Source organism: Paraburkholderia sp. Ac-20340 (genome assembly GCF_017104965.1).
Classification (GTDB): domain Bacteria; phylum Pseudomonadota; class Gammaproteobacteria; order Burkholderiales; family Burkholderiaceae; genus Paraburkholderia.
In genome coordinates, this window is sequence record NZ_JAAGPR010000013.1 from 1 (window position 1) to 57,671 (window position 57,671).

Sequence of the window (57,671 nt, forward strand, 5' to 3'; positions counted from 1 at the left end):
TGAAGGGCGTGCGTGGCGGCAAGGGCCGTGCGCAGGCGCCGGCCGCCGCAGGCGAAACGCAGGACGACCTGTTCCTGTACGTCTCGTCGCCGGCATTCGACGCCGATAACGAGGCCAACGCAGGCGTGAATGGGCCGATGCTGCGCCGCGGCCGCGCCGCCGCACAACCCAAGCGCGTGCTGAGCCCCGACGACGACGCACCGAAGCTGCACAAGGTTCTCGCGGATGCGGGCATGGGTTCGCGCCGCGACATGGAAGAGCTGATCATCGCCGGGCGTGTCTCGGTGAACGGCGAACCCGCGCACATCGGTCAGCGCATCCTGCCGACCGACCAGGTTCGCATCAACGGCAAGCCCATCCGCCGCAAGCTGCAGAACAAGCCGCCGCGCGTGCTGATCTATCACAAGCCGACCGGCGAGATCGTCAGCCATGCCGATCCGGAAGGTCGTCCCTCGGTGTTCGACCGCCTGCCGTCGATGAAAACGGCGAAGTGGCTGGCCGTCGGCCGTCTGGACTTCAACACCGAAGGTCTGCTGATGCTGACGACTTCGGGCGATCTGGCGAACCGCTTCATGCACCCGCGCTACAGCGTGGAGCGTGAATACGCGGTGCGCGTGGTCGGTGAGTTGCCCGAAGGCAATCGCCAGAAGCTGCTCAAGGGCGTCGAGCTCGATGACGGCCCGGCGAGCTTCCTGCGCATCCGCGATGGCGGCGGCGAAGGCACGAACCACTGGTATCACGTCGCGCTGGCCGAAGGCCGCAACCGCGAAGTGCGCCGTATGTTCGAAGCGGTCGGCCTGATGGTGAGCCGCCTGATCCGTACGCGTCACGGCCCGATCGCGCTGCCCAAGGGCCTCAAGCGCGGTCGCTGGGAAGAGCTCGAAGACAACCAGGTGCGCGCGCTGATGGCAGCGGTCGGCCTGAAGGCGCCGAGCGAAGAGAAGGGCGGCCGTGGCGGCAAGGAAGAACGTCGCCAGCCGGACCCGATGCAGACGTCGATGGGCTTCATCAACCGTGAACCGGTGCTGAGCTCGCACGGCGCGATGGGTCAGCCGCGTCAGCAGCGTGGCGGTGGCGGCGCTGGCGCAGGCCGTCGCGGTGCGCAGGCAGGCGGCTTTGGCGCAGGCGGCGGTTTCGGCGGCGGCATGGGCGGCAACGCCGGTGGCAATCGCGGTAATCGCAGCAACGGCGCCAATGGCGGCGGCAACGGCGGGCGTGGTGGCTTTGGCGGCAATGGCGGTAACGGCCGCAGCGGCGGCGCTCGCGGCGACGTCGACGGTAACCGTGCACCGTCCGCCGGCAAGCGTGCTGGCGGCAATGCGGGCGGCGGTAATCGCCGTGGCCCGGGCAATAACGCCGGCGGCAACGCGGGCGGCAATCGCCCGGCAGGCGGCGGTGGCGGTAACCGCACCGGTCAGCGCGGCACGCCGCGCAACCGTACGCGCGGCCATTAAGTTGCCGAATCAGCGAGCGTTCCGGGTCGACCGGCGCTCGCTGCGGCGATCTGCCGTCACCGCACGCAATCGCTGCTGGAGCTGACCTTTAGCTCAGCTCGAGCCAGCCTTGAAAACGCTTTCAGCACGGGCCGATCCGGCTGTAGGCGCTGTTGCGCGGGCGCCTCGCGGTTTGCCTTAAAAGCGAAAAAAGGCTACAATCTCGAAGTCGCTGGGCGTGCGGCTTTTATTTGCGTCCCAGGTGCGACCACCTGGCTAAGTGAGAAGATGGGCGTTTCGCCCATTTTTTTTTGGTTCGGCCGATTGTGATCGTTCCCCGCGTTTTTTGGGGTATCGGTGGCAGTCGCGCAGTGCAACCGTTCACGGCAGGTCTGGCTCGCCCATCTGGGTTGAAGTGCAAGAGCGCGCGCTCACCTGGCGCGCGGCCCGCGAATCCCGAATCACAGGAAGTTGCCGGCTCGCTGCGCGAACATCTGGAGTGGGCATTGTGCAACTGACGGAACTGATTGAAACCACGGTCACCGGGCTCGGTTACGAGCTGGTCGACCTCGAGCGCACCGGGCGCGGCATGCTGGCCATCTACATCGATCAGCCCGCGGGTATCGCGATCGAGGACTGCGAGAAGGTCACGCGTCAGCTGCAACACGTTCTGTTCGTCGAAAACATCGACTACGAACGTCTTGAGGTCTCGTCGCCCGGCCTCGACCGTCCGCTGAAGAAACTGGCGGACTTCGAACGCTTCGCGGGCTGCGAAGCGGTCATCACGTTGAAAAAGCCATTGGACGGACGGAAATCGTACCGCGGCATCGTGCATGCCCCGGAAGGCGAGACCATCGGTCTGGAATTCGAAGGGAAGGCTGGGCCTGCGATGCTCGATTTCACGCTCGCGGACATCGATAAAGCCCGCCTGATCCCCAAAGTTGACTTTAGGAGCCGCAAACAATGAGTCGCGAAGTGTTGATGCTGGTGGATGCGCTGGCACGCGAGAAGAATGTCGACAAGGACGTGGTGTTTGCCGCCCTTGAAGCGGCGCTTGCGTCGGCCTCCAAGAAACTCTTCGACGAAGATGCGGACATCCGCGTGCATATCGACCGTGAAAGCGGCGAGCACGAAACGTTTCGTCGCTGGCGCGTCGTGCCGGACGAGGCGGGCCTGCAGGAGCCGGATCAGGAAATTCTCCTGTTCGAAGCTCGCGAGCAGAACGCCGAAGCACAGATCGACGAATTCATCGAGCAACCGGTGCCGTCGGTCGAGTTCGGCCGTATCGGCGCGCAGGCTGCCAAGCAGGTCATCCTGCAGAAGGTGCGTGACGCCGAGCGCGAGCAGATCCTGAACGATTTCCTCGAGCGCGGCGAAAGCATCATGACCGGCACGGTCAAGCGCATGGACAAGGGTAATTTCATCGTCGAATCGGGTCGTGTCGAAGCGCTGCTGCGCCGCGACCAGCTGATTCCGAAGGAAAACCTGCGCGTGGGCGACCGCGTGCGCGCCTGGATCGGCAAGGTCGACCGCACCGCGCGCGGCCCGCAGATCGAACTCTCGCGCACGGCGCCCGAGTTCCTGATGAAGCTGTTCGAGATGGAAGTGCCGGAAATCGAGCAAGGCCTTCTCGAGATCAAGGCGGCAGCGCGTGATCCGGGCGTTCGCGCCAAGATCGGCGTGGTGGCTTACGACAAGCGCATCGATCCGATCGGCACCTGCGTCGGTATCCGCGGCTCGCGCGTGCAGGCTGTGCGCAACGAGCTCGGTGGCGAAAACGTCGACATCGTGCTATGGTCGGAAGATCCCGCCCAGTTCGTGATCGGCGCGCTCGCGCCGGCTGCCGTGCAGTCGATCGTGGTCGACGAAGAAAAGCACTCGATGGACGTCGTCGTCGACGAAAGCGAGCTTGCGGTCGCCATCGGCCGCAGCGGCCAGAACGTGCGTCTTGCCGGCGAGCTGACTGGCTGGCAGATCAACATCATGACGCCGGACGAATCCGCGCAGAAGCAGAACCAGGAGCGCACGGTGCTGCGCGACCTGTTCATGGCGCGTCTCGACGTCGATGAGGAAGTCGCCGACATCCTGATCGACGAAGGCTTCACGAGCCTCGAAGAGATCGCCTACGTGCCCCTCAACGAAATGCTGGAAATCGAAGCGTTCGACGAGGACACCGTGCACGAGCTGCGCAACCGCGCGCGCGACGCCCTGCTCACGCAGGCTATCGCGAACGAGGAAAAGGTGGAAAGCGCCGCGCTGGACCTCAAGAGTCTGGACGGCATCGACCCGGAGCTGCTCGCGAAGCTGGCGCAGCACGAAGTTCACACCCGCGACGAGCTCGCCGAGCTGGCCGTGGACGAACTGACCGAAATGACGGGAATGGAAGAGGACGCCGCCAAGGCGTTGATCATGAAGGCACGTGAGCACTGGTTCGAATGACCTGCGGGGGAGCCATCCCCCACGGTGATTCACCAGGGCGTGACGAGCAGGAAGCGACCATGACCCACTGAACTGACGCGGCCGCCCCGCAGCTAGCTGTATGAGCGCAGGGCAATCGGTGCCGCATGACCCGATGTCAACCGCAAGGAATCTGTCCTTGCATTAAGAGGAATGAATGGCGAGTAACAACGTAGCCCAATTTGCCGCGGAACTGAAAATGCCTGCCGGCGTGCTGCTCGAGCAGCTGCAGGCGGCGGGCGTCACTAAAGCGAGCGAAGCCGACGCTTTGTCCGAAACGGACAAGGCACGTCTGCTCGATCACTTGCGCAAGTCTCACGGCTCGACTGATGCAGACAAGCGCAAGATCACGCTGACGAAACGGCATACGTCGGAAATCAAACAGTCCGATGCGACGGGTAAGGCTCGCACCATTCAGGTCGAGGTGCGTAAAAAGCGCACTTTCGTCCGCCGCGACGAATCCGCCGAACAGGCGGAGGCATCGAATCATGACACCGACGCCGTAGCCGCAGCCGCCGAAGACGCGGAACTGCAGCGCCGCGAAGAGGAAGCCCGCCGCGAGGCGGAACTCCTCGAGCGTCAGGCTCAGGAACTCAAGGAGCGTCAGGAGCTTCTCGCGCGTGAAGAGGCCGAGCGCCGCGAACGCGAAGAAGCTGCTGAAGCACAACGCCGCCGTGCCGAAGAAGAGGCCGCACATAAGAAGGCCGCGGCAGATGCCGCTGCACGCGAACTGGCCGCACAGGCCGTCGCTGCCCAGCGCAATGCCGAAGCAGAAGCGAAGGACGTGAAGCAACAGCAAGACGACGAACGCGCCGCCGCCGAGCGCGCAGCGCAGCGTGAAGCTGCGCAAAAGGCTGAAGTAGCCGCGCGCGAAGCCGCCGACAAGGCGCAGAAAGAACAGGAAGAGATCGCTCGCCGCCGTGCGGCTGCAGAAGCCGAAGCGCGCGCGATCCGCGAAATGATGAACACGCCGCGCAAGGCGCAGGTCAAGGCGGTCGAACCGCCGAAGCCCGTCGAGCCGGCCAAGCCTGCCGAAGCCAAGGGCACGCTGCACAAGCCGGCGCGTCCGGAAGGTGCTGCGCGTCCGGCCGCCGGTGCTGCTGGTGCGAAGAAGCCTGCCACGACGGCAGCGCCTTCGACGAGCGCGCCGGGTGCTGGCGCGGGCGACCGCAACAAGAAGCCGGGCGCAGGCAAGGGCGGCTGGCAGGACGATGCATCGAAGCGCCGCGGCATCAAGACGCGTGGCGACTCGTCGGGCGGCGTTGACCGCGGCTGGCGCGGCGGTCCGAAGGGCCGTGGCCGTCACCAGGACAACTCCTCGACGTTCCAGGCGCCGACCGAGCCGATCGTGCGCGAAGTGCACGTGCCGGAAACCATCACCGTGGCTGACCTCGCGCACAAGATGTCCGTGAAGGCGTCGGAAGTCATCAAGGTGATGATGAAGATGGGCCAGATGGTCACCATCAACCAGATGCTGGACCAGGAAACGGCGATGATCATCGTCGAAGAACTGGGCCACCGTGCCGTCGCGGCCAAGCTCGACGATCCGGAAGCGCTGCTGGTCGAAGGTCAAACGACCACCACGGACGCAGAACAACTGCCGCGTCCGCCGGTCGTCACCGTCATGGGTCACGTCGACCACGGCAAGACCTCGCTGCTCGACTACATCCGCCGCGCGAAGGTTGCAGCGGGCGAAGCCGGCGGCATTACGCAGCACATCGGCGCTTATCACGTCGATACGCCGCGTGGCGTCATCACGTTCCTCGACACGCCGGGTCACGAGGCCTTCACGGCCATGCGTGCTCGCGGTGCGAAGGCAACCGACATCGTCATTCTGGTGGTCGCAGCCGACGACGGCGTGATGCCGCAGACGAAGGAAGCGATCGCCCACGCCAAGGCAGCCGGTGTGCCGCTCGTCGTTGCGATCAACAAGATCGACAAGCCGGATGCGAATCCTGAGCGCGTCAAGCAGGAACTCGTCGCCGAAGGCGTCGTGCCGGAAGAATACGGTGGCGATTCGCCGTTCGTGCCGGTGTCGGCAAAGACCGGTACGGGCATCGACGATCTGCTCGAAAACGTCTCGCTGCAGGCCGAAGTGCTGGAACTGAAGGCTCCGGTCGCAGCACCGGCCAAGGGTCTCGTCATCGAAGCGAAGCTCGACAAGGGTAAGGGTCCGGTTGCAACGATCCTCGTCCAGTCGGGTACGCTCAACCGTGGCGACGTCGTGCTGGCAGGCAGCGCCTATGGCCGCGTGCGTGCAATGCTCGACGAAACCGGCAAGGCGACCAAGGAAGCCGGTCCGTCGATCCCGGTCGAAATCCAGGGTCTGTCGGAAGTGCCGGGCGCAGGCGAAGAAGTCATCGTGCTGCCGGACGAGCGCAAGGCGCGCGAAATCGCGCTGTTCCGTCAAGGCAAGTTCCGCGACGTCAAGCTGGCGAAGCAGCAGGCTGCGAAGCTCGAAAACATGCTCGAGCAGATGGCGGAAGGCGAAGTGCAAAACCTGCCGCTTATCGTCAAGGCCGACGTGCAAGGTTCGCAGGAAGCACTGGTGCAGTCGCTGCTCAAGCTGTCGACCAGCGAAGTGCGCGTGCAGATCGTGCACAGCGCGGTCGGTGCGATCAGCGAGTCGGACGTCAACCTGGCAACGGCTTCGAAGGCAGTCATCATCGGCTTCAATACGCGTGCAGATGCACAGGCGCGTAAGGTTGCCGAGTCGAACGGCATCGACATCCGCTACTACAACATCATCTATGACGCAGTGGATGAGGTGAAGGCAGCCATGTCGGGCATGCTCGCGCCGGAGAAGCGCGAGACGGTGACGGGTACGGTCGAAGTGCGCCAGGTGATCCGCGTGCCGAAGGTTGGTCTGGTCGCGGGCTGTATGGTCACGGACGGTTTCGTCAAGCGCTCCTCGTCGGTGCGTGTGATCCGCAACAACGTGGTCATCCATACCGGCGAACTCGACTCGCTCAAGCGCTTCAAGGACGACGTCAAGGAAGTCAAGCAAGGCTTCGAGTGCGGTATGTCGATCAAGAACTTCCACGACATCGCCGAAGGCGACCAGTTCGAAGTGTTCGAGATCACGGAAGTCGCGCGTACGCTGTAAGACAGCGGCGCACGCGGGCAGCCTGGAGTATTCCGGCGGCTCGCGGGCTTACCCGAAAAGGGGCGGGGCGGGCGCTAGCCGGCCCCGCCCTTTGTTTTTTGTCAGACAGTTTTTGCGCAGCCGCGCGCCAGCATGGCAGCGCGCTGCAACGAATGCCGCCAGAGAGGTGGAATCATCATGCCGAAAAAACGTTCTTCCCCGAATCGCAATGTGCAGATCGCCGATCAGATCCAGCGCGATCTTTCCGAACTGATGCGCGAAGTGAAGGACCCGCGTGTGGGTCTCGTGACGATCCAGAGCGTCGAACTGACGCCGGACTACGCCCACGCCAAGGTCTTTTTCACGACGCTCACGGGCGATCCGCAGCAGACTCAGGACGCGCTCAATCACGCGGCCGGTCACCTGCATAACCAGCTGTTCAAGCGCCTGCATATCCATACGGTGCCGACGCTGCATTTCCACTACGACCAGTCGGTCGAGAAGGGCGTGGCGATGTCGCGTCTGATCGACGAGGCGAACGCCTCGCGTGCCAAGGAAGACTGATCGCGCCAGCATGACTGCATCATCGAAGAAGAGTCAGGGCGAGCAACGTCCTAAAGTGCCGCGCCGTCTGCTCGACGGCGTGCTGCTGCTGGACAAGCCCATCGGTCTGTCGAGCAACGATGCGCTGATCCGCGCCAAGCGTCTTTATCGTGTGAAGAAGGCGGGGCATACGGGCACGCTCGATCCGCTGGCTTCGGGCCTCTTGCCGCTGTGCTTCGGCGAGGCGACCAAGTTCTCGCAGGATCTGCTCGAAGCGGACAAGACCTACGAGGCGACTATGCGTCTGGGCATCCGCACGACCACGGGCGATGCGGAAGGCGAAGCGGTCGACACGCGCGAAGTCACCTGCGACGAGGCCGCGGTTCGCGCCGCGATGGCGCGTTTTGTGGGCGATATCGTGCAGATTCCGCCGATGTATTCGGCGCTCAAGCGCGACGGCAAACCGCTCTACGAATACGCGCGCGCGGGCCAGACGGTCGAGCGCGAAGGGCGCAATGTGACGATTCTCGCGCTCGACATGCTCGCGTGCGCGTTGCCCGACGTGACGTTCCGCGTGACCTGCACCAAGGGCACGTATGTGCGCACGCTCGCCGAGGATATCGGCGAGGCGCTCGGCTGCGGCGCGCATCTGGTGATGCTGCGTCGCACGGGCGTGGGCGCGCTCACGCTCGAACATGCGGTGACGCTCGATGCGCTGACGGCGCTCGACGAAGCGGCGCGCGATAGCTGGCTTCAGCCCGTGGATGCGCTGCTTTCGACGTTCCCGGTCGTGACGCTCGACGCCGAATCGGCGCGCCGCTTCACGCATGGTCAGCGCCTGCCGCTCAACGCGCTGGTGCTCGATCGCTCGGCCTGCGAAGCCGCGGATCGCGTGCGCGTGTACGACCAGGCCGGTGTGCTGCTGGGCGTGGCGAAAGCCGCCAACGGCGTGCTCGCGCCGGAACGCCTGGTGGTGAGCGGAGCGGTCTGAACGCGCGACGCGTTGATCCGCGTCAGCAATAGAAAACGGCACGCCGGTGATGAACCGGACGTGCCGTTTTTGTTGGTGCGCCCGATCGGGATGCAGATCGGGACGCACGCGTATCAGAAAAAGCCTAGTGCGCTGCGGAAGCGGCTGCACCGGCATCCGCACTGCCTGCGCGTTCGGGACGCGTGATCCAGATCAGCGCGATCAGCACGATAAAGATCACCGACGAAATCCAGAACAGGTCGTTCACGCCGAGCTGCGCGGCCTGCTGCGTGACCAGGCGATCGAACATGCCGTGCGCCTGCGACGGATCGAGGCCCACCGAGTTCTGCATCTGCTGCATCGACTGGTTGAACACCGGGTTGGTCGGCGTGGCCTGCTCGGTCAGACGCGCGTGATGGAAAATCGTGCGATGGTCCCAGGCGGTCTCGAAGATCGACGTGCCGATACCGCCGCACATGATCCGCACGAAGTTCGACAGACCCGAAGCCGCCGGAATGCGGTTGCCCGGCAAGCCCGAAAGCGTGATCGACACCAGCGGAATGAACAGACCCGCCATGCCGATGCCCTGAATCAGCGTCGGCACCGTGAGCGCCCAGGTGTCCACGCCAGTGGTGTACTGCGAGCGCAGCCAGAAGCACAGCGCGAACACGATGAACGCCGTCGTCGCGATATAGCGCGGATCGGTGCGCGGCAGGATCTTGCCCGTGATCGGCGAAAGCAGGATCGCGAAGAAGCCCACGGGCGCCATCACGAGACCGGCATCGGTGGCGGTGTAGCCCAGATCGGTTTGCAACCACAGCGGCAGCAGCACGAGATTGCCGAAGTAGAGCCCGTAGCCCACGGAAAGCGCAATCGTGCCGCCCGTGAAGTTGCGCCGCGCGAACAGCGAAAGATCGACGACCGGATGCTCGGCGGTCAATTCCCAGATCACGAAGAACGCGAACGAGATCACGGCGGTCAGCGCCAGCACGATGATGGTCGTCGACGAGAACCAGTCGAGATCCTTGCCCTTGTCGAGCATGATCTGCAGCGAGCCGACCCAGAGAATCAGCAGACCCAGGCCCACGCCGTCGATCGGTGCCTTGCGGATCAACGAATCGCGGTTGCGGAAGATCATCCACGTGGCGATCGCGGCGACGATACCCACCGGAATGTTCACGTAAAAGATCCACGGCCACGAGATGTTGTCCGAGATCCAGCCGCCGAGAATCGGACCCGCGACCGGCGCGATCAGTGTGGTCATCGACCACATCGATAGCGCAATCGGCGCTTTGGCGCGTGGATAGCTCGCGAGCAGAAGCGTCTGCGACAGCGGGATCATCGGGCCGGCCACGGCGCCCTGCAGCACGCGCGCGGCGAGCAGGAAGGGCAGCGTAGGCGCAAGACCGCACAGCCACGACGAGATCACGAACAGGATGATCGACGCCATGAACAGGCGCACCTGACCAATGCGCTCGGTGAGCCAGCCCGTGAGCGGCACCGAGATCGCATTGGCGACCGCGAACGAGGTGATGACCCACGTGCCCTGATCCGAGGCGACGCCAAGGTCGCCTGAGATCGACGGGATCGACACGTTCGCAATCGACGTGTCCAGCACGTTCATGAACACCGCGAGCGAGACCGCGATGGTGCCGAACACGAGTTGCGCGCCTTGCAGCGGCGGATGGACGACGGGTTGTTGTGCTGCTGCCATTGAGTGCTTTGTTATGTGCTGCTAATTGCGGCTTGTAGACGTCGCGCGGTCTTTACATCAGCTTCGCGGCGGGCTTGGCCGCACGCACGTTGGCCGACGAAACCTGCTTCGCGTTCGGGCCTGCGTTTTCCGTGATGATGCGGGCGATTTCCGCATCGGCTTCGTCGCCGTACTTCTCGAACACGTTGGTCTGGTAGACCGTGTTCTGCGCGTTGCCGAGCTGGCTGCCCGTATCGTCCTTGATATTCACGTCGACCTGCATCGACAGACCGATACGCAGCGGGTGCTTTTCGAGGTCGGCCGGATCGAGCGCGATCCGCACCGGCAGACGCTGCACCACCTTGATCCAGTTGCCCGTGGCGTTCTGCGCCGGCAGCAGCGAAAACGCCGAGCCCGTGCCTGCCGAGAAACCCACCACCTTGCCGTGATACACCACCGACGAACCGTACACGTCCGCCGTCATTTCAACCGGCTGGCCGATACGCATGTGCTTGAGCTGCACTTCCTTGAAGTTCGCATCGACCCACACGGCGTTCAGCGGCACGACCGACATCAGCGGCGTACCCGGCGAAACACGCTGGCCAACCTGCACCGAGCGCTTCGCGACATAGCCGGTGACCGGCGCGGGCAGCGTGTTGCGGGCGTTCGTGAGGTACGCATCGCGCACCTTCGCAGCCGCAGCCATCACGTTCGGATGATTGGCGATGGTCGTGTTGGCGGTCAGCGCGCGGTTGGCGGCGAGTTGCTGCTGCGCGGCGTCGAGCGCGGCTTCGGCGCTCTTGACCGAGTCGCGTGCGTGCGAGATTTCTTCCTGCGAAACCGCGCCCGTCTGCGCAACCTGCATACGGCGGCGCAGGTCGTCCTGCGCACGCGAGAGGTCGGCCTGACGCACGGCGACTTGCGCCTCGTACTGGCTGTCGTCGGCGAACAGACCGCGCACCTGGCGCACGGTCTGGCCGAGATTCGCTTCGGCCTGCTGCAGCGCGATGCGCGAATCGGCCGGATCGAGTTGCACCAGCGGATCGCCGATCTTGACGGTCTGCGTATCGTCCGCGTTCACGGCGATCACCGTGCCCGTGACTTGCGGCGTGATCTGCACGACGTTGCCGTTGACGTAGGCGTCGTCGGTGCCTTCGCTGAAGCGCGCGACGAGGAAGTAATAGAGGCCGTAGGCAATGGCTGCGATCACGATCACGAGGACGAGCAGCGTCATCATGCGCTTGCGCTTGCCGTTGTTCGCGTTCGGCTGCGGATTGGCCGCCGGTTGCTGAGGGGTGCTCATGGAAGGATCTCCGGATTCTTGCGTGCTGTTCGTTCAGTTATTAGCCAGTTTCTGGCTTGTACGTCGCTTGTATGTCGCTTTTGCGTGTTTCTGGCGCTCAGTTCGCGGCCGTGGCGGCATGCGCCGACGCATCCGGCGCGGACCACGGCGCATCGCGCCACGGGCTGCCGTTCACGTCGCTCTGGCCTTTCACGTCCTTCGCTTCGCTGCCGACCTGTGCCGGCGGCACGAGATTGACGTCGTGCGCGTCATGCGCGTCGAAGCCGCCGCCCAGTGCCTTGATCAGCGCCATCTGCTGATCGCGGCGCTGCGCCTTGAGGGCCGTCACGGTCTGCTCGGACGCGAGACGGTTCTGGTCCGCGTTGAGCACCTGCAACTGCTCCGACAGACCGGCCTTGTAGCGGATCACGGCAAGCTGATACGCCTTGGTCGAAGCGTCGAGCGCGTTCTGTGCATCGACAAGCTGTTTGTCCGCCGAGCGGATCGACGACACGGTCGTGGCGACATCCTGGAACGCATTGATCAGCGTCTGGTTGTAGTTCGCCACATCGAGGTCGAAGTCGGCGTAACGGCCCTTCAACTGCGCGCGCAGTGCGCCTGCGTCGAAGATCGGCAGATGCACAGCTGGGCCGATGTTCATCTGACGGCTCGTGAAGTTGAGGAATTTGCCCCAGCCGAAGGCGTCGAAACCGAAGCCCGCGGCGAGGTTCACGTCCGGATAGAACTCGGCCTTGGCTTCCTTGACGTCGTGCATCGCGGCTTCGACCTGCCAGCGCGCGGCGACGATGTCCGGGCGACGCGCGACCAGATCCGCAGGCAGGTTATCGGGCAGCGCGACCTGTGCGGCCGGATTGAGCACCGGGTTGGCGATCTGCAGACCGCGATCCGGGCCCTTGCCGAGCAGCGCGCCCAGTTGATAGCGCACGCTTTCGATCTGGCCGTCGAGTTGCGAAAGGTTCGCCTGGCTCGTGGCGATATTGCCGTTGGCGGTCTGACGTTCGACGTTGGTGTCGAGGCCCGCCACCACGCGGCCATTCGTGATCGTGCCGATGGTCTTGCGATTGCCGATTTCGCGCGCGGCGATATCGCGCAACGCGTAAAGCTGCGCAAGCTGGTTGTAGGTGCGGGCAACCGAGGAGGCGAGCGTGACGCGCGCCTGTTCCATATCGGCCTGCGCCGCGCGTTGCTGCGACACGGCTTGCGCCAGACGCTGACGGTTCTTGCCCCACAGATCCAGATCCCACGACGCGCTGGCGAGCGCGTTGTTCTCGCTGTACCAGCTACCGCCGTACGGCGGCGGGAACAGGCCGTTGGCCGAGTACAGTTCGCGCGTCCACGAATAGCTCGCGTTGGCCTTCGGATAGAGCGCCGACTTCGACGTATCGATATAGGAAGACGCCTTGGCGATACGCGCCTGCGCCTGCGCGATGCTCGGATTGCCTTCGAGCGCTTCGTCGATCAGCTTCGGCAGTTGCGGGTCGCCGAACTGCTGCGCCCAGTCGAGCGTGGGCCACTGGCCACCCTGAGCCGGAATGCTCTGCGAAGTTTCGAATTGTTGCGGCTGCGCGATGGTCTTGTCGCTTTTGATGCCGATGTAGTTTGCGCAGCCCGAAAGCGCGAGCGCCGCGACCGCGGTAGCCACCGCTGCTCGACAGGTATGCGCTGGCGCAAACTGGGTTAGGGATTTCATTGCTCGTCTCGGTGCGTGAGAAGGTGTGGTGATACTGGACGATGCAGCCATTTTCCCGTCCGGCGGTGTCGAATTTGCCTGCCTCGTCATCCATTGCGCGCGTCGATTGTTGCCAGCCGACGCGTTCAAGCGGTGTCTCAGTAATGCGTCAATCGTCGGGTGAAGTCTGGCCCGCAGCGGCATTCGCGGCATTCTGGCTAGCTTCGCAGCTATTGACGAGAATCCGCCGCAACATGCTCTTGAGAAAGCCGACTTCTTCGGGCGTGAAGCCTTTGGAGAGTTCGCCCGTCACGCTCGTGAAGATCGCCGGCATGCGCGCGGCGATCGCTTCGCCCTCGGGCGTGAGCGCGAGGCGCACGGCGCGGCGGTCTTCGGAACTGCGCACGCGGCGCAGGAGGCCGCGCTTTTCCAGCCGGTCGACGAGGCGCGTCACGGCGCTCGCGTCGATGCCGTATTCGCGCGCCAGTTCGGCCGCGAGCACGCACTTGCCGCTTGCCACCATGAACAGCACGCTGGCCTGCTGGCTCGTCACGCCCAGTTCCGTCACGGTGCTCTGCGTGATCAGGTTCGACATGGACGATTTCACGCGCGAAATCAGGTAGCCAACGCTTTCGCCGAGGTCGTAATCGCGGACTTCGGGCGGGGGCGTGGGAGTCGGTTCCGTCATGGTTCTGCTGCAACTGCAATGGTTGACCAGGCAGGGATTATATGGCTCGTTAGTTGACGCGGCAAGATTTATTGTCGCAGGGCCGAGAAAGCTTTGCTAAGTGGGGTCTTAATTGGACCCCGTGCGGCGTGAGAAAATGGGCGTGACAGGGCGCAGCTGTCGCGCGGGCGCCGCAAAGTGCGCCAAAACCTGTCGCAAACCAGCATGAGGCAGATCAAGTCATCTGTGCGTGCTATAATTTCAGGTTCCCAAAAGTGCGTCATGGCAGCCCTGACGCGATTCGGCCTCCCCGACCCGTGACCCAATTCGCCGCAAGCGTCCGAGACGCCCGTGGCAGCAGGGCGGGGCGGCGTCCGAGCCCCACTTGTGTGGCCCGCCGTCGGGCCCGCATGACGCACTCAACTGTACCCAGGTTCCTATGTCCCGCGCCCTTCGCAACATCGCCATCATTGCCCACGTCGACCACGGCAAGACCACGCTCGTCGACCAGCTCCTCCGTCAGACCGCCACGTTCCGTGACAACCAGCAGGTCGCCGAGCGCGTGATGGACTCGAACGACATCGAAAAAGAACGTGGCATCACGATTCTTTCGAAGAACTGCGCGGTCGAGTACGAAGGCACGCACATCAACATCGTCGACACCCCGGGCCACGCGGACTTCGGCGGTGAAGTGGAGCGCGTGCTGTCGATGGTCGACTCGGTGCTGCTGCTCGTCGACGCCGTCGAAGGCCCGATGCCGCAAACGCGCTTCGTGACCAAGAAGGCGCTGGCGCTCGGCCTCAAGCCGATCGTCGTCATCAACAAGATCGACCGTCCGGGCGCACGTATCGACTGGGTGATCAACCAGACGTTCGACCTGTTCGACAAGCTCGGCGCGACCGAAGAGCAGCTCGACTTCCCGATCGTCTACGCATCGGGCCTGAACGGCTACGCTTCGCTGTCGCCGGACGCGCGTGACGGCGATATGCGCCCGCTGTTCGACGCTGTGCTCGAACACGTGCCGGTTCGCGATGCCGATCCGGAAGGCGGCCTCCAGCTCCAGATCACCTCGCTCGACTACTCGGCTTACGTTGGCCGTATCGGCGTGGGCCGTATCAAGCGCGGTCGTATCAAGCCGGGTCAACCGGTTGCGCTGCGCTTTGGCCCGGAAGGCCAGGTCATGAACCGCAAGATCAACCAGGTGCTGGCATTCAGCGGCCTGGAGCGCGTGCAGGTCGAAGCGGCTGAAGCCGGCGACATCGTGCTGATCAACGGTATCGAAGACATCGGTATCGGCGCGACCATCTGCGCGGTGGACAACCCCGAAGCGCTGCCGATGATCACGGTCGACGAGCCGACCCTCACGATGAACTTCCTCGTGAACTCGTCGCCGCTCGCCGGCAAGGAAGGCAAGTTCGTGACGAGCCGCCAGATCCGCGACCGTCTGACGAAGGAACTGAACCACAACGTCGCGCTGCGCGTGAAGGATACGGGCGACGAAACCACGTTCGAAGTGTCGGGCCGCGGCGAACTGCACCTGACCATCCTGATCGAAAACATGCGCCGTGAAGGCTACGAGCTGGCCGTGTCGCGTCCGCGCGTGGTGCTGCACGAAGTCGACGGCGTGAAGCAGGAGCCGTACGAAATGCTGACCGTTGACGTCGAAGACGCCAACCAGGGCGGCGTGATGGAAGAACTGGGCCGCCGCAAGGGCGAAATGATCGACATGGCGTCGGATGGCCAGGGCCGTACGCGTCTCGAGTACCGCATTCCGGCACGTGGCCTGATCGGTTTCCAGGGCGAATTCATGACGCTCACGCGCGGCACGGGCCTGATGAGCCACGTGTTCGACGCTTACGGTCCGATCAAGGAAGGCACACTCGGCGAGCGCCGTAACGGTGTGCTGATCTCGCAGGACGACGGCGCAGCTGTCGCCTACGCACTGTGGAAGCTGCAGGATCGCGGCCGCATGTTCGTGAAGCCGGGCGACGCGCTGTACGAAGGCATGATCATCGGTATCCATAGCCGCGACAACGACCTGGTCGTGAACCCGATCAAGGGCAAGCAGCTGACCAACGTGCGCGCCTCGGGCACCGACGAAGCCGTGCGCCTGGTGCCGCCGGTCCAGATGTCGCTCGAATACGCAGTCGAATTCATCGACGACGACGAACTCGTGGAAGTGACGCCGCAGTCGATCCGTCTGCGCAAGCGCCATCTGAAGGAACATGAGCGTCGCCGCGCAAGCCGCGAAGCCGAATAAGTTTGCTGTCTAGACTTTTTCGCGCACTGCAATGCATGTAAGAAAACAAGAAAGCCGCCGCTGTCTGGGCGGCTTTTTTGCGCGCTTTTTCAAGTGTGGCGGGATTGCCCTGCGGTGCCGGAAGAGTCTGTTGTTGAAGTTGCAAAACGTCGCAAACGCCCATTCTGTAAGGGTTTGCGTGCGATGATGTGTCGCATTGCATCTTATGGGGACTATCACTTATGTGCTATGCTCCGCCGATGCATGATTTAGGTCCTTCCAAGCAGACTTGATTCGCAATCCGCTAAACGGTCAGGCCGTGGCGCGGAAGGTTGAGTAACCCGCTATTTTTCGAGAAACTCGAAGAAAGGTGAGCGTAAATGTCGGAAACGATGAAGCAATTCCAGCTGAACTCCTATCTGTTCGGCGGCAATGCTCCGTATGTCGAAGAGCTATACGAAGCATATCTTGACAACCCTGCGTCCGTTCCGGACCAATGGCGTGAGTACTTTGACGCACTGCAAAACGTGCCGTCGACGAGCGGTTCCGCCGACAGCGATGTCGCGCACGGTCCGATCGTCGAGTCGTTTGCGCAGCGCGCGAAAGCCAATGCGTTCGTCGCCAAGGGCGGCGGCGAAGATCTGGCCACGGCTCGCAAGCAGGTCTACGTTCAGTCCCTTATCGGCGCATATCGCTTCCTGGGTTCGCAATGGGCGAACCTGGATCCGCTGAAGCGTCGCGAGCGTCCGCCTATCCCCGAACTCGAACCTGCGTTCTACGACTTCACCGAAGCCGATATGGACCAGACGTTCAGCGCCACGAACCTGTATTTCGGTTTCGAGCGCGCGACGCTGCGCGAGATCGTCAAGGCACTGCGCGACACGTACTGCGGCACCATCGGCGCCGAGTACATGTACATCAGCGATCCGGAGCAGAAGCGCTGGTGGAAGGAGCGTCTCGAGTCGATCCGCTCAACGCCCAATTTCACCAACGACAAGAAGAAGCACATCCTGCAGCGCCTCACGGCCGCTGAAGGTCTCGAGCGCTTCCTGCACACCAAGTACGTCGGCCAGAAGCGCTTCTCGCTCGAAGGCGGCGAATCCTTCATCGCCGCGATGGACGAAGTCGTCCGTCACGCAGGCGCGAAGGGCGTGCAGGAAATCGTCATCGGCATGGCCCACCGCGGCCGTCTGAATGTGCTGGTCAATACGCTCGGCAAGATGCCGGCTGACCTGTTCGCCGAATTCGAAGGCAAGCACGTCGACGACCTGCCGGCTGGCGACGTGAAGTACCACAAGGGCTTCTCGTCGGACGTCGCCACCGAAGGCGGCCCGGTCCACCTGTCGCTCGCGTTCAACCCGTCGCACCTTGAAATCGTCAACCCGGTGGTCGAGGGTTCGGCGAAGGCTCGTATGGATCGCCGCGGCGATGCAGACGGCCTGCAGGTTCTGCCGGTGCAGATCCACGGCGACGCGGCCTTCGCAGGCCAGGGCGTCGTGATGGAAACGCTGAACCTCGCGCAAACGCGCGGTTACGGCACGCACGGCACGCTGCACATCGTCATCAACAACCAGATCGGCTTTACGACTTCGGACCCGCGCGACGCGCGTTCGACGCTGTATTGCACGGACGTGGTCAAGATGATCGAAGCGCCGGTTCTGCACGTGAACGGCGACGATCCGGAAGCGGTCGTGCTGGCGATCCAGCTCGCGGTCGAATTCCGCATGCAGTACCACAAGGATGTTGTCGTCGACATCATCTGCTTCCGCAAGCTCGGTCACAACGAGCAGGACACCCCGGCGGTCACGCAGCCGCTGATGTACAAGACGATCGCGAAGCACCCGGGCACCCGTGCGCTGTACGCAGAAAAGCTCGTGCAGCAGGGCGTCATCTCGGCGGAAGACGGCGACAACTACGTCAAGGCTTACCGTGCAGCGATGGACGAAGGCCACCACACGGTCGATCCGGTGCTCTCGAACTACAAGAGCAAGTACGCGGTTGACTGGGTGCCGTTCCTGAACCGCAAGTGGACCGACGCTGCCGATACGGCCGTGCCGCTCGCGGAGCTCAAGCGCCTCGCAGAACGCATCACCACGATCCCGGAAAACTTCAAGGTTCACCCGCTGGTCGAGCGCGTCATCAACGACCGCCGCACGATGGGCAAGGGCGAAGCGAAGCTCGACTGGGGCATGGGCGAACACCTCGCGTACGCATCGCTGGTCGCTTCGGGCTACTCGGTCCGTCTGACGGGTCAGGATTCGGGCCGCGGCACGTTCACGCACCGTCACGCTGTTCTGCACGACCAGAACCGCGAACGCTGGAACGACGGCACGTACATTCCGCTGCAGAACATCGGCGAAAACCAGGCGCAGTTCACGGTGATCGACTCGGTGCTGTCGGAAGAAGCGGTGCTGGGCTTCGAATACGGCTACTCGACGGCCGAGCCGAACACGCTCGTCGCGTGGGAAGGCCAGTTCGGCGACTTCGTCAACGGTGCACAGGTCGTGATCGACCAGTTCATCTCGTCGGGCGAAGTGAAGTGGGGCCGCGTGTCGGGTCTCACGATGCTGCTGCCGCACGGCTACGAAGGTCAGGGTCCGGAGCACTCGTCGGCACGTATCGAGCGTTTCCTGCAGCTGTGCGCCGAGCACAACATGCAGGTCGTTCAGCCGACCACGCCGGCTCAGATCTTCCACGTGCTGCGCCGTCAGATGATCCGTTTGTTCCGCAAGCCGCTGATCATCTTCACGCCGAAGTCGCTGCTGCGTCACAAGGAAGCTGTCTCGGATCTGTCCGAACTCGCGAAGGGCTCGTTCCAGCCGGTGATCGGCGAAGTGGACGAAACCATCGACGCGAAGAAGGTCAAGCGCGTGGTGGCCTGCTCGGGCCGCGTGTACTTCGACCTCGTCGCGCATCGCCGCGAAGCGAAGGCAAACGACACCGCGATCATCCGTATCGAACAGCTCTATCCGTTCGCTCACAAGCAGTTCGAAGCGGAGCTGAAGAAGTACGACAACGCGACGGAAGTGGTCTGGGTGCAGGACGAGCCGCAGAATCAAGGCCCGTGGTTCTACATCGAGCACCACCTGAAGGAAGGCATGAAGGAAGGCATGAAGCTCGCGTACAGCGGCCGTCCGGCTTCGGCCTCGCCGGCTGTCGGCTACTACGCGAAGCACTACGAGCAGCAGAAGGCGCTGATCGAAGGTGCATTCGGCCGCCTGAAGGGCGCGCAGGTCGCGAAGTAAGCACAGTGAGCTAACGAACCGGGAAGGCGCGTGACATAGGCGCGCGCTTTCCCGCGCTCAGGTGCGCGACCCGGTTCGTCCTAGATACGTATTCAGGAACATCAAATGGCTATTGTTGAAGTCAAGGTCCCCCAGCTTTCGGAGTCGGTTTCGGAAGCAACGATGCTGCAGTGGAAGAAGAAGCCGGGCGAAGCGATCGCCCAGGACGAAATCCTCATCGAAGTGGAGACGGATAAGGTCGTTCTCGAAGTCCCCGCGCCGGCTGCCGGCGTGCTGGCCGAGATCGTGGCAAATGACGGCGATACCGTCGTCGCAGATCAAGTGATCGCCCGTATCGATACGGAAGGCAAGGCGAGCGCCGCTGCAGCGCCTGCAGCCGCCGCCGCTCCGGCTGCTGCTGCACCGGCTGCCGCTCCGGCCGTCGCTGCTGCTGCATCGACGTCGAGCAGCAACATCGCATCGCCGGCAGCGACCAAGCTGATGGCAGAGAAGGGTCTGGCAGGCGGCGACGTCGCCGGCACGGGCCGCGATGGCCGCATCACCAAGCAGGACGTGCTGGGCGCAGGCGCGCCGAAGGCCGCTCCGGCAGCCGCACCGGCTGGCAAGCCCGCCGCTGCGAAGCCGTCGCTGCCGCAAGTCAACGCACCGGCATCGGCTGCGAACTGGCTCAACGACCGCCCGGAACAGCGCGTGCCGATGTCGCGTCTGCGTGCGCGTATCGCCGAGCGTCTGCTCGAGTCGCAGCAAACCAACGCCATCCTCACGACGTTCAACGAAGTGAACATGGCGCCGGTCATGGACCTGCGCAACAAGTACAAGGACAAGTTCGAGAAGGAACATGGCGTGAAGCTGGGCTTCATGTCGTTCTTCGTGAAGGCTGCGGTTCACGCCCTCAAGAAGTTCCCGCTCGTGAACGCGTCGATCGACGGTAACGACATCGTCTACCACGGCTACTTCGACATCGGTATCGCTGTCGGTTCGCCGCGCGGTCTGGTGGTGCCCATCCTGCGCAACGCAGACCAGATGAGCCTCGCTGACATCGAGAAGAAGATTGCCGAATTCGGCCAGAAGGCCAAGGACGGCAAGCTGTCGATCGAAGAAATGACGGGTGGCACGTTCTCGATCTCGAACGGCGGTGTGTTCGGCTCGATGCTCTCGACCCCGATCATCAACCCGCCGCAGTCGGCGATCCTGGGCGTGCACGCGACCAAGGAACGCGCTGTGGTGGAAAACGGCCAGATCGTGATCCGTCCGATGAACTACCTCGCGATGTCGTACGACCACCGCATCATCGACGGCCGCGAAGCCGTCCTGTCGCTGGTCGCCATGAAGGATGCGCTGGAAGATCCGGCGCGCCTGCTGCTCGACCTGTAAATGCGAGGTAGCGCGAGCGGGGCGCATGTCCTGCTCGCGCATCCAGTCTCACACTGAGCGGCGCGCGCGCGGGTTCCGGAAGCCGGAACCCGCGCGCCGCGCTCACGTATCGAAAGGATGACCATGTCCAAAGAATTTGACGTCGTCGTGATCGGCGCCGGCCCTGGCGGCTACATCGCGGCGATCCGCGCGGCTCAGCTCGGCAAGTCGGTTGCCTGTATCGAAAAGTGGAAGAACCCGGCCGGCACGCTGAAGCTCGGCGGCACCTGCCTGAACGTCGGCTGCATCCCGTCGAAGGCGCTGCTCGCTTCGTCGGAAGAGTTCGAGAACGCCCAGCATCACCTGGTCGACCACGGCATCAGCGTGGGCGACGTGAGCATCGACGTGTCGAAGATGCTCGGCCGCAAGGAAGCCATCGTCGAGAAGATGACGAAGGGCATCGAATTCCTGTTCCGCAAGAACAAGATCACCTGGCTCAAGGGCCATGGCAAGTTCACCGGCAAGAACGACGCCGGCGTGCAGATCGAAGTCTCGGGCGAAGGCGAAACCGAAGTCGTGACGGCGAAGAACGTCATCATCGCGACGGGTTCGAAGGCGCGCCATCTGCCGGGCATGCCGGTCGACAACAAGATCATCGCCGACAACGAAGGCGCGCTCTCGTTCGACTCCGTGCCGAAGAAGCTGGCCGTGATCGGCGCTGGCGTGATCGGTCTGGAGCTGGGTTCGGTGTGGCGTCGTCTGGGCGCGGAAGTGACCGTGCTCGAAGCGCTGCCGGAATTCCTCGGCGCGGCTGACCAGGCGCTCTCGAAGGAAGCAGCCAAGCTCTTCAAGAAGCAAGGTCTGGACATTCACGTCGGCGTGAAGGTGGGCGAAGTCAAGGCCACCGACAAGAACGTCACGATCAACTACACGGACAAGGACGGCAACGCGCAAGTGCTCGAAGCCGACCGCCTGATCGTGTCGGTTGGCCGCGTGCCGAACACCGATAACCTCGGTCTCGAAGCGATCGGTCTGAAGACCAACGAGCGTGGCTTTATCGACATCGACGATCACTGCGCAACGGCTGTGCCGAACGTGTACGCGATCGGCGACGTGGTGCGTGGTCCGATGCTCGCGCACAAGGCCGAAGACGAAGGCGTGCTGGTTGCCGAAATCATCGACGGTCAGAAGCCGCACATCGACTACAACTGCATTCCGTGGGTGATCTACACCGAACCGGAAATCGCGTGGGTCGGCAAGACGGAACAGCAGCTCAAGGCCGAAGGCCGCGAGATCAAGACGGGCCAGTTCCCGTTCATGGCTAACGGCCGGGCGCTTGGCATCAACAAGGCCGACGGCTTTGTGAAGATGATCGCCGACGCGAAGACCGACGAGCTGCTCGGCGTGCACATCATCTCGGCGAACGCATCGGACCTGATCGCGGAAGCCGTGGTGGCGATGGAATTCAAGGCTGCCGCCGAAGACCTCGGCCGCATCTGCCATCCGCACCCGTCGCTGTCCGAAGTCATGCGCGAAGCCGCACTCGCTACCGACAAGCGCGCGCTCAACATGTAATGCAGCAGGGCAGGGCGACGGCCGCAAGGCCGCGTCCGGCTCGCGGTACTTGCATCACGTACAGAGGCGGACGGGTTCGAACCCGCTCCGCCTTTACTCATTTGTGGCCCACGAAATGAACGTCACCGAATACTACGAATCAGAACTGCAGAAACGGGGATATAAACCGGATGCGGCGCAGCGCGTCGCCATCGATCGGCTGCAGCGGTGCTACGACGAGTGGGTCGAATACAAATCGCGTCGCTCGAACGCGTTCTGGAAGCTCATCAATCGCCCGGATCTGCCGCGCGGCGTGTACATGTGGGGCGGCGTGGGGCGCGGCAAGAGCTTCCTGATGGACAGCTTCTATGCGGTCGTGCCGGTGCAGCGTAAGACGCGTCTGCATTTTCACGAGTTCATGCGCGAAGTGCATCGCGAACTTGAAGAACTCAAAGGCCAGTCCGATCCGCTCGACGAACTCGCGCGCCGCATTGCGAAGCGCTATCGCCTGATCTGCTTCGACGAATTCCACGTCTCCGATATCGCGGACGCGATGATTCTCTATCGTCTGCTCGACCGTCTGTTCGAGAACGGCGTGCAGTTCGTGATGACCTCCAATTACGACCCGGATCTGCTGTATCCCGATGGCCTGCATCGCGACCGCATGCTGCCCGCCATCGCGCTGATCAAGGAAAAGCTCGATGTCCTGAATGTCGATGCCGGTATCGATTATCGCCAGCGCACGCTCGCGCAGGTCGAGGTCTATCACACGCCGCTGGGCGCGGCGGCCGACAAGGCGCTGCGTCATTCGTTTACGGATCTGGCTGCGGTGCCCGACGAAAGCCCGATCCTGCGCATTGAAAAGCGCGAACTGAAGGCGCTGCGAAAAGCCGATGGCGTGGTGTGGTTCGACTTCGCGACGCTGTGCGGCGGCCCGCGCTCGCAGAACGACTATCTCGAACTGGCCAGCCGTTTCCACGCGGTCATTCTCTCCGACGTGCCGCAGATGTCGCCGCGCATGGCCTCCGAGGCGCGCCGCTTCACCTGGCTCATCGACGTGTTCTACGACCACAAGGTCAAGCTGCTGATGTCGGCGGCGGTGCCGGCTGAGGATCTCTATCCCGAAGGGCCGATGGCGAACGAATTCACGCGCACGGTCTCGCGTATCGTCGAAATGCAGTCGAAGGAATATCTGGAAACGCCGCGTCGGATCGTCGATACGTCGCTGACCTGATTGTTGGCGGGCGTGGCGGGTGGGGCGCGATAGCGGTCTGTCATCCCGAAATAGCGCTCGAAGCGTGTTTTCAAGATTCGGACTCGTCTGATATGGGCGGCCCGGTCAAGTCGATATCTTGTGTCAGGACTGGTTCTGACAAAGGAGTAGACCATGACCCCGCATCGCGATATTACCGAGGAAGAATGGCAGCGCATCATTCCGCTGCTGCCCGAATTGCGCCCGCGCTCGGAAATGCGCGGCCGGCCACTCGCCAACACCCGTTCGGTGCTCAACGGCGTCCTGTGGGTCATGTATAGCGGCGCAACCTGGTCGGCCATGCCGCGCCGTTACCCTTCGTATCAAACCTGCCATCGCCGCTTCAAGGCATGGCACGACGAAGGCGTGCTCAAGACCGTGATGGCCGAGCTTTTCGGCGAAGAAGGCGTCGCTCTGTGCGAGATCATCGAAGCACGCATGCGCAAGCATCTGAGCCGCGCGGAAAAAGCCGCGGCGCGCGTGCAGGATGGTCTGCCGCCGGCGCCGCGCAATTCGCCGTTCAGCCCTGCGGTGGCGCAAGGCGTGTTGCCGTCGCTGGGCTATCGCTCGGTGTATCGGCATACGGCTTGATACCGCGCGCAATCGCTCGATAGCCGCCTGAAATGAAACGAGGCCGCCTTGCATTCAAGGCGGCCTCGTTGTTTTTATCTGCGCGGTGCAGTCGCGCCATGCAGTCTGCTTTACGGCGTTATTGCTGGCGCACCCACGTCTGCGAGCGGCCCAGCAGCGAGATGCCCATATAGCCGCGCACGACCAGTTTCTGGCCGCCGTCTTCGGTGTGCATCTTGCAGCGATAGATCTTGCCGTTTTCCGGATCGAGGATGTTGCCGCCGTCCCATTCGTCGCCGGCCTTCTTCATACCGTCGATGATCGTCATGCCGAGGATCAGTTGATCCTTGCGCGCATCGGTACAGGCGGAGCAGCGGCGATCGGGTTGATCGTTCGCGCCCAGACCCTTGATGACCTTGCCGGAGAGCGCGCCGCTGCCGTCGTCGCTGATCTGCACGAGCGCCTTCGGCTGGCCCGTATGATCGTCGATGGTCTGCCACACGCCGACCGGCGAATTCGCCTGTGCGTGCGCCGCGACCACGGCGCCGAGCAGCGCGCCGGCCAGCGCGATCTGACGCGCTGCGCGTGCCAATGCCGGATTGAATGCCTTCATGTGTCTTCCTCCACTGATGTTTATCTATGTATGTACCGCTTCGCGTCGGGCCGCGTGAGCACGACGGTCAGGGCAGGATACGCGAAAGCGCCGCCCGCGTTTGCGAGGAGAAACTCTAGTCGGCGGGTACGGCCGCGCAGCGCACGGCGCATACCCGCTCGTGAGATCAGGTCGGATCAGTTCAACTGATACGAGAACGTCGCGTTGAAACGCGGGCTGCGCGACGGGCTCTCGACCGGTGCATCGGCGAGCGCCTTTGCCACGGAGAGATCCACGCTGTAGTAGCGACCGTCGGTGAGACGGAAGCCGATCGCCGCCGATGAAAGCCGCGAAGGCGAGGGCGTGCCCGCATGCAGATAAACGCGCGCCATATCGAACGACACGTACGGCGTGATCGTCTGCAGCCACACGGAACCGATCTTCAGCGGCCGGTTCAATTCGAGCGAATACGCCCAGCCCGAATCGCCCGATGCTTCGCCTGGCTGATAGCCGGCCGCGAAGCGTTGCGCGCCGAACGAAATCTGTTCGGAGGTGGGCAACGACACCGGGCTGTATTGGCCGATCACGGCGACCGTGGTGCCGAAGCCCATTGGCCATTCGTTGGTCTGCGAGAACGACGCATTGGTACGCACGAAATTCAGCGATGCCGGATTTTGCAGCGTAAGCCCCGGAATATTGGTATCCGCCGACTTCGACGCGCCCAGAATGTTGAACGCCTTCGCCACGCCAATGCTCGCCTTGCGCACCTGACCGGTTTGCACATCGGTGTAATCGGCCTGCAACTGGATCACGCGCACCTGCGAGGTCAAGCCATACTGCAGCCCGTTGACGGTGTTGTGATAGCGGTCTTCGTCATGCGTCGCGTAGGCGCTGACCGTACCCACCACGCTGCGCGTATTGCTGAGCAGCAGCGGATACGACAATGATCCCGTGATCTTGTCGCTGATCACCGTGCGCTCGACGTAGTTCGGCAAGCCGGGATTGTCGGTGGGGTTTCCTCGGTAGTGCGAAGCATCCACTTTCGCTACGAGGCCGTTGCTCGCGATCGGCACCGATGCGTGCGCGGCGAGATACGTCACGTTATCGCGTCCCTTGGGCAGCAGCGCTGAAACACTCAGCTGCTCGCCGAAGGGCGTGAGGCCGTTTTCGGTCAGCGTGAGCAGACCCTGCACGCCGGGGTGATTGAAATCGATCCCGGTGCTGATGTCATAGGGTTTTTGCGTGGCGTCCAGTTCGAGCGTGGTCGCGCCGTCGGTGCTGGTGGGCGGCGGCACGTTGGCCTTCACCTTGAGCCCCGGCAGCAGGCCGAGCACGTTGATATAGCGCTGGAACGTGGCGGTGCGCAGCGGCCGGTCATCGACGATATGAGCGGCGATCGCGCGCATCTTCTCTTCGAGCTTGCCCGGCTTGCCGGTGACTTTCACCGCGCTCACATAACCTTCGACCACGGTGATGCGCACCACGCCGCCCGCAAAATCCTGCGCGGGCACGAACGCGAACGAGAGCGCATAACCGCGCTCCTGATACAGCTTCGTCACGCCGTTGGCCGTCTCGATGAGCTGGCCGATCGTGATGTCGTGATTGGCGAGCGGCGCGAAGCGTTTCGCGACCTCGTCGAATGGAATCGATTTCACGCCCTCGACCTTGAACGTGGTCGGCGTGATATGCGTAGCGAGTAACTGCTGCAACTGCGGCGTCTGCTGTTCCACCTGCACCGTGACATTCGGCGCCTTCTGTGGAGCATTGATCTGAGGCAGTGCGTCGAGCGGGTTCCCTGCTGCTGGATTACCGCCCGACGCCGGCCTGCTTTGCTGTGCTACTGCCACCCCCGTCAAGCCGCTGCCCGCCATTACTCCCAACGCGGCGAGCACGGCCCATTCTGCGACTGCGCCTTTCATCGGACTGCCCTCGGACTTGTCGGACGACGCGCACCGGTTCCCTGGAACATCCGGTGCGCGCCGCCTCTTTCTGTCGCCTTTGCGGCGATCTGTGGCTCCCTGATTGCCTGTGTTTTTTATTCCTGCGTACTACGTACGACCTGTCCCTGTCATGCCTGGGCCAGACGCGGCGCGGTATCCCTCTCCGGACCCTGCGCCACGCAGCGCCCATGTTGCCCGATGATTGTTGCGCGCGCTACGGCAGCTTGTGGAGCAAGCTGCTCAGTAGTCCCCCCGATGTACTCGTGGTGCCAGAACTGCTTGAAGAACTCGTGCCCGTGGTCGAACCGAGCGTGCCCGTTACCGTGCTGACGAGCGCCGTCACCGGTTGCAGCAGCGCCCCTGCGCCGCTCGTGGTCGTGGTGCCCGTGGTGCCGCTGGTTGCCGTGCCGGTCGCCGAGCTGGCCGTCGACACCACACCCGAAAGCAGTCCGCCGACGATCGGTACGCCCGACAGGCCGCTGGTGAGCGCGCTCGTGCCGCTGGTCGTGCCGGTCAGGCTCGTGATCGTGCCGAGCGGCGAGCTGCCGAGGCCGAGGCTCGCAATCACCGCGTTGAGCGGGCCGAGCGGGCCGTTGGCGGAAACGCCGGTCGGCGTGCCGCTGGCGACGACGGCCGTGGTGCCGCCGACGAGGCTCGTGATCAGACCGGGAATCGGCGCAGCGCCGTTCGCGGCGTTCGGATCGACAAGGCCGCCCGCGTTGGTGACGGTGTTGCCGAGTGCGCTGACGAGCGTGCCTACGTCGGCGCCGACCGGCGAAAGCGGTCCGAGCGCGCCGCTCGAACTCGTGCCTGCCGTCGAGGTGATCGTCGCGCCGGCCGTTTGCACCGCGCCGCCGAGTTGCGCGAGCAGCCCCGAGACCGGCGTGCCCAGGCCCGTCGAGGTACCTACTTGCTGCGTGACGAGGCCGGCGGTCAGCACGATCGGCGTGATTGCCGTGCTGATCGGCTGAGTGATTTCCTGCACCGGCACCGAAGAGAGCGCGTTGCCGAGCATCTTGCCGGTGGCGTTGACGGTGCTGGCCGTGGTGTCGAGCACGTTGGCGACCGGCGTGGTGACGGGGGCGAGCGGCGAAAGCGGGCCGCTGCCCAGACCGTTGACCGTCGTGCCGAGGCCTTCGACCACACCGCTGGTGGCGCTCACGACATTGCCGAGACCGGCGACGGTCGTGCCGACCGGATTGGCCGTCGAGCCGGTCTGGCCGAGCCCGTTCGAGACGGCGTCGGCGAGTGCGCTGGCGACCGTACCGGTGCTCGATACCGTCGAGCCGAGGCCCGAGGTGACCTGCGAGCTGACGCCGCCGGGCAGGGTGGTCGAGCTGATCGCGTTGCCGAGATCGTCGGTGGTCTTGGCGACGGCGGTGACCACGCCGGACGTGCCGGTCGAGCCGCTGGTGCTGCCGCCCGAGCTCGAACCACCCGAGGTCGAACCGCTGGTGCCGGTGCCGCTGCTGGTCGAGCCGGTCGTGCTGGTGCTGCCGTCCGAGCCCGTCGAGGCCGAGGGCGGCGTGTAGCCGCTGCCGCCGCAGGCCGCGACGCTGCAGGCGATGGCCGCGGCGAGGGCGCTCAGGCGCAGGGTGCGCACGACTGCGGCGCGGGCGCTGTTGTCTTCGATATTGGCTTCGATATTCGCGTTTTGCTTCGATTCGCTGGCGCGGCGCGCGGCGGTAATCGAGTTGAATCGGCTGGACATGACGCTGTCTCCTGATCGAATGGGGACGTTGATGCGAATTGAGTAATGTGCGATGGGCGAGCGCGGGCCGCTTACTTCTTGCCGCCGAGCAGGCCGCCTACGAGCGACGTGAGGCCGGAGAGCGGGCTGGTCGTGCTGCTGCCCGAGGTGCCGCCCGTCAGCGAGCTGAGCGAAAGCGCCGGCGTCGTGCTCGAGCTGCTCGTCGAGCTGGACGAAGTCGACGTGCTGGTGGTCTTCGTGCCAGCCGCGACAGCCGCGCCCGCGACGATCGAACCGCCCGCCGTGCCCACGCTGTTCACCGTGCTCGTGAGCGTGCCGACCACGCCGGAGACGAGGCTCGTGACCGGTGCGAGCGCGCCGGTGCTGCCGCCCGTGGCCGAGGTGAGCGCCGAGGTCACCGTCGTCAGGGCGCCCGTGACCGGAGCGAGCGGGTTGCTGCCGCTCGAGCTGGTCGTCACGCCCAAGCCTGCGCCAACGCCAACCGTGGTGGTGCTGCCCGACGAGCTGCTCGTTGCGCCCGTGAGGCCGCCGGTGAGCGTGCTCAGGAGGCCGGTGACCGGATTCGTGCTGCTCGAGCTGCTGCCCGTCAGCAGATTGCCGGCGGTCGCGACCGTCGAACCGGTATCGGAGACGAGGTTGCCGAGGCCCGTCGTGACCGGGTTCGAAGTGCTGGACGAGGCGACCAGCGAGCCGGCCGTCTGCAGGCCGCTACCGAGCGTTTGCAGCAGACCCGCGACCGGCGTGCCGAGACCCGTGGCCGTGCCGACCGTTTGCGTCGTCGAAGCGACCACCGAGGTGATCGGCGTGATCGCCGAGCTGAGCGTTTGCGTGACCTGTTGCACCGGACCCGTCGAGAGCGCGGTCGTCAGCGTGCTGCCGGCGTTCGTCACGGCCGTGCCGAGCGTGCTGACCGCGGTGCCCAGCGGCGTCGTGACAGCAGCCAGCGGCGCGAGCGTGCCGCTGCCGAGACTCGTGACGAGTGCGCCCGTGCTGGTGACTGCCTTGCCTGCGTCGCTGACGACGCCGCCCGTGCTGGACAGCGTGGTGCCGACCGGGTCGCTCGTCGAGCCGAGCTGGCCGAGACCCGATGCGAGGCCGCTGCCGAGCGTCGAGACTGCGTCGCCGACGTTCTGCACGATGCCGCCTGCGGCCGTCGTCGTCGACGAACTGACGCCGGGCAGCGAGGTCGAGGCAATCGTGGTGCCGACGCCCGTCACCGTCGAGCCCAGATCGCTGACTACGCTGCTGGTCTTGGCAACAACCTGGCCGACGGCATTGGCCGAAGTGGCGGTGCCGGTGCCGGTGCCGGTCCCGGTACCCGTGCCGCCGCTGCTGGTGTCGCCCGAGCCGCTACCCGAACCGCTGTCGCCGGTCGTGGTGCTGCCGGTGCCCGAATCGCCGGTGGTGGTGGTGCCGGTGCTGCTGTCCCCGGTGGTCGTGCTGCCGCTCGTGCCGGTGCTGCCGTCGCTGCTGGTCGATCCGCTGGTGCCGCTCGTGCCGCCGCTGGTTTCCAGGGAACCGCTGCCGCTCGAACCGGTGCCGCTGCTCAGCGATCCCGATCCACCGCAGGCGGTCAGGGAAAGCAGGGTGGCGATCGTGGCTGCGATGGCCGTGAGGCGTGCTGCGTGTGCAATGCGCTGGTTGTTCATGGTGTGCCCTCGTCTCGTATGGTGTGTGTGTTGTCTTGTGTTTTGTGCTCGGTTTGTCAGACCTGCGCCTCTTACACTGCAACAGCTGTGCCAATTCGAAATCGCACCTGAAAAACAGCGTCATTCGCGTCTTGAGGATTTCGTCTAATCAAGGCGTGACAAGCCTTTGACGGATCGTTTCGTCAAACGAATAAAGCGGATCGAAACGAGGGGTAACGGCGTGGCATGCGTTACGTCACGTAACGTGGCGCGCGTGGTGTTACGCGCGGCGGGGGTAACGACATCAGTGTTTATGCGTATTGGGAAATCGCATGCTCAGCAGACGCCTTGCGTGTGAATGAATCGTGGCGCTCGCACACATTTATGCGGTTAAACGTTTGGCGTAAAAATGGTTTGCGAGTCCTGAATAGTTATGTAATGGTTTATCCCGAGTCAGCGCTAAAACGGCTATGCCGATAATGACGTTACGACCTGTCTGTTGCGTAACGAACGATTGCGTAACGTTTTGGGTTACGCTATAAAAAACGCACTGGCACAAAACAACACAAAGCAGAGCTGCACGTGGGCAATACCGAGGGGAATGCTTACGATTCGGCCATCGTTGTTGACGGACAGTCATGAGTCCGTGGACCGGATGTATCGGCGCTATTCAAATAGCATACGCAGGCGCCGATGCAGATCAGCGTGAGAGCGCTATAAAAGAGAGAGGGCCGAAATGAACAAGCTGTTCAAGCAATTCATCAAGTCGGAAGACGGGGTTACGGCGCTGGAATATGGGCTCATCGCGGGGCTCATTGCCGTGGTCATCGTAGCGAGCGTCACGAGTCTGGGTACCAAGCTGGAATCGGTATTCACTTACATTACGTCGCAGATTTCCGTTCCGTAACACAGGGACGGACGAATGGCGCGCGGCGTGATTGCTATTGACGATCGCGCAAATTCATTCAGCTGAACGTAGCAGTTGCGCTGTACGTGCGCCGTTGATCCGGCATGCGCGGTGTGCCTGCACGTCTATCCGCGATGACTTCATTGATCTCCAGCCTCGTGTTCGCGGCGTGGGCGGTGGCGGTCGCTGTCTGCGACTGTCGCGCCCGACGCGTGCCGAACCTGCTCGTGGGCGCCGGCTTGTGCGCCGCGCTGGCGGCAGCGTGCATGCACGCGGGACCGGCGCATCTCGGCGTTCTTCATGCGCTGGCAGCGGCGGCCGTGGGGCTGGCGGCGCTGATGCCGTTTTTCGTGCTCGGCATGATGGGAGCGGGCGACGTCAAGGTCTTTGCGGTGCTCGGTGCGTGGTGCGGCATGCCGGCGCTGGTCGATCTGTGGGTCGTTGCAAGCATCGTTGCGCTCGTTCATTCGTTCGTCATGCTGACTATGTTACGAAATCGCTCACGTACCGTTACGTCAGGTGTGTCGACGACGTCGGGCGAATCGGGAAAACGGCGTGGTGCGCCGTATGCCGCCTTCCTTACGGTGCCGGCGCTCGTGTGGCTGGCGATCCAGATGACGCCTGGAGGCCTGCAATGAATCCGCGTGCGTTCACGCAGCAGGCTCGCGAGGAAGGCGTGCGCAAAAACAGCTGCAATCGACGTGCCGCACGCCGCGGGCGCGTGGCTGGCCGTCAGCTGCAGGGCGGAGTCGCGGCCATCGAATTCGCGCTCGCTTTTCCGCTGTTCTTCGTGATCCTCTACGCGATCGTGATGTACAGCATGATGTTTCTCGTGCAGCACAGCCTGACTTCGGCCGCCGCGGAAGGCGCCCGTGCGGCGCTCGCCTATCAGTACGCGACGACCACGTCGGCGGCGCTCACCAGTCGGGCCAGTGCGGCCTGCACGCGCGCGCTGGCGAGCGTGAGCTGGATGGCGCAGGCGCCGAGTTGCGCGCAGACCATCAGCACGGCGCCGGCCGGTTGTACCAGTAACACAGCGATGGACTGTGTGCAGATCACGCTGACCTATCCGTGGAGTTCGAAGCCGCTGCTGCCGCCGTTGCCGTTGATGGGATTGATATCGCCGACCACGCTCGCGGGCCAGGCCACGGTGCAACTCGATCCGGTAAATATCCTGTGAAGCCCGTACCCAACATTGCCGGCCTTACGCCACACGCAGCACGTTCCGCACTTCCTGTACGCATCTGGAATCATCGTTGATGGCCAATCTGACAAAAATTGCTGCAGGACTCCTGATCGCTGCCGCGCTCATGCTCGGGATATTCGCAATCATGATGTGGCGTCGCGCGCCGGCGCCGCAACCGGTCGCGCAGCCCGCGGCCACCATGCAGGCGCTGACGCCCGTCGTGGTCGCCACGCGCACCTTGAGCGCGGGCCAGCCGATTCCCGCCGACGCGCTGCGCGTGCAGCCGCTGCCGATTCACCCGATCGGCTCGGTGGGCGACAGCGCGCTCGTCGCAGGCCGCGTGCCGCTGACCGATATCGCCGCCGATACGCCGGTGCTCGATCAACAACTGTCCTCCAGCCTTGCCGCGAGCCTCGCAGCCGGCGAGCGCGCTGTGGCCGTGAAGGTCGATGAAACCAATGCGGTGGGGAACCAGTTGCACGCAGGCAACTTTGTCGATGTGTTCTTCACGCTGCGCCGCGACGGCGGCGGCACGGGCGCGGGCGAAGTGGGCCGCACCCAGGCGCGTCTGCTGATCTCGAAGGCGCGCGTGCTGGTGTTCGGCTCGCAAGCCGAAGACGGTATGGCCAACGGTCAGCGCACCAGCAACTTCGGCGCGCAGAACGCCGTGCCGCGCACGGCGGTGCTCGCCGTGCCGGTGACGCAGGTCGATCAGCTATCGCTTGCGCAAAGCCAGGGACAACTGATCCTCGCGCTGCGCAATCCGACCGACGACGATCAGGTCGATCCGACGGCGTTCGGTCCGCAGCCGGGCGTACTGAAAGTGGTTTCGAAAGACACGCCGGAAGGCACGACGCGCGCCGCAGCGGGGATCGCGCTCGACCAGCTGGCAGGCGGCAGCGCACCGAAGCCGGTTGCGCCGGTCGTGCCGCGTCAGGCGGGCGCACCCGCACGCGGCGGACTCGAAGTGATACGGGGTGGGCGAGCCGAAACGGTCGCCTGGTAAGCGGAAAAAAGCGCGCCGCGCATGACGTGGCCGCAGACAAAACAAGCAGGAACACGATGACGATTACGAGGATTTTTGCCGTGGCTGTGGCCGCGTCCGCTTGCGCCGGCGGTCTCGCTCTCGCCACTTCGGTCGCGCTGGCTGCGCCGCCTGTGCGCGGCGCGTCGGCGGCAACGGAGCCGTTGCCGTCGAGCTTCGATATCGCGGTGGGCGAGCAGCGCACCTTGCCGGTCACGGGCGCGCTCACGCGCGTGGCGGTGGGCGACCCGTCGGTGGCCGACGTGCTGGTGGTGCGCGGCGACCGGCGAGGCGGTCTGCTGCTGGTCGGCAAGGGTGCGGGCACCACCAATGTGATGGTGTGGGAAAGCGGCGTGCAGCGCACCTTCGTCGTCAACGTGACGACCAATGCGGCGCGTGCGCTGCTCGGTCCCGGCACGCCCGACGTCAAGGTGCTGGGCGGCACGGCGATCATCACCGGCAGCGCCGCGACGATGGAGCGCCATCAACGCGCGGTCGATGCGGCCGAGGGATCGGTGGGCGCAAGCGGCAAGGGCAGCAAGAGTGGCGGCAGTAACGGAGCGAATGGCGGCAAGGATGCGAGCGGTGGCGGCAGCGGCGACGGCAACGTGCTCGACACGTCGACGATCGCCACGCGCGCGGTTGTGCAGGTGGACGTGCGGGTCGTGGAATTCAGCCGCACGGTCCTGAAGGAAATCGGCTTTAACTTTTATCGCCAGAACAACGGTTTTTCGTTCGGCACGTTCTCGCCGTCGTCGGTCAGTTCGTCGAGCACCGGCTCGTCGGGTTCGTCGATCTCGGCGGGCTTGCCGATTTCCTCGGCATTCAACCTGGTGTTTTCGTCGGCCTCGCATGGACTGTCCGCCGACCTGAGCCTGATGGAGACGAACAACCTCGCGCGCGTGCTGGCGGAGCCGACGCTCGTGGCGCTTTCTGGCCAGAGCGCGAGCTTCCTTGCAGGCGGCGAGATTCCGGTGCCGGTGCCGCAGGCGCTGGGGTCGACGTCGATCGAATACAAGCCGTATGGCATTGGGCTGTCGCTCACGCCGACCGTGCTGTCGCCCGAACGTATCGCGCTGAAGGTGGCGCCGGAGGCGAGCCAGCTCGATTACACGAACGCCGTGACGATCAGCGGCGTGTCGGTGCCCGCGCTCACCACGCGCCGCACGGAGACGACGATCGAACTCGGCGATGGCGAAAGTTTCGTGATCGGCGGCCTGATCGATCGCGAGACGGCTTCGAATGTGAACAAGGTGCCGCTGCTCGGCGACCTGCCGGTGATCGGCGCGTTTTTCAAGCAGTTGAGCTATCAGCAGAACGAGAGAGAACTGGTGATCGTGGTCACGCCGCATCTGGTGTCGCCGATGGCGAAGGGCGCAAAGCTGCCTTCGTCGCCGGGCGAGCTGGCCGAACAGCGTAATGCGCCGGTATGGCGCGCGCTGATCGGCGGGGCGGCGGCGCGCGAGCCGGTGCCGGGATTTTTGCCTTGAGTTGCACAGGAGAGGATTCGGTGCTGAAGCCCGGGTTCGTCTCAACAGGAGCCAGTGATGAATGCGAGAGCGCACTTGATGACTGAACGCACCGTGGCGGACTCGTTCGTGTTCGCCTCGGCGAACGACGCGCATGCGCGATGGTTGGCGCAGACGCTCTTTTCTGCGGGCAAGGTGGAATCGGTTGCGCTCGACCCCGGGCTGGTCGCGCAGCGCATTTCCCAGCACATGCCATCGCTGCTGCTGGTGGATTTTTCGCAGGGACGCGGCGCGGTCGCGAGCGCCGTCGCCGCCGCCGCGCATGCCGCGTTTCCGGGTCTGCAGGTGGTCGCGCTCGGCACGCTGAGCGAACCGGAAAGCGCGCTTTCCGCGCTGCGCGCCGGCGTGCGCGATTTCGTCGATGTAGCCGGAGACGGTGAGGATGCCTTAAGAATCGTCAAGCAGGTGCTCGACAATCGCGTCGAACCGGTGAGCCGTCATGGCCGCCTCACGGTGCTGCTCGGCGCGCGCTCGGGCATGGGCGTGACGACGCTGGCCGCGAGCCTGGGCGCCATGCTGGCGCGCAAGGGCGCGCCGACCAACCGCCACGCGGCCTTGCTCGATCTGGGCCTGCCGGCTGGCGACGGCGCGCTGCTGCTGAACGCAGGCAACGGTTTCAGTTTCGTCGATGCGGTGCGCAATCTGAATCGCTTCGATCAGACCTTCGTGCACACGGCGCTCGCGCGTCACGAGAGCGGCCTTGCACTGACCACGCTGCCATCGGATCTCAGTGCGTTTCGCGAAGTGTCCTATCAGTCGGCGGTGGCGTTGCTCACGCGTCTGCGCGCGTTCTTCGACCAGCAGATCGTCGATCTGGGCGGCTTCACCAACAGCGAATTCGTGCATGAAGTCGCGCAGGCGGCGGACCAGGTCTGGCTGGTGTGCGACCAGAGCGTCGCCTCGATCGTCACGGCCTCGCGTCAACTGGAAACGCTGCGCGAGGCGGGCGTCGAGAACGATCATCTGCGCCTCGTCATCAACCAGTACGAAGCGGAAATCGACCTGAGCGCGGCGCAGATCGCCGAGCGTCTGGGGATCGAGCTCGCCGGCGCGCTACCCGCGCGCCGCGTGGCGCTGTGTCAGGCCGCCAATCGCGGCCAGTTGCTGGCCGACAGCTCGCCGCGCGATCCGTACGTGCGCGCGCTCGAAGCGCTTGCGGCACAACTCGACGGCATGCGCTCGCGCACGCCCAACAAACTTGACGCGTTGCGGCGCCCGTTGCGCGGTCTTTTCCCTCACTCATCGAAGCGTTCGTAGACCATGGCGGATAACATCGAGTTTGCCGACGACGCGCCGCTGTTCGCGCATAGCCAGCAGTTCCAGGACATCAAGAACGCCGCGCACGAGCACCTGCTCACGCGCATCGAAGAGCTGGGCGCCGAATTCGGCCGCTGGTCGCGCCACGCGATCAACCAGTTCGTCGATCTGGAAATTGACAGCTTCGTGCGCCTGCGCCACATCCCGATCAACGAAAGCGAGGTGCGCGCGATTGCCGAGGCGCTCACCAAGGAGCTGGCGGGCTTCGGGCCGATCGAGGATCTGCTGTCCGATCCGGCCGTCGAAGACATTCTCATCAACGGCTATAACGACGTGTACGTGTCGCGCCACGGGATTCTCGCCAAGATTCCGGTGCGCTTCTCCGATAACGCCCATCTGCTGCGGATCGTGCGGCGCATTCTTGCGCCCATCGGCCGTCGGCTGGACGAATCGAATCCGATGGTCGATGCGCGTCTGCCCGATGGCGGCCGTATCAACGTGGTCATCGAGCCGCTGTCGCTGGCGGGGCCGATCGTTTCCATCCGCAAGTTCCGCAAGGACCCGCTGCGCCCCGACGATCTGGTCAACAACGGCACCTTCGGCACGGAGATTGGCGCGCTGTTCGAAGCGGCCGTGCAGTCGCGCTGCAATATTCTGGTGTCGGGCGGCACCAGCTCGGGCAAGACCTCGCTGCTCAACGCGCTGGCGTTCTACATCCCCGATGTCGAGCGCGTCGTGACGATCGAAGACACGGCCGAACTCTCGCTCAATCACCCGCATGTGGTGCGGCTCGAAAGCCGCCCGGGCGGTTTCGACGGCGTGGGCGTGGTGACGATCCGCGACCTGTTGCGCAATACGCTGCGGATGCGCCCCGACCGCATCATCGTGGGCGAAGTGCGCGGCGGCGAAGTGCTGGAAATGCTGCAGGCGATGAACACGGGCCACGACGGTTCGATGGCGACGGTGCATGCTTCGTCGCCGCGTGAATGCCTTTATCGCCTGGAAATGCTGGCGGGCTTCGCGGGTTTTCAGGGCACGGAAAACAGCCTGCGCCGCCAGATCGCCAATGCGATCGATTTCATCGTGCAGATCGGACGTCTTTCCAACGGCCGACGCCGGATTCTTTCGGTTACCGAAGTAACCGGTCTCGCCGACAACATCATCGCGACCCAGGAGTTGTACCGCTACGAGCCGGCCACGACGCCCGACGGCGAGGAAGTCGACCGCTGGGATTCGCTCGGCATCCACCCGCATTCGCCGAAGCTTGCGCGCTTCCGCCAGGCGGTGTCGGCGTCGTCGAACTTCGGTTTCGGCGGCGGGCGCGATGGAGGATTCAATGTCTAGCGCGCTCGCGCTCGCTGTGGGGCTCGCGCTGTTGTGCGCGGGCGCCGGGCTGTTGCTCTGGCAGCGTGCGCAGCAGCGCACGTCGCGCGAGCGCGTGACGCGTTTCGTCGATAGCCGCGTGGCGGCTGCGAACCCCGGCGCGGCGACCGCCGTAGTGGGCACCGCCGGATTCAGCAGCGGCGGTTTCGCGGGCGCCACGGCCGGTGGATCTGCGGGCGGCGCGAACGGCGCTTCGAAAGGTGCATCAAAAGGTGCATCGAATGCCGATTCGTTGCGCGCGGCCTATGTCGGCGGTAATGCGGCGACGCGCGGCGGCGCGGGCTCGACGGCATCGGCAGGATCGGCATCGGCAGCGGTGCCGGTCTCTACGCTGCAGCGCTGGCGCCTGCGTCTGGCGCTCGCGTTCCAGCACACCTTGAGCCGTGCGGGCATCGTCGATGCGCGCAAGCCGCTCGCGTTCATCGGCTTCGTGACGTTCGCGCTGACGTTGTGGGCGCTGATTCTCGGCGGCGCGGCGGCTGCCATCGCAATGCTGGTGGCGATAACGGTCTTTGTCGCCTTCATATTGTCGATGCGCATGCAACGGCGCCGCACGCGCATCGTGGCGCAACTGCCGTCCTTTCTCGATGGCATCGTGCGGCTGATCGTACTTGGCAATAGCGTTCCGGCGGCGTTCCAGGCCGCGCTCGTGACGACCGAAGCGCCGCTGCGCGAGTGTCTCGATCACGTTTCGCGCATGCTGCGCTCGGGCGTCGAAATCGACCGCGCGCTGCACCAGGTTTCGCAGGTCTATCGCACCGGCGAACTCGAACTCGTGGGCGCGGTGCTGCGTTTGTCGGTGCGTTACGGCGGCCGCGCGGACGTGATGCTCGAACGCATGGCGACCTTCATGCGCGATCTCGAACAGGCGCAGCGCGAACTGGTCGCGATGTCGGCGGAAACGCGGCTTTCCGCCTGGGTGCTGGCGCTGCTGCCGATCGCTATCGGCGGGTTTCTGATCGTGACTAACCCGAAGTATTTCGGTGCGATGTGGAACGACGGCTCGGGGCGCATGCTCGTCTATGTGGCGGTGGGCCTGCAGGTCGCCGGCGCGTTCCTGCTGTATCGGCTCACCCGTATCAGGGGGGTGATGTGAGCGCGCAGGCTTTCGGTACGCTCGCCTTGCTGCTCGGGGCCCTCGGATGTGCGTTGCTGGCCGTGCTGGCATGCCAGCGGATCGCTGCGTCGCGCAGGAGCGCGCGCACGCTCGAACAGGCGATCGCACGCACCGGTGCGGCAAGCGGCATGGGCGGCGCAGCGGCAGCGCAGGGCGGTGCGGCGGGATCAGCAGGATCAGCAGGATCGGCGCGCAACGCATCGGCGAATCCTGAAGTGGCGGCTAGCGCCCGCAAGCGCAACGGTTTACCCGGCCTGGTCGATTCGCTCAGCAATCTGGGCGTGCGTTGGCTCGATACCTCGCTGGGCCGGTTGATCGTCGCCGAGGAAGACCGTCGTCTGCTCGATCAATGCGGTTACGCCGACGCCCGCTCGCGCGGCCTGTATTTCGTCATTCGTATCGCCAGTGCGCTGCTGCTTGCCGTGCTGGGTGCTTCGTACGCCATTGCGCACGACAGCAAGGCGATTCCATATGCAGCGTTTGGCTTGCTGATTGGCTTTCTTTTGCCGAAGTTCGTGGTTGGCCGCCGCGCGCACCGCCGTCTCGATTCCGTCGCCGACGAATTGCCGATGCTCGTCGATCTGCTGCGTCTCTTGCAAGGCGTCGGGCTGTCGCTCGACCAGAGCCTGCAGGTGCTGATCAACGAATTCCGCCTCGTGCTGCCGGTGCTGGCCAGCGAAATGGAGATCGCGCAGCGCCAGTTCGTGACCGGCCGCACGCGCGAGCAGTCGCTGCAACGCATGGCGACGATCTACGAAAACGAAGACCTGCGTGCGGTGATCCGCCTGCTCGTGCAGGTCGACAAACACGGCGGCGCGGTGCAGGAACCGCTCAAACAGTTCGGCGAACGTCTGCGCGAAGTGCGCCGGGCGACGCTGCGCGAGCGCATCGGCAAGCTCACGGTGCGCATGACCGGCGTGATGGTGGTGACGCTGTTGCCCGCGTTGCTGATCGTCACGGCCGGGCCTGGCGTGATTGCCGTCCTGCATTCGCTGTCACAGATCCATCGTTGAGGCCCAACGTCGCAATGCCATGAATACGGCCGGAATCGTCATGAAGAATTTCACATTGGTCACACGCACACACACACGCCGCGCGCGTGCCTGGATGCCTCGCCTTGCGCTGGGCGCGAGTCTCGCGATGGCGCTGGCCGCCTGCGGCACGCAGCAAGGGTATGGCGTGGGCCCGCAGGCGCAGGCCGAAATGCAGATGCGCGCCGACTCCAGCAAGGAGGCGAAGCCGGACACGCCGGGGATGTACCTCGGCCTGATCGCGCGCATGCAGGCCGAAGGGATCTATTACGCCTCGCTCGCGCATATCGATGCATTCGAGCGGCAATACGGCAAGACGCCCGATTCGATCGTGCTGCGCGCCGACGCTCTGCGCATGACCGGGCAGGCGAGCGCGAGTGCGCTCTCGTACGCGCAGTTGCTCGATACGCCGCTGGCCGCGCGCGGCCATCGCGGTCTGGGTCTGCTGGCGGGCGCTGCGGGCGACTTCCACAAGGCGGCGCAGGAACTGGCCGAGGCGTCGGCGCTGGACCCGACCGATGCGACCACGCTGTCCGACCAGGGCTATGCGCTGCTGCGCGACGGCGATGTGGCGCATGCGCGCGTGCCGCTGCTCAAGGCGCTCGAACTGGATTCGCACAACGCGAAGATCGTCGCCAATGTGGCGCTGCTGCTCGAGGCGAGCGGCAGCGACGCCGACGCGCAGGCCATGATGACGCAGCAGGGCTTGCCGGCCGTCGCACGCGCCGCGGTCATGAGCGATGCGCAGAAAGTGCGCGACGTGCAGCGTGCGCGCGAAGTCGCCCAGCAACGCGAAACGATGGAAAAGCAGGCGCAGCGCGTCGCGAAGATCGCGGCCATTCCGGCGCCGCGCGCGCTGGCGAGCGCGCAGGCGAACTGGCCCAACAGCGAAGTGCAGCCGCGTCTGGTCGAGCGCTTCGCGCAATGACGACGCACGCGTGACGGTGCGACAGCGCTACTGCATCGCGCGGCGAGCAACACGGGGAGAGATGATGAAAACAAACCACATTGAGAATACGTTCGGCATGGTGTGTTCCGGCAAGACGGCAGGCGCAGCGGCAATGCTCGTCGCGGTGGCGATGATCGCGGCGATGTCCCCCGCGGCGCAGGCGCAAGCACAGGCAGACACGCAGGTGGAAACGCAGGTCGAAGCGGCAAAGGTGTCGAATACCGAAATCGGCCACTCGACTCACGCGTGGCTCGAGCTCCAGCGCAGCAACGCCGCAGCCGCGCCCGCGCAGCCGATGCTCGGCGCCGAAGCGGGTTACGCGTGGCAGCGCTACATGAAGTCGTTCGAAACGCCGATTCCGGCCAGCTTCGGATCGACGATGCAGTCCGGCGGCGCTCAGGGTAGCGGCAGCTCGGGCTCGTCGGGTGGCGGCGCGTACTGAGATGGCCTGGCAATTCCGCTGGCTGGTTCGCCGGGGCACGCCCGGGGCGCCCGCGCGCCCGTCGTCGCGCCGGCGCGCGTCGTCGTCCGCGTGCGGGCAGCGGTCACGTCAGCGCGGCTCGTTTGCGATCGTCGCGGTGATCGGCATCGTGGTGGCCGTGGCCGCGCTGGGCGTGATCGACGTGGCGAATCTCTATCTGTCCAAACGCGCGCTGCAGAATGTCGCCGATCTCGCGGCGCTGGCCGCCGTGCAGCAGATGGACGACAACTGCGTACAGCCGCTGGCCACCGCGAAAGCGAATGCGTCGAGCAACGGCTTTACCGTGAGCGGCACGAGCAGCACGCTTGCGGTGCAGTGCGGCCGCTGGGATTCGAGCGCGAGCGGCGGCATGACCTTCGTCACGAGCGGCGCCACGTCGCCGCTCAACGGCGTGCAGGTGACGGTCACGAAGGTCGTGCCGTACTTCTTCGTCGGGCCGCAGCGCACGCTGACGGCCAGCGCGACCGCCAAGGCGGCGGTGGTCGGCTCGTTCCAGGTGGGCACTTCGCTCGTGCAGGTGAATCTGCTCAACGGTATGCTCAGCTCGCTGCTGGGCGGCACGTCGGTGACCCTCGATGCGGTGTCGTGGAACGGTCTTGCCAACGCCAACATCAAGATTGCGGATCTGGCCGCCGTGGCGACCTCGGCGGGCACCTATGACGGCTTGCTGGCGGCGCAGACTTCCGTGACCGGGCTCGCCAATATCCTGCTCAAGGCGGTGCAGAAGGACGGGCTGCTCACGGCCAACGTCTCGGCGGCGCAAAACGCGCTGACGGCGATTGCCTCGCTGGTCCCGCAAGGCTCGTCGAACGCCATTTCGCTCGCGTCGATCAGCGGGTCGCAGGCGCTGCTGCAACTGGGCGTCGCCAACGCCCAATATGCCGCCGATGCGACGGTGAACGTGCTGCAGATGCTGATCGTCGGCGCGGAAATCGCGGCGGCGGGCAAGTCGCCGATCGCCCTCAACGTCGATCTGACCGGCCTGAGCGGTGTGCTGCCGGTGAGCGCCAATCTGACGCTGCAGGTGATTTCGCCGCCCACGATTGCGGTGGGCGAACCCGGTTATATCGCGGGCACGACCACGTGGCGCACGATGGCGACGACCGCGCAGATTCTGCTGGGCGTGAACGCCACGATCTCGACGAGCCAGGGCATTGGCTACTATCTGCTGCTGCCTTATCTGCTTGACGTCACGGTGCAGTTGCCGCTCTACGTGGTCGTGGGGCAGGGTCAGGCGTGGCTCCAGTCCGCGCAGTGCGCGGCCACCCGGGCCGCGAGCACGCAGACCATCGGCGTGCAGACCGGGCTGGCCAACGTGTGTATCGGCACGCCGCTGGCGGCGGGCGTGACCGCGAATCAGGTGAGCGGCTTCTCGTGCTCGGGCACGAACTCGCGCTGGACGCTGGCTAGCATCACGCTGCTCGGCGCGAACGTCGCGACCGTCAGTGCGCCTTCGCTGCAGGTGCCGGTCGTCAGTCCCACGACCTCGACACTCGTATTCGACGGCGACGGCAATCCGCTGGCCGGCAATTCGGTGAACTCGAACCAGATTGGCGCGGTGCTGAACAACACGCTCCAGTCGACGGTCACGCAGCTCAGCCAACTGACCGAGAGCTCGAACGGCCTGCAACTGACCTTGCTGTCGGGTGGGCTCGGTAGCGTGCTGAGCTCGCTGCTGCTGGCGCCGGTGAGCGCGCTCATCGACGGCATCGTCATGCCGATCGTTACCACCGTGCTGTCCACGGTCCTCGCCCCCATACTCAGCGGTCTCGACACCGTGCTGATCGGCCCCTTGCTGCAACTGCTCGGTGTCCAGCTCGGCGTCGCGACCGTGACCGACTATCCGCTCGCCTGCGGCGTCGCAACACTCGTCAAATAAGAAGACACGATGCGAACCACCACCCCCATCGAGGAACTCGACCTCTACGTCTGGGAAGGCAAAGCCGATATCGTCGAGCGCGTCGCCCGCTGCATGGCGAGCCTCGACGTCGAAGTGATCCGCGCCGACGATACCGCCATCTCGCCGCAGCGCATTGCCGCGCGCGCGTCGATCGCGGTCGTCAGCGTGAGCGTGATCGATACCGGCGCGCTGGTGCTGCGCGACTGGCAGGCCACCCACGGCATGCCCGTGATCTGGGTGGGCGCCGCGCCCCGCGACAACGATCCGGGCTCCTATCCCGCCGAGTACTCGCATATCCTGCCGCTCGACTTCACCTGCGCCGAGTTGCGCGGGCTCGTCTCCAAACTCGTGGTGCAACTGCGCGCGCACTCCGCGCAGACGGCGGGCGCCGATGTGCTGGTGGCCGAATCCGACACCATGCGCTCGCTGCTCAGGGAAGTGGACACCTTCGCCGACTGCGAGACCACCGTGCTCGTGCACGGCGAGACCGGCACCGGCAAGGAGCGCATCGCCGAGCTTTTGCATCGCAAGAACAACCGCTACGGCACCGGGCCGTTCGTCGCGGTCAACTGCGGCGCGATTCCCGACGGCCTGTTCGAATCGCTGTTCTTCGGCCACGCGAAAGGGTCGTTTACGGGCGCGGCGGTGGCGCACAAAGGCTATTTCGAGCAGGCCGACGGCGGCACGCTGTTCCTCGACGAAATCGGCGATCTGCCGCTGTATCAGCAGGTCAAGCTGCTGCGCGTGCTGGAGGACGGCACGGTCACGCGCATCGGCTCGTCCACGCCGCTGAAGGTGGATTTCCGCCTGGTCGCGGCGTCCAACCGCCATCTGCCGCAGTACGTGAAGGACGGCAATTTCCGCGCCGACCTTTACTACCGGCTTGCGGTGATCGAGCTGAGCGTGCCGTCGCTGGAGGAGCGCGGCGCGGTCGACAAGATCGCGCTCTTCAAGGCCTTCGTTGCGACCGTGGTGGGCGAGGAGCGCCTCGAGGCGCTGCCTGAACTGCCGTACTGGCTGGCGGATTCGGTCGCGGCGATGCGCTTTCCCGGCAACGTGCGCGAACTGCGCAACCTGGCCGAGCGGGTGGGCGTCACGGTGCGCCAGATGGGCAGCTGGGACGCCACGCGGCTGCGCCGTCTGCTGGCCGGTTCGGGCGGTGCGCAACCGGTCGCGACCGAGCCCGCCGCACCCATCGTCGACCGTAGCAAATGGGATATGGCCGAACGGGGCCGTTTGCTCTCGGCGCTCGACGCAAACGGTTGGCGTCGCAAAGATACGGCCCAATTCCTCGGAATTAGTCGAAAAGTGTTGTGGGAAAAGATCCGTAAGTACCAAATTTTCGACGAGGAACCCGCAACCGGCGAAAGTGAGTAATAATTGTGCCGATTTGTAAAATCGTAAAAATAGAACTGTTCAAAACAGGGACTTCATGGACTACAAGTGGAGAGTTCGACAAGTCGCGTTGGCCGCGCTTTTGTTGATCGGGGGTGTTGAATCCGGTTGTGCGCAACCGATGCCCGATAGCGCTGCAAACGCGGCGGCTCAAGGCGCGGCGCAGGACACCGGCGCATCCGTGCAGCAGGCTCAGGCCGCTCAGGCGGCGCCGCTGCCGGGCACGCCCACGGCACTGACCCCGGCCGAAGCACAGCAAAGCGCCGCCGGCAATGTGGCGGAGCTGCAGCAGATGATCCGCGGCTCGGAGCTCAATGAGCTGCGCACGACTTACAACGGCACGTATGGCGCGAGCCTGCTGTTCTACGGCAAGGAAATGACGTACTACGTGGCGCTGTTCCAGAACAAGACGTTCTGGCGCGTCATCAAGACGAGCGACGAGTCGCGCGCCGAGCTGATCTATCGCGATTTCGTGCAGAAGACGCTGCAGCTGTCGGACGTCGAGATCCGCCGCACGCGTCTGGATGCGCAAAAGGCGTTCACGACCCGCATGATTGCGCTGACGCAGGATCACGCGAACCGTCTGCAGGCCGACCTTCAGGTCGCGCAGCAACAGCAGGCGATCGTCGCGGATCAGCAGAAGCAGACGCGCGATCAGGCTAACGCGTTGCAGGCCGAGAAGTCGGCCGCGCAGGATCAACTGCGCGCCGTGCAGCGCCAGGTGCGCGATCTGCAGCGTCAGGTGGAAGGCGGTTTGCCGGTCCACTAAAGCATCGGCTTGTGTAGGTGTAGCAGAAAGGCGGACGTCTTCGACGGGCCGCCTTTTTTCATTGCGCGTAACGATGAACGAGGCGATGAACGAAGCGACGAGCGCCATGCCGGCTCAATGCTTGCCGTGTCGATGGGTGTCGTGACCCTTCTTCGCTTTGTCTTCGTGCTGGGGCGGGGCGGGCGCGGGCGATGGGTCGATCGAGATCGGATCGCTGGCCGGAAAGGTTTCCTCGAGCGCTTCGTCGAGCGGATCTTCCTGCGCGGGCGGCGGGGACTTCGGTTTGGATGCGCTCATGGCGTGCTCCGGTTGCGAGGTCGGTCGCAATCAGGATAACGCAAACGCTCAACCCTTGAATGGCAGGGTGTTTTCGCGCTGGGACGCGCGAGAGGAGCGACGCGCGCGGGCAGCGCGCATCGTTGATCCAGCAAGCGGCTGCAGGGTGCGCCGCTCGCTGGAGAACGCCAGCCGGCTTAGCTGTTGTTCGAGCCGTCCTGGCCGTTGCCGCCGTTGTTCACGGCGCCATACAGACGACGGCGACGCGTGACGACCACCGGGCCGTCCTGCGACGGCGACGAACGGTCGGGCGAGGAAGGTGAAGAGGGCGCCGACCACGACTCGCGCGGTTCGCGCGGCTCTCTGGGTTCACGCGGCTCGCGCGATTCGCGGTTTTCACGCGGACCGTGACCACCGTGGCTGCCGTGCGGGCCGCGGCTCGTGTGCTCGCCGTGCGCGGGGCGCGGCGTGCGCGGACCCGGACGCGTGCCGGTGTCGAGCTGAATGGTGGAGATGGCGCGTTTGTAGATGCCTTGCAGGCCAACAGGCGTGCGCAGCATCACCAGGTACTGATCGAACGACTCGATGCATCCAGTCAGGCGAATGCCGTTGACCAGATAGATTTCGACGCGCTTGCGCTCTTTGCGCGCGGCGTTCATGAAGTCGTTTTGCGGGTGCGATTCTGCGGAAGGCATGGACGAATTCTGGCCGGGCGGCTCAATGCCGCAATTCAATTGGAAACGTTTGCTCGCCGGGATTCTACCTTGTGCCGGCGAAGCGCGCGTGCGTGGACGTACTTTACTGCAGAACTATACCGGCTCACGGTCGGCGCGGCAGATTGCCGGCGGGTGTGCATCGATGCGTCCCCGTGCATGACGAGCGAAAAAACAGCGATACCCGAATGGTCGATCTCGCGCGCCGCAGCGAAGCTCGCGGGCGCGGCGCAATGTTGCGCAGTTCTGAAACAATACACGAAAGCGGGGCGCGATCTGTGACAGTTGGACGCAGATGACGCCCGTACGTTCAACAGGGTAGTCCATGACGCGCGGGATTGCGCGCCGGATTCACGCTGATTTTGCCGCCGTGCACCGGCGAATCGTCTGCAATTGTCGGCGGAAATCATGCTTCGATCGCCAGCACGCCAGTCACACGCGTGTTGCAGTTTGTTACGTACTTCTTTATCGCGATCATGGCGTTGACTTTGCCCGAGTACGCCGCTCGCGAACCGTGCGGCTGCGCACGTGCCTGAGCCGATGCAGAAAAAAATCGCGCTAATGACGATCTTCAGGAATAAGCGCGGCGCAAGTCCCGTTTAACACTATGTCGATGCGTTCGTTGCGGGCGGTATCCGCAGGTATCGGCAAGCATCGGCAATTCGCTATCCCAGGCAATCGCAGCGGCATCGCGCCGTGGCGTGTGCACGGGCGGGAGATCGTCATGAAGCGTGTTCGCAGTGTTCTCTGTCTCTTCATTCTTGCGTCGGCTGCGCTCTCGGGCGTGAGCCTCGCCGCGTGCAGCGACATGAATTCGGGCGGTGGAGCGTCGAACAGTTCCTCCGGCCGCTATGGCGGCGGCTCCGGCGGCGGGTCGGGCGGCGGCTACTGAGCGGCGCGCATCGTGTTCGGGCGCCCCTCACAGGAATTCGAAGCGCAGGTCGTGGCGCAACTGCCGCGCATGCGCCGCTACGCGCGCACGCTCACGGGCGACGCCGCCTGGGCCGACGACCTCGTACAGGACGCCGCCGAGCGCGCGCTGTCCCGCGCGTCCTCGTTCCGGCCCGACAGCAATCTGCGCGCGTGGTTGCTGACGATCCTGCGCAACATCTATATCGACCAGTTGCGCGGCCGCCGCGAAATCGCGATGGACGACGAAAGCGCGCCGTGGCGCACGCTGGAGGCGCCACACGGCGAGGTCGACGGCCTCGTGCTGCGCGATCTGCAGCGCGCGCTCTATCAGTTGCCGTCCGCGCAACGCGAGGTGCTGCTGCTGGTGGGCGTGGAGGAATTGAGTTATCAGGAGGCGTCCGCGGTGCTTGGCGTACCGACGGGCACGGTGATGTCGCGACTCTCGCGCGCACGCGAGCATCTACGCGTGCTGCTCGACCGGGATGCGGAACAGCAAGGCACGCACGACACGCAACACGACACGGCGCGCCACGCAGCCACGCTCAGGATCGTGGGCAAGGAAGTCGGCAACGAAGCCGACAAGGCAATCGGCAAATCAGGGGGAGCGACGCGATGAACGACGACGAACTCGAACGCAAACCTGGCGCGCTATCGGCCGTGCCGGATGCGCAAGCCGATCTCGCCGCGCTCGGCGCTTTCGTGGATGGCGAACTGCCGCCCGATGCCCGCGCGGCCATGGCGGCACGGCTGCTCGACGATGAGACGGCCGCGCGGCGCGTTGGCGACTACCGTGCGCAAAAGGCCGCGCTGCAAGCCCTGAGCGCGGCAGGGGAGGAGGCCGCGCCACTGGCCTGGCGTGTGTTGCGTCGGCGCGATCCGTGGTGGCGGCGCACCGGCATCGCAGCGGCGTGGGCGGTCGTGGGCGCGGGTTTCACGGTGGCGGCGGGCTCGCTCGTGCCGCAGGTCGCGCCACAGCTTGCATCGGCGTGGTCGCCGCATCGCGCGAGCGTGGAGAGCCACGACAACACCATGCTCGCAAGCGACACGGAAAACTTCGCACGCCGCGCCGATGTGGCTTACGCCGTGTATTCGCCCGAGGTGCGTCATCCGGTCGAAGTCGGCGCGGCCGATGAAGCGCATCTGGTCGCATGGCTTTCGAAGCGGCTCGGCCGGCCGTTGACGATTCCGCCGCTTGGCGAATACGGCTATACGCTCGTCGGCGGACGGCTGTTGCCGGGCGGCTCGGGACCGGCCGCGCAGTTCATGTACCAGAACGGCGCGGGCGAACGACTGACGCTGTACGTGAGCGCGTCGGGGCGCGAGCGCGATGCGGTGCAACTGCTGCGCGACGGCGGCCGCCGCACCTTCTACTGGAGCACGGACCGCATGGGCTATGCGCTGTCCGGTCCGGCTTCGGAGGGCCGTCTGCGCAAGATTGCCTATGACGTGTGTGGCGATCTCGGCGGCAACGCGGCGCAGTGGTGAGGCTGCGTCCGCGTACACGCCGAATTATTCGGCATCCTTATTAGTCGTTGCCTTCGCCATTTTGCGGATTTCCTCGTCGCGCAACTCGCGGCGCAAAATCTTGCCGATATTGCTTTGCGGCAGCGACTCGCGAAACTCGACGATGCGCGGCACCTTGTAGCCCGTAAGCTGCTGGCGGCAGAACTGGATCAGCGCGTCTTCCGTGAGCGCGGGATCGCGCCGCACGACAAAGACCTTCACGCGCTCGCCCTGCACGACGTCCGGCACGCCGATCGCCGCCACTTCGCGCACGCCCGGATGCTGGGCGATCACATCCTCGATCTCGTTCGGATAGACGTTGAAGCCCGACACCAGAATCATGTCCTTCTTGCGATCGATCAGGCGGATATAGCCGCGCGCGTCCATGATGCCGATATCGCCGGTCGCGAGCCAGCCATCGTCGACGAATACGCACGCGGTTTCATCGGGGCGATTCCAGTAGCCGCGCATCACCTGCGGGCCTTTCACGCACAGTTCGCCCGGCTCGCCGATGCCGGCCCACGTGCCGTCGTCGCGGCGCATGCGCACCTGGGTCGACGGCGCGGGCAGGCCGATCGAGCCTTCGAAATCGGCGAGATGGGCGACGTCGACGGGATTGAGCGTCACGATCGGCGAGCATTCCGTGAGGCCGTAACCTTCGACGATCGGTTTGCCGGTCACCGATTTGAAGCGATCGGCGATGGCTTTCTGCGTCGCCATGCCGCCCGCCATTGCGAGCTTGAGACCGGAGAAGTCGCGCTGGCGGAATTCCTCGTTATCGAGGAAGGCGTTGTAAAGCGTGTTGACCGCGCTGATGCAACTGAAGGTCTCCTTGCGCAGAATCTTCATCACGCGCTTCGTGTCGCGCGGATTCGCAATGAGAATATTGCGTCCGCCCAGCGCCATGAAAATCAGCGCGTTGATGGTGAGCGAATAGATGTGGTAGAGCGGCAGCGGCGTGAGCACGGTTTCGGCGCCGCTGTCGAGTTGACCCGCGACCCACGCTTTCGCCTGCAGCACATTCGCGAGGATAGTGCCGTGCGTGAGCATCGCGCCCTTGGCCACGCCGGTGGTGCCGCCCGTGTATTGGAGAAAGGCGAGATCGTCGCGCTGAGGGATGGCGGGCGCCCGCGGCTCGCGCGCGCCTTGTTCGAGCACGTCGATCAGTCGCTGCGCCTGCGGCAGCCGGTACGCCGGCACCATCTTCTTCACATGACGCAGCATGAAGTTGATGAAACGGCCTTTGAGATTGAGCCCTTCGCCAAGCAGATCGCCGAGTTGCGTGATGACGATGCGCTCGACCGGCGTGCCGGGCAGGGCGTCTTCGAGTGTCTTCGCAAAGCTCTCGAACACGACGATGGTTTGCGCGCCGCTGTCCTTGAGCTGGTGCGCGAGTTCGCGCGCCGTGTAGAGCGGATTGACGTTGACGACGATCGCACCGGCCTTGAGCGCGCCAAACAGCGCGACCGGATACTGCAGCGTATTGGGCAGCATGATCGCCACGCGATCGCCTGCGCGCACGCCCGCGACCTGCAGCCATGAGGCGAACGCAGTGGCCTTGCGGGCGAGCGCGCCATAGGTCATCGGCGAGCCGGCGCTCACGTAGGCGACGCGGTCGCGAAAGCGCGCGGTGCAATCGTCGAAGAACTGCACGAGCGAGGCGTACTGCGTGACGTCGACATCGTGCGGTACGCCGTTCGGGTAGGCGGCGTACCAGATGCCGTCGGTGTTGGGAGCGGCGTTCGCGCTGCTGGCTGAAGGCGCCGGGTCGGCCGCGCGGTCTTCGGCAATCGTGGCTTCGGGCCGGGGCGGTTGTGGCGTTTCGCTCATTCTGGGTCTCCGGTCAGGCGTGATGTTGGGTCGCGGCGCGCGTGGCGCGACCATCATGCACCGGAGTGTGCCAGATCGGCAGACGGAGTTTCCCTGTTTTCAGCGTGGCTGAATCAGGGCGGCTGAAGCCGACGTGCAAAAAACAAGGCCGTGCAGGCTGTTCGCCCGGCACGGCCTCGATCGTTGGCTTGCGCGCTTATGCAGCCACGTGTTTGGCGGTCTGCGTCATGTCGATACCGCGTCGCTCGCGGCTGAACAGAATCAGCACGGAGATCACGATCGCCACCGTACCCGCGACGATCGCCATCGACATGCCGTAGTTCTGGTTATGCGTTTCGGCAAGCGAAGCCTGCAAGGTCGCATTCACCGAGGCGAACAGATTGCCGAGCTGATAAACCAGGCCCGGGAACGTCGCGCGCACTTCATCGGGCGAGATTTCGTTGAGGTGCACGGGGATCACGCCCCACGCGCCCTGCACCGAAATCTGCATGAGGAACGCGCCGAGCGCGAGCATCACCGGCGTAACCGAGAAGGCCCACAGCGGCAGCACCGGCAGCGCGATCAGCGCAGCGATACAGATCGCCTTGCGGCGGCCGATCTTTTCGGAGATCGAACCAAAGAACAGTCCGCCCACGATAGCGCCGATATTCAGCACGATCGTGATCAGCGAAACCGTATGCGGATCGAAGTGATGCTGTTCGCGCAGGAAGGTCGGATAGAGATCCTGGGTGCCGTGCGAGAAGAAGTTGAACGCTGTCATCAGCACGATCGCGTAGATCGACAGGGCCGCGTTGTGCTTGAGCGTGGAAAGCAGGCTCGGGCGCGCGCGCTTTTCCATCTCCTTCCAGGCCGGCGATTCGGGCACGTGAGCGCGCACATACAGCACGAGCAGCGCGGGCAGCACGCCGATAAAGAACATGCCGCGCCAGCCCACATATTGATAGAGCACGCCGAATACCACCGAAGCCAGCAGATAGCCGCTCGGATAACCCGCCTGCAGCAGGCCGGAAACGATGCCGCGCGCCTTGGGCGGAATGGTTTCCATCGTGAGCGCCGAACCCACGCCCCATTCGCCGCCCATCGCTACGCCGAACAGCGCGCGCAACACAATGAATGTGGCGAGGTTAGGGGAGAAACCGGTGAGCAGTTCGAGCAGCGAGTAGCACGCGATGTTGACCATCAGCGTGGGCCGGCGGCCGTAACGGTCGGCCAGTCGCCCGAATATCAGCGCGCCGATCGGGCGCATGGCCAGCGTCAGCGTAATGGCAAAAGCGACTGCAGGAATCTTGGTATTGAATTCAGTGGCGATATCTTTCAGAACGAAAACCATCAGAAAGAAATCGAAGGCGTCGAGCGTCCACCCCAAATACGCTGCGATCGTGACGTTTTTTTGCTCTCGCGTCCAGCTCATGTCTTTTTTCTCCTGATATAGCCGCGATCTGCCGTCTCCAGGCATCGCGTCAGTGGCCCGCCGCGCCGTTGTGCGCCCGCGTGTGCGCGGCGCTGCGAGCTTCGTACGAGTGTACGCCCGGCATTAAACATTTGCATGAATGTTGGGCGCAACCCGTACTAATCCCTGGCTTGTGGATTGATCGGGACTTATCAGTTGAAAGCTTATTGTTTTAAAAGTAATTTAAATGTAATTAATGTGCAATTGAATGAGTATGAAAGTCGAATAAATTGATGGCGATTTGATTGGCGATCCTTATCGATCAGTCCGGCGATTATGTGAATCAGCGCTGTGCCAGCCAGTCGGCGGTACGGGCAATGACGCTGCTCCAGTCGCCCATCGCAGATTGCCGCAGCACATGGGCCGAGGCGATCCACGGCGAGCGCGTGCCGTGGCGCCCCCAGCGCCATTCGCCAGTGGGATTGACCAGCACGGCCGTCGGTTTGCCCGCCATGACCGCGAGATTCGCGACGCCCGCGTCCACGCTTACGACGGCATCGAGTTGTTCGACGCAGGCCATGGTGTCGGCGAAACTCGCGATGCCGGGCGTGTAGTGCGCCAGCGCGCCACGCGGCGTGCCGTTCCTGATCTCGGCAACCGGGTGATGCAGGCTGACGAACTGCACGCGGCGCGCCAGATCCGGGTTCAGCGTCAGGCGTTCGAGCGCGTCCACAGGAATGCTGCGCAGCCCGGCCCAACTGCGCTCCTTGCTGCGTATGCTTTCCTCGTGGCGCTGCGCACAATCCCAGAAGACACCGACCAACGCACGGCCAGGATGTTGCGCGCGCAACTGGTGTGCCCACGCTGCGGCTTCTTCACGCTGAGCCTGGGGCGCGCGCAGGAAGGCGGGAAAGTACGGATAAGGCTGCGGCGCGTCGCGCATGGCGAGCATCGGCAGATGCAGCAGCGTTGCCTGCATCGTCGGTGCGAACTCGTTGATCGCGGGCAGGAGGTCGTCGCCGCACGGAGCGAACAGCGCGAGCGGGCGTCTGGCAGCCACGACGCGGCAATCGGGCAGGGAGGCTTCGATCAGGCTGTGGATTTGCGCATCGCAGGTGACCATGATTTCCGCGCCCGCTTCGCGCCAGTGGCGCAGGCTGCCGAACAGCATGAACTGGTCGCCGTAACCCATCTGATGCGTCACCAGCACGCGTTCGCCGCGCAGGTCGCGTTGCCCGCTCCAGAGCGGCACTTCGTTATGCCGGTAGCTGCCGCTGTCGCCGCAATTGCGCCAGATCCACTGCATGAAGCCCTGTGCGTTGCCGGTGCTCAGCATGGCTTCGGCCAGCCATTTGTGTGCGCGCAGTTTGTCGGGATGCGATGCCTCGCCCGGTTGCTGGATGGCCTGCTGCAGGACGGCGATCGCAAGGTCGACATCGCCGCGCAGATAAAGATCGCGGCCAAGCCGCCCGAGATAGAAAACCGGCGCCCAGTCCAGCGTCGAATGATCGAGCCAGGTTTGCGCCGCGCGGTTGTGATCGCCGAGCAGACGCAAGGCACGGGCGCGCGCGTGGATGAAACTGCGGTTGCCCGGCTCGAGCGCCAGACCTTTTTCGGCCCACGGCAGCATCTGCTCGTCGCGCTGCGCGCCGATCAGCGCGTCGCAGATCTGCAGCAGCGTGTCTGTGTTGGAGGGTTCGCGCGTGTGCGCGGTGAAAGCGTCGATCAGACGATGTTCGGCATCGGGGAGCATGGCGAGTCCTAAGTCACTGTGTTTATAAGAAAAATCTTATCGAGACGTCGGACGCACTGATATCGGAGTCGTCTTAAAAACCGTGGGCTGCGGCCGGATAGCGTTTTGCGGCGAATCTGCCGCGCTCGTGGCACGCCTCGCACACTTTCGTTGATAATGAACGACCGTGCTTTTCCTGATTCACTTCGTAGAGGGAAGTAACTAGAATCGGATTCGTGCCTGTGAGTTCCGCTGTGCGGAACCAATTCGCCGAACGATTCAGCGTGAAGCGCGGGCGTGCATGAATGAGCAGAGAGTCAGCAGAACCCGCCGGGTCGCAGCGCGGCCCAGTCAGGCAGACAGACATCAAGGAGACGCAAGCATGCAGGTCAGGCAATTGTTCGATTTGAACGGTCAGGTGGCACTCATCACGGGCGGCTCTCGCGGCCTTGGCTTGCAGATGGCCGAGGCGCTGGGCGAAATGGGCGCGCGCGTGGTGATCTCGGCGCGCAAGGCCGACGAACTCGCCGAGGCGCAGAAGCACTTGCAGGCGCTCGGCATCGAGGCAATGACGATCGTCAGCGACCTGCAGCGGCCCGACGCGGCCGTCAAGCTCGTCGATGAAACGCTGGCGGCGTGCGGCCAGATCGACATCCTCATCAACAATGCGGGCGCCACATGGGGCGCGCCCGCCGAGGATTATCCCGACGAAGCCTGGCATAAGGTGATGAACCTGAACGTCAATGCGCCGTTTTTCCTCGCGCGCGAAGTGGGCAAGCGCTGCATGATCGGGCGCAAGCGCGGCAAGATCATCAATATCGCGTCGATTGCCGGTCTCAAGGGCTCGCTCGGGCCGATGCAGACGATTGCCTACAACACCTCGAAGGCCGCGGCGATCAACTTCACGCGCGCGCTCGCTGCCGAATGGGGCAAGTACAACATCAACGTGAACGCCATCTGCCCGGGTTTCTTCCCGACGAAAATGGCGGCGGGCCTGCTCGACAAGCTCGGCCAGACTGTGATCGATCACACGCCGCTGCAGCGTCTGGGCGACGAGAGCGATCTCAAGGGCGCGGTGGTGTTTCTCGCGAGCGGCGCGTCGCGCCATATCACGGGCCAGTATCTGGCGATCGACGGCGGCGCGAGCATCGTCTGACGATGGCGGCCGCGTGGCCGCTATCGTCTGTTGATACGCATGCCTAAGTATACGGACGGCTGGCGGCGCAACCCTTGTAACCCTTGTGCCGCCCACGCCGATTGCACGACCTGCGCGCCGCCGCTGGCGGTGCGCAATCCACGAGACGGAACTTGCCCATGTCTACGTCCGCCGTCGCTGTATCGTCGCAAATTGCAGCAAAGCGTTCGCCGTTCTGGCCCGCGCAACTCTCGCCGCATCTGAGCATTCCGGCCACGAACCTGTTCTATAACGCCGAAGTTTCCGCCGCGCGTTACCCCGATAAACCCTTTATCGTTTTCTACGACACGCCCGTCACCTTCGCGCAATTCAAGGACGAAGCCGAGCGCGTGGCCGGCTATCTGCAGACGGAATGCGGCGTGAAGGCTGGCGACCGCGTGCTGCTTTATATGCAGAACAGTCCGCAATGGGTGATTGCCTATTACGGCATCCTGCGCGCGAATGCCGTGGTCGTGCCCGTCAATCCGATGAATCTCACGGACGAACTCGAGCACTACGTCGAAGACAGCGGAGCCACGACGGCCTTTGTCACGCAGGAACTGTATGGGCGCATCGCGCCGCTGCTGGGCGAGGGCGCAGGGCCGGGGCTGCGTCATCTGCTTGTGGCCACCTATAGCGACTATATAAAGAACGAGCCGTTCTCGCCGCCGCCCGAATTCGTGAGCGCGCCGCGCCATGTCGAAGGCCCCGGTGTCACGCATTGGGCCGATGTGCTGGCAGCGAACATCGCGCCCGGCCCGTTGACGGCAGGCGCGGACGATCTCTGCGTGATGCCCTATACCTCGGGCACGACCGGCAAGCCGAAGGGCTGCATGCATACGCATCGCAGCGTCATGTGCACGGCCGTGGGCGGCTGCAACTGGTTTGGCAGTAATCAGGATGCCGTACAGTTATCGGTGTTGCCGCTCTTTCACGTGACCGGCATGCAGGGCGGTATGAACAGCCCGCTCTACAACGGTTCGACGGTGGTGATTCTGCCGCGCTGGGATCGCGACGCCGCGGCGCGCGCCATCGAGCATTACCGCATCAACGGCTGGCAGGCGATATCGACCATGGTGGTCGATTTCATTTCGAATCCGCGCATCGGCGAATACGATCTATCCAGCCTTGCGTGGATGCGTGGCGGCGGCGCGACGATGCCCGACGCCGTGGTCAAGAAACTGCGCGATCTCACCGGGCTGGAATTCGTGGAAGGTTACGGCATGTCCGAAACCATGGCCGCCACGCATATCAATCCGCCGCAAAACCCCAAGGCGCAATGTCTGGGCATTCCGGTATTCGATGTCGATGCGCGTATCGTCGATCCGATTACGCTCGAAGAGGTGGTGGAAGGCGAGGCAGGCGAACTCATTATGTGCGCGCCGCAAGTCATGCAAGGCTATTGGGGCAATCCCAAGGCCACGAAGGAAGCGTTTATCGAGCGTGACGGCAAGCGCTTTCTGCGTACCGGCGATCTCGTGCGCCGTGACGCGGATGGCTATTACTTCATGACCGATCGCCTCAAGCGCATGATCAATGCGTCGGGCTACAAGGTGTGGCCAGCGGAAGTGGAGGCGTTGATGTATCGCCATCCGGCCATCAAGGAAGTCTGTGTGATCGGCACGCAGGACGCGAAGCGCGGCGAGACTGTGAAAGCGGTGGTCGTGCTCGACCCGCAGCAAACCGGCAGCGTGAACGAGGACGACATCGTCAAGTGGGCGCACGAGAACATGGCAGCTTATAAGGCGCCGCGTATCGTGCAGTTCGTCGATACGTTGCCGAAGTCGGGCAGCGGCAAGATCCTCTGGCGCAAGCTGCAGGAAGAAGAGGAGGCAACGCGCTGATCGGCGCGTGAACTTTCGCTAGTCACGTATCAACGGCGGCCTCGCGCATGCGGGTGCCGCCGATCAAGACGTTTTTCCTATCGATCACGCACCGGCCAGCGCAGGCAGGCCCGGCTCGCTCCAGTCCCATCCCCCCGCTTCCTGTCCTTGCATCGCATGCTGCGCCTGTCTACCCGCGCCTTGTTGTGCGACGTTTGCCGGCTTCCACTCGCCAGGCGCCTGCGCATTCTTGCGTCCCAGAATCGCTTCACACAGAAAGTCGAGGCTATAGGCCTTCAGCAGGTGAGCGTGATGGGTTTCGATGTAGGTGGACAGGCGTGCCGCTTCGCCTTCGATTGACGCGAGCGCGTGCAGCGTGGCCGTATCCCAGCGAAACCGCAAACCCAGTTCGGCGAAGGCCGAATTGAATGCGCTCAATTGTGCGTGCGTATGCGGCTCATGCTCGACGGGGGACGTTTGGCTCATGGCGATTCTCCTGGTGCAGATGAAGAGTGGCGTGAACCAAGCGTAGGAGGGACCATGAATAAACGATAGTTAAAGTTTTTTTCGATTTATATAAATAATCGCGTATGTATTGAAATCCCCGAGGCAACTGACCCTCTGATCTGCGCGTAAACCCCGCGTTGTGACGTCTTGATCGCTGATATATTGTATTGAAAATATCGAATTCGCCTGAAGTCCCGGCTAAACCGTACGTTGGAGACCCGTCACCGATGTCCGCTGAAACCCAAGACGAAGCCGGAGCGTCGCCGCTGACCCTGACGCTCGAACCCATCAACGCCACGATCTCGCTGCGTGATCAGGCGTACGCAAAGCTCAGGCAGGCGATTGCCGAAACCGATATCTATCGCTCGCGAGACGAAATTCGTCTGGATGAGAAGGAACTCACCGAAAAGCTCGGTGTGAGCCGCACGCCGGTACGCGAGGCCATGACCTTGCTGGAGCAGGAGGGTTTTCTGCGCACGGTGCCGCGGCGCGGCGTGTATATCCTGCGCAAGACGCGCAAGGAAATCGTCGAGATGATCTATATGTGGGCCGCGCTCGAAAGCATTGCGGCGCGTCTCGCGACCCAGCGCGCTTCGGATGAAGACATTGCGCGATTGCGGCGCATGTTCTCCGGCTTCGGCGAGCAGGCGCCGGCCGAGCATATCGAGGAATACTCCGAAGCCAACATCATGTTCCATCAAGCGCTGGTCGAGCTATCGCAGTCGCCGATCATCGTGGACACCATCAAGAACATCTTTATGCATGTGCGCGCGATTCGCCGCATGACGATCGCGCAGAGCGATCGCGCCTCGCGTTCTATCGTCGATCACATGCGCATTATCGAAGCACTGGAGGCGCGCGATACCGAACGCGTCGAGCGCCTCGTGCGTCAGCATTCGATCGACCTCGCACTGTTCGTCGAAGCGAATTGCGATTTTCTCGATTGAGTGCCGTGCACTGAGACGTTTTTCGTATGAAT

Annotated in this window: 46 protein-coding genes; 32 read left to right on the top strand and 14 right to left on the bottom strand. The window is 64.2% G+C overall.

Going from position 1 to position 57,671, the window contains the following annotated elements; translation table 11 throughout:
• From rluB to truB, 6 genes are all read left to right on the top strand, one after another.
• A partial coding sequence (gene rluB / locus G3N59_RS17130) for a 23S rRNA pseudouridine(2605) synthase RluB (protein WP_205983822.1) occupies positions 1-1,454 on the top strand: 1,454 nt, incomplete at its 5' end.
• 487 nt (positions 1,455-1,941) lie between these two features.
• On the top strand, positions 1,942-2,400 hold the full coding sequence (gene rimP / locus G3N59_RS17135; RefSeq protein ID WP_065061251.1) for a ribosome maturation factor RimP: 459 nt from the start codon (positions 1,942-1,944) through the stop codon (positions 2,398-2,400).
• Complete coding sequence (gene nusA / locus G3N59_RS17140; RefSeq protein WP_205983823.1) at positions 2,397-3,872, top strand: transcription termination factor NusA; 1,476 nt, start codon at positions 2,397-2,399, stop codon at positions 3,870-3,872. The genes rimP and nusA overlap by 4 nt, the downstream gene beginning before the upstream one ends.
• Before the next feature lie 175 nt (positions 3,873-4,047).
• Complete coding sequence (gene infB / locus G3N59_RS17145; RefSeq protein WP_205983824.1) at positions 4,048-6,996, top strand: translation initiation factor IF-2; 2,949 nt, start codon at positions 4,048-4,050, stop codon at positions 6,994-6,996.
• Positions 6,997-7,173: 177 nt separating this feature from the next.
• Positions 7,174-7,539, top strand: a complete 366-nt coding sequence (rbfA, locus tag G3N59_RS17150) for a 30S ribosome-binding factor RbfA (RefSeq protein ID WP_205983825.1) — start codon at positions 7,174-7,176, stop codon at positions 7,537-7,539.
• 10 nt (positions 7,540-7,549) lie between these two features.
• Positions 7,550-8,509 (top strand): tRNA pseudouridine(55) synthase TruB, encoded by a 960-nt coding sequence (gene truB / locus G3N59_RS17155; RefSeq protein WP_205983826.1) that lies wholly within the window; start codon positions 7,550-7,552, stop codon positions 8,507-8,509.
• Positions 8,510-8,633: 124 nt separating this feature from the next.
• Here the strand turns inward: truB and G3N59_RS17160 are convergent, their stop codons facing one another.
• The 4 genes from G3N59_RS17160 to G3N59_RS17175 form a co-directional block, all read right to left on the bottom strand.
• Complete coding sequence (locus tag G3N59_RS17160) at positions 8,634-10,202, bottom strand: DHA2 family efflux MFS transporter permease subunit (protein WP_205983827.1); 1,569 nt, start codon at positions 10,200-10,202, stop codon at positions 8,634-8,636.
• Between the two features lie 52 nt (positions 10,203-10,254).
• Positions 10,255-11,484: an EmrA/EmrK family multidrug efflux transporter periplasmic adaptor subunit gene (locus tag G3N59_RS17165; protein ID WP_205983828.1), complete on the bottom strand. Its 1,230-nt coding sequence runs from the start codon at positions 11,482-11,484 to the stop codon at positions 10,255-10,257.
• Positions 11,485-11,581: 97 nt separating this feature from the next.
• The gene (locus G3N59_RS17170) at positions 11,582-13,174 is read right to left on the bottom strand and encodes an efflux transporter outer membrane subunit (protein ID WP_205983829.1); all 1,593 of its coding nucleotides are present in this window, start codon (positions 13,172-13,174) and stop codon (positions 11,582-11,584) included.
• Positions 13,175-13,322: 148 nt separating this feature from the next.
• Entirely contained in the window at positions 13,323-13,841 is a 519-nt protein-coding gene (locus G3N59_RS17175; protein ID WP_205983830.1) for a MarR family transcriptional regulator, read from the bottom strand.
• 418 nt (positions 13,842-14,259) lie between these two features.
• On the opposite strand from G3N59_RS17175, the gene typA reads away from it, so the two are divergent.
• The 6 genes from typA to G3N59_RS17205 all read left to right on the top strand — a co-directional run bounded on the left by typA (position 14,260) and on the right by G3N59_RS17205 (position 24,054).
• Positions 14,260-16,080: a translational GTPase TypA gene (gene typA, locus G3N59_RS17180; RefSeq protein ID WP_205983831.1), complete on the top strand. Its 1,821-nt coding sequence runs from the start codon at positions 14,260-14,262 to the stop codon at positions 16,078-16,080.
• Between the two features lie 359 nt (positions 16,081-16,439).
• Positions 16,440-19,304 carry a 2-oxoglutarate dehydrogenase E1 component gene (locus tag G3N59_RS17185; protein ID WP_205983832.1) on the top strand — a complete coding sequence of 955 codons (2,865 nt, stop codon included), beginning with the start codon at positions 16,440-16,442 and terminating at the stop codon, positions 19,302-19,304.
• A 105-nt stretch (positions 19,305-19,409) separates the two neighbouring features.
• On the top strand, positions 19,410-20,678 hold the full coding sequence (odhB, locus tag G3N59_RS17190) for a 2-oxoglutarate dehydrogenase complex dihydrolipoyllysine-residue succinyltransferase (RefSeq protein WP_205983833.1): 1,269 nt from the start codon (positions 19,410-19,412) through the stop codon (positions 20,676-20,678).
• Positions 20,679-20,801: 123 nt separating this feature from the next.
• A complete protein-coding gene (lpdA, locus tag G3N59_RS17195) occupies positions 20,802-22,232 on the top strand; it encodes a dihydrolipoyl dehydrogenase (RefSeq protein WP_027818255.1) in 1,431 nt (476 codons plus the stop codon).
• Between the two features lie 115 nt (positions 22,233-22,347).
• Positions 22,348-23,445: a cell division protein ZapE gene (gene zapE, locus G3N59_RS17200; RefSeq protein ID WP_205983834.1), complete on the top strand. Its 1,098-nt coding sequence runs from the start codon at positions 22,348-22,350 to the stop codon at positions 23,443-23,445.
• 153 nt (positions 23,446-23,598) lie between these two features.
• On the top strand, positions 23,599-24,054 hold the full coding sequence (locus tag G3N59_RS17205) for a transposase (RefSeq protein WP_205983835.1): 456 nt from the start codon (positions 23,599-23,601) through the stop codon (positions 24,052-24,054).
• A 118-nt stretch (positions 24,055-24,172) separates the two neighbouring features.
• Here G3N59_RS17205 and G3N59_RS17210 read toward each other — a convergent pair whose 3' ends face one another.
• The 4 genes from G3N59_RS17210 to G3N59_RS17225 form a co-directional block, all read right to left on the bottom strand.
• Complete coding sequence (locus tag G3N59_RS17210; protein WP_205983836.1) at positions 24,173-24,646, bottom strand: DUF2147 domain-containing protein; 474 nt, start codon at positions 24,644-24,646, stop codon at positions 24,173-24,175.
• Between the two features lie 176 nt (positions 24,647-24,822).
• Complete coding sequence (locus G3N59_RS17215; protein WP_241023524.1) at positions 24,823-26,496, bottom strand: POTRA domain-containing protein; 1,674 nt, start codon at positions 26,494-26,496, stop codon at positions 24,823-24,825.
• A gap of 283 nt (positions 26,497-26,779) precedes the next feature.
• Positions 26,780-28,276 (bottom strand): collagen-like triple helix repeat-containing protein, encoded by a 1,497-nt coding sequence (locus G3N59_RS17220; protein ID WP_205983838.1) that lies wholly within the window; start codon positions 28,274-28,276, stop codon positions 26,780-26,782.
• A 71-nt stretch (positions 28,277-28,347) separates the two neighbouring features.
• The gene (locus G3N59_RS17225; RefSeq protein ID WP_205983839.1) at positions 28,348-29,925 is read right to left on the bottom strand and encodes a collagen-like triple helix repeat-containing protein; all 1,578 of its coding nucleotides are present in this window, start codon (positions 29,923-29,925) and stop codon (positions 28,348-28,350) included.
• 715 nt (positions 29,926-30,640) lie between these two features.
• Between G3N59_RS17225 and G3N59_RS17230 the strand changes: the two genes are divergently transcribed.
• The 14 genes from G3N59_RS17230 (at position 30,641) to G3N59_RS17295 (ending at position 44,832) form a co-directional block, all read left to right on the top strand.
• Positions 30,641-30,811, top strand: a complete 171-nt coding sequence (locus G3N59_RS17230) for a Flp family type IVb pilin (RefSeq protein ID WP_205983840.1) — start codon at positions 30,641-30,643, stop codon at positions 30,809-30,811.
• A 134-nt stretch (positions 30,812-30,945) separates the two neighbouring features.
• A complete protein-coding gene (locus G3N59_RS17235) occupies positions 30,946-31,449 on the top strand; it encodes a prepilin peptidase (RefSeq protein WP_205983841.1) in 504 nt (167 codons plus the stop codon).
• Positions 31,446-31,991 carry a TadE/TadG family type IV pilus assembly protein gene (locus G3N59_RS17240; protein ID WP_205983842.1) on the top strand — a complete coding sequence of 182 codons (546 nt, stop codon included), beginning with the start codon at positions 31,446-31,448 and terminating at the stop codon, positions 31,989-31,991. The genes G3N59_RS17235 and G3N59_RS17240 overlap by 4 nt, the downstream gene beginning before the upstream one ends.
• Before the next feature lie 79 nt (positions 31,992-32,070).
• Positions 32,071-33,003 carry a Flp pilus assembly protein CpaB gene (cpaB, locus tag G3N59_RS17245; RefSeq protein WP_205983843.1) on the top strand — a complete coding sequence of 311 codons (933 nt, stop codon included), beginning with the start codon at positions 32,071-32,073 and terminating at the stop codon, positions 33,001-33,003.
• Positions 33,004-33,059: 56 nt separating this feature from the next.
• Complete coding sequence (locus G3N59_RS17250; protein WP_205983844.1) at positions 33,060-34,511, top strand: pilus assembly protein N-terminal domain-containing protein; 1,452 nt, start codon at positions 33,060-33,062, stop codon at positions 34,509-34,511.
• Positions 34,512-34,568: 57 nt separating this feature from the next.
• Entirely contained in the window at positions 34,569-35,807 is a 1,239-nt protein-coding gene (locus tag G3N59_RS17255; RefSeq protein ID WP_205983845.1) for a fimbrial protein, read from the top strand.
• A 3-nt stretch (positions 35,808-35,810) separates the two neighbouring features.
• On the top strand, positions 35,811-37,151 hold the full coding sequence (locus tag G3N59_RS17260; RefSeq protein WP_205983846.1) for a CpaF family protein: 1,341 nt from the start codon (positions 35,811-35,813) through the stop codon (positions 37,149-37,151).
• Entirely contained in the window at positions 37,144-38,286 is a 1,143-nt protein-coding gene (locus G3N59_RS17265) for a type II secretion system F family protein (RefSeq protein ID WP_205983847.1), read from the top strand. The genes G3N59_RS17260 and G3N59_RS17265 overlap by 8 nt, the downstream gene beginning before the upstream one ends.
• A complete protein-coding gene (locus G3N59_RS17270; protein WP_205983848.1) occupies positions 38,283-39,320 on the top strand; it encodes a type II secretion system F family protein in 1,038 nt (345 codons plus the stop codon). Before G3N59_RS17265 ends, G3N59_RS17270 begins: the two co-directional genes overlap by 4 nt.
• 94 nt (positions 39,321-39,414) lie before the next feature.
• Entirely contained in the window at positions 39,415-40,266 is an 852-nt protein-coding gene (locus G3N59_RS17275; RefSeq protein ID WP_205983849.1) for a pilus assembly protein, read from the top strand.
• A 64-nt stretch (positions 40,267-40,330) separates the two neighbouring features.
• The gene (locus G3N59_RS17280; protein WP_241023516.1) at positions 40,331-40,729 is read left to right on the top strand and encodes a DUF3613 domain-containing protein; all 399 of its coding nucleotides are present in this window, start codon (positions 40,331-40,333) and stop codon (positions 40,727-40,729) included.
• A 1-nt stretch (position 40,730) separates the two neighbouring features.
• Positions 40,731-42,647, top strand: a complete 1,917-nt coding sequence (locus G3N59_RS17285; RefSeq protein WP_205983850.1) for a TadG family pilus assembly protein — start codon at positions 40,731-40,733, stop codon at positions 42,645-42,647.
• 9 nt (positions 42,648-42,656) lie between these two features.
• Positions 42,657-44,045 carry a sigma-54 dependent transcriptional regulator gene (locus G3N59_RS17290; protein ID WP_205983851.1) on the top strand — a complete coding sequence of 463 codons (1,389 nt, stop codon included), beginning with the start codon at positions 42,657-42,659 and terminating at the stop codon, positions 44,043-44,045.
• Between the two features lie 55 nt (positions 44,046-44,100).
• Positions 44,101-44,832, top strand: a complete 732-nt coding sequence (locus G3N59_RS17295; RefSeq protein ID WP_205983852.1) for a DUF2968 domain-containing protein — start codon at positions 44,101-44,103, stop codon at positions 44,830-44,832.
• 114 nt (positions 44,833-44,946) lie between these two features.
• On the opposite strand, the gene G3N59_RS17300 is transcribed toward G3N59_RS17295, so the two are convergent.
• Together G3N59_RS17300 and hfq are read right to left on the bottom strand one after the other, a co-directional pair.
• Entirely contained in the window at positions 44,947-45,129 is a 183-nt protein-coding gene (locus G3N59_RS17300) for a hypothetical protein (RefSeq protein ID WP_205983853.1), read from the bottom strand.
• Between the two features lie 176 nt (positions 45,130-45,305).
• Positions 45,306-45,803 carry an RNA chaperone Hfq gene (hfq, locus tag G3N59_RS17305; RefSeq protein WP_205983854.1) on the bottom strand — a complete coding sequence of 166 codons (498 nt, stop codon included), beginning with the start codon at positions 45,801-45,803 and terminating at the stop codon, positions 45,306-45,308.
• Positions 45,804-46,545: 742 nt separating this feature from the next.
• On the opposite strand from hfq, the gene G3N59_RS17310 reads away from it, so the two are divergent.
• From G3N59_RS17310 to G3N59_RS17320, 3 genes are read left to right on the top strand one after another with little or no spacing between them, the layout of a single operon-like run.
• On the top strand, positions 46,546-46,713 hold the full coding sequence (locus G3N59_RS17310; protein WP_205983855.1) for a hypothetical protein: 168 nt from the start codon (positions 46,546-46,548) through the stop codon (positions 46,711-46,713).
• Positions 46,714-46,725: 12 nt separating this feature from the next.
• A complete protein-coding gene (locus tag G3N59_RS17315; protein WP_205983856.1) occupies positions 46,726-47,349 on the top strand; it encodes an RNA polymerase sigma factor in 624 nt (207 codons plus the stop codon).
• Positions 47,346-48,218: an anti-sigma factor gene (locus tag G3N59_RS17320; RefSeq protein ID WP_241023517.1), complete on the top strand. Its 873-nt coding sequence runs from the start codon at positions 47,346-47,348 to the stop codon at positions 48,216-48,218. Before G3N59_RS17315 ends, G3N59_RS17320 begins: the two co-directional genes overlap by 4 nt.
• Positions 48,219-48,242: 24 nt before the next feature.
• On the opposite strand, the gene G3N59_RS17325 is transcribed toward G3N59_RS17320, so the two are convergent.
• From G3N59_RS17325 to G3N59_RS17335, 3 genes are all read right to left on the bottom strand, one after another.
• A complete protein-coding gene (locus G3N59_RS17325; RefSeq protein WP_205983857.1) occupies positions 48,243-50,066 on the bottom strand; it encodes an AMP-binding protein in 1,824 nt (607 codons plus the stop codon).
• Positions 50,067-50,262: 196 nt separating this feature from the next.
• Positions 50,263-51,477 carry an MFS transporter gene (locus G3N59_RS17330; RefSeq protein WP_205983858.1) on the bottom strand — a complete coding sequence of 405 codons (1,215 nt, stop codon included), beginning with the start codon at positions 51,475-51,477 and terminating at the stop codon, positions 50,263-50,265.
• A gap of 322 nt (positions 51,478-51,799) precedes the next feature.
• On the bottom strand, positions 51,800-53,209 hold the full coding sequence (locus G3N59_RS17335) for a hypothetical protein (protein WP_205983859.1): 1,410 nt from the start codon (positions 53,207-53,209) through the stop codon (positions 51,800-51,802).
• A gap of 361 nt (positions 53,210-53,570) precedes the next feature.
• Between G3N59_RS17335 and G3N59_RS17340 the strand changes: the two genes are divergently transcribed.
• Entirely contained in the window at positions 53,571-54,344 is a 774-nt protein-coding gene (locus G3N59_RS17340) for an SDR family oxidoreductase (RefSeq protein WP_205983860.1), read from the top strand.
• 158 nt (positions 54,345-54,502) lie between these two features.
• Positions 54,503-56,206 carry a long-chain fatty acid--CoA ligase gene (locus G3N59_RS17345; protein ID WP_205983861.1) on the top strand — a complete coding sequence of 568 codons (1,704 nt, stop codon included), beginning with the start codon at positions 54,503-54,505 and terminating at the stop codon, positions 56,204-56,206.
• 84 nt (positions 56,207-56,290) lie between these two features.
• On the opposite strand, the gene G3N59_RS17350 is transcribed toward G3N59_RS17345, so the two are convergent.
• Positions 56,291-56,671, bottom strand: coding sequence for a hypothetical protein (locus G3N59_RS17350; protein ID WP_205983862.1), 381 nt, complete (start codon positions 56,669-56,671; stop codon positions 56,291-56,293).
• Positions 56,672-56,919: 248 nt separating this feature from the next.
• On the opposite strand from G3N59_RS17350, the gene G3N59_RS17355 reads away from it, so the two are divergent.
• Positions 56,920-57,639, top strand: coding sequence for a GntR family transcriptional regulator (locus tag G3N59_RS17355; protein WP_205983863.1), 720 nt, complete (start codon positions 56,920-56,922; stop codon positions 57,637-57,639).
• The last annotated feature ends 32 nt before the right edge of the window (positions 57,640-57,671 follow it).

Bases quoted from the DNA above. Each gene is read 5' to 3' on its own strand.
- nusA (WP_205983823.1), top strand. From the start codon at position 2,397: ATGAGTCGCGAAGTGTTGATGCTGGTGGATGCGCTGGCACGCGAGAAG.
- infB (WP_205983824.1), top strand. From the start codon at position 4,048: ATGGCGAGTAACAACGTAGCCCAATTTGCCGCGGAACTGAAAATGCCT.
- rbfA (WP_205983825.1), top strand. From the start codon at position 7,174: ATGCCGAAAAAACGTTCTTCCCCGAATCGCAATGTGCAGATCGCCGAT.
- truB (WP_205983826.1), top strand. From the start codon at position 7,550: ATGACTGCATCATCGAAGAAGAGTCAGGGCGAGCAACGTCCTAAAGTG.
- G3N59_RS17160 (WP_205983827.1), bottom strand. From the start codon at position 10,202: ATGGCAGCAGCACAACAACCCGTCGTCCATCCGCCGCTGCAAGGCGCG.
- G3N59_RS17165 (WP_205983828.1), bottom strand. From the start codon at position 11,484: ATGAGCACCCCTCAGCAACCGGCGGCCAATCCGCAGCCGAACGCGAAC.
- G3N59_RS17170 (WP_205983829.1), bottom strand. From the start codon at position 13,174: ATGAAATCCCTAACCCAGTTTGCGCCAGCGCATACCTGTCGAGCAGCG.
- G3N59_RS17175 (WP_205983830.1), bottom strand. From the start codon at position 13,841: ATGACGGAACCGACTCCCACGCCCCCGCCCGAAGTCCGCGATTACGAC.
- typA (WP_205983831.1), top strand. From the start codon at position 14,260: ATGTCCCGCGCCCTTCGCAACATCGCCATCATTGCCCACGTCGACCAC.
- G3N59_RS17185 (WP_205983832.1), top strand. From the start codon at position 16,440: ATGTCGGAAACGATGAAGCAATTCCAGCTGAACTCCTATCTGTTCGGC.
- odhB (WP_205983833.1), top strand. From the start codon at position 19,410: ATGGCTATTGTTGAAGTCAAGGTCCCCCAGCTTTCGGAGTCGGTTTCG.
- lpdA (WP_027818255.1), top strand. From the start codon at position 20,802: ATGTCCAAAGAATTTGACGTCGTCGTGATCGGCGCCGGCCCTGGCGGC.
- zapE (WP_205983834.1), top strand. From the start codon at position 22,348: ATGAACGTCACCGAATACTACGAATCAGAACTGCAGAAACGGGGATAT.
- G3N59_RS17205 (WP_205983835.1), top strand. From the start codon at position 23,599: ATGACCCCGCATCGCGATATTACCGAGGAAGAATGGCAGCGCATCATT.
- G3N59_RS17210 (WP_205983836.1), bottom strand. From the start codon at position 24,646: ATGAAGGCATTCAATCCGGCATTGGCACGCGCAGCGCGTCAGATCGCG.
- G3N59_RS17215 (WP_241023524.1), bottom strand. From the start codon at position 26,496: ATGGCGGGCAGCGGCTTGACGGGGGTGGCAGTAGCACAGCAAAGCAGG.
- G3N59_RS17220 (WP_205983838.1), bottom strand. From the start codon at position 28,276: ATGTCCAGCCGATTCAACTCGATTACCGCCGCGCGCCGCGCCAGCGAA.
- G3N59_RS17225 (WP_205983839.1), bottom strand. From the start codon at position 29,925: ATGAACAACCAGCGCATTGCACACGCAGCACGCCTCACGGCCATCGCA.
- G3N59_RS17230 (WP_205983840.1), top strand. From the start codon at position 30,641: ATGAACAAGCTGTTCAAGCAATTCATCAAGTCGGAAGACGGGGTTACG.
- G3N59_RS17235 (WP_205983841.1), top strand. From the start codon at position 30,946: ATGACTTCATTGATCTCCAGCCTCGTGTTCGCGGCGTGGGCGGTGGCG.
- G3N59_RS17240 (WP_205983842.1), top strand. From the start codon at position 31,446: ATGAATCCGCGTGCGTTCACGCAGCAGGCTCGCGAGGAAGGCGTGCGC.
- cpaB (WP_205983843.1), top strand. From the start codon at position 32,071: ATGGCCAATCTGACAAAAATTGCTGCAGGACTCCTGATCGCTGCCGCG.
- G3N59_RS17250 (WP_205983844.1), top strand. From the start codon at position 33,060: ATGACGATTACGAGGATTTTTGCCGTGGCTGTGGCCGCGTCCGCTTGC.
- G3N59_RS17255 (WP_205983845.1), top strand. From the start codon at position 34,569: ATGAATGCGAGAGCGCACTTGATGACTGAACGCACCGTGGCGGACTCG.
- G3N59_RS17260 (WP_205983846.1), top strand. From the start codon at position 35,811: ATGGCGGATAACATCGAGTTTGCCGACGACGCGCCGCTGTTCGCGCAT.
- G3N59_RS17265 (WP_205983847.1), top strand. From the start codon at position 37,144: ATGTCTAGCGCGCTCGCGCTCGCTGTGGGGCTCGCGCTGTTGTGCGCG.
- G3N59_RS17275 (WP_205983849.1), top strand. From the start codon at position 39,415: ATGCCTCGCCTTGCGCTGGGCGCGAGTCTCGCGATGGCGCTGGCCGCC.
- G3N59_RS17280 (WP_241023516.1), top strand. From the start codon at position 40,331: ATGAAAACAAACCACATTGAGAATACGTTCGGCATGGTGTGTTCCGGC.
- G3N59_RS17285 (WP_205983850.1), top strand. From the start codon at position 40,731: ATGGCCTGGCAATTCCGCTGGCTGGTTCGCCGGGGCACGCCCGGGGCG.
- G3N59_RS17290 (WP_205983851.1), top strand. From the start codon at position 42,657: ATGCGAACCACCACCCCCATCGAGGAACTCGACCTCTACGTCTGGGAA.
- G3N59_RS17295 (WP_205983852.1), top strand. From the start codon at position 44,101: ATGGACTACAAGTGGAGAGTTCGACAAGTCGCGTTGGCCGCGCTTTTG.
- G3N59_RS17300 (WP_205983853.1), bottom strand. From the start codon at position 45,129: ATGAGCGCATCCAAACCGAAGTCCCCGCCGCCCGCGCAGGAAGATCCG.
- hfq (WP_205983854.1), bottom strand. From the start codon at position 45,803: ATGCCTTCCGCAGAATCGCACCCGCAAAACGACTTCATGAACGCCGCG.
- G3N59_RS17310 (WP_205983855.1), top strand. From the start codon at position 46,546: ATGAAGCGTGTTCGCAGTGTTCTCTGTCTCTTCATTCTTGCGTCGGCT.
- G3N59_RS17320 (WP_241023517.1), top strand. From the start codon at position 47,346: ATGAACGACGACGAACTCGAACGCAAACCTGGCGCGCTATCGGCCGTG.
- G3N59_RS17325 (WP_205983857.1), bottom strand. From the start codon at position 50,066: ATGAGCGAAACGCCACAACCGCCCCGGCCCGAAGCCACGATTGCCGAA.
- G3N59_RS17330 (WP_205983858.1), bottom strand. From the start codon at position 51,477: ATGAGCTGGACGCGAGAGCAAAAAAACGTCACGATCGCAGCGTATTTG.
- G3N59_RS17335 (WP_205983859.1), bottom strand. From the start codon at position 53,209: ATGCTCCCCGATGCCGAACATCGTCTGATCGACGCTTTCACCGCGCAC.
- G3N59_RS17340 (WP_205983860.1), top strand. From the start codon at position 53,571: ATGCAGGTCAGGCAATTGTTCGATTTGAACGGTCAGGTGGCACTCATC.
- G3N59_RS17345 (WP_205983861.1), top strand. From the start codon at position 54,503: ATGTCTACGTCCGCCGTCGCTGTATCGTCGCAAATTGCAGCAAAGCGT.
- G3N59_RS17350 (WP_205983862.1), bottom strand. From the start codon at position 56,671: ATGAGCCAAACGTCCCCCGTCGAGCATGAGCCGCATACGCACGCACAA.
- G3N59_RS17355 (WP_205983863.1), top strand. From the start codon at position 56,920: ATGTCCGCTGAAACCCAAGACGAAGCCGGAGCGTCGCCGCTGACCCTG.